The organism is Pedobacter westerhofensis (assembly GCF_900182595.1).
Taxonomy (GTDB): Bacteria; Bacteroidota; Bacteroidia; order Sphingobacteriales; family Sphingobacteriaceae; genus Pedobacter; species Pedobacter westerhofensis.
Window position 1 is genome coordinate 57672 of the sequence record NZ_FXTN01000014.1, and the last position, 57671, is coordinate 115342.

Below are 57671 nucleotides of genomic sequence, written 5' to 3' on the forward strand. Positions count from 1 at the left end.
CCAGTTAAAGATCAGGGTAGTGGGCACCACCACAAGATTTGTATTCTGGTATCCTTTGTCCCGCTGCGACAATATGAATGCGATGATCTGGATAGTTTTGCCCAGTCCCATATCATCTGCAAGACATCCGCCAAAGCCAAACTCGTCCAGGAAATTCAGCCAGTTGAGCCCCTCTTTCTGGTAATCGCGCAGTTCTGCATTCAGCGCGGCCGGAACATCCAGCTGCCCGATCTCTTTGAAATTCCTGATCCTGTCTTTATAGGCAGACAATTCCATTCTTACTTCGGCAGGCAATACTTCCTTCTCATATAATTCGGCAATGCCGGAGAAATTTACTTTTGGTGTGCGCAGGTTATCCTCCACAACTTCTCCCGCATTAAAATAAGCCGTAAACTTATCAATCCATTCCTGCGGAAGGATACCCATCGTACCATCCCCAAGCTTGATGAATTTATTCTTGTTCCTGATCGATTTATGTAAATGCTTCAGCGAAACTTTCTGACTGCCAAACTTTACTTCAAATGTACTGTCAAACCAGTTGAGGCCACTTTTGACGGCAATGGTAATTTTAACCGGATTGGGATTGATATGGTTTCCCTTCAACTCATTAAATCCCAGTACAGTAATTTGTTCTGACCGCCATTCCTCAAATACAGACAAAAACCAGCCCTCGTCCAGAAAACGTTTTTTATGGAGATACAATTCCTGCCCGTCCAGCTGTTCAGAAAAATGCGGATGCTGGCGCGTCAGCATTGTGATAAACCGCAGCTCATCATCTTTATGCCGGGCCACGGAAAACACATTACCGGACTGGTCCGTGGCATAGATTTGCTTGCGGGACAATACAGGGACTTCTACTTTACCATATTTCATCACGGGAGTGATCAAAACATAGTTCTCCGAATCAGAGAGGTAAATGATTTTTTCTACAGAATGATCAAAATCACGCTCGTCCAGCTGTTCTGGTGTAGCAGGTTTGAGGTAGGAGTAGGTTACATTGATCCGGTTTTCCAGTTTAGATATAATGTCATCCTGGAAAACACTGAACTTTGATTCATGGATCACCAGGTGATTGTTGTGCTGCCTGAAAAACGCTATGATTTTTAACAGATCCGCCTGATCAATCAGGTGCATCACGCCCTGGTAAAACAAAAAGTATTTATACCTGATATTAAGCATGTTCAGATCGTATGCCTTGCCCTCCAGAATTACCTCGGCCGTAATCGTATAAAAGCTCTTTTTTAAAGAAACGTACAGGTTAATTTCAATCTTCTGATTTCTTAGCCTCACCGGAAGAACAGAACTGACTGTGAGGTTGGGTGAAATCGTTGCATCATGATAATAGGCAGCAAGCTGCAGCGGATTTTTGAGCAGCGCCTTTAATCCTTCAATTTCAGTTTCAGGTTTTTCGGCTTCATAATTTTGCTGAAACCTGGAGATGGCAGTATAAAATTTAAGCTCATCTATATTGTCGGTAGTCCAGAGGAAATCCATTGGGTTCAATGGCCTGAGCGGGTTCCTTAACTTCCCGCTGCTGGTAATGGTACATTCCATCAAATCTGCCTGGAAGTGGTTATAATAACGGTGTTGTTTCAGTACCAGTATTTTGCTCAGTCTTTCATCACCCTGTCTGAGCCAGGGTGCAATCCGGCCGGGCAGGAGCATGTCCTTGAGATGTGCATTCTTTTCTCTGGTAACCGGCAGCAGGTCTTTAACCAAGCAGATGATGCTGTATTTTTTATTTTCATATTCCAGGCCAAAGAAATTCTCCAGCTCCTCCTCATTCTCCAGTCCGTAAGCGCCGGCAAATGCTTTTATTTTTTCCAGCCGCAGCTCCTCATCAAAAAATATACGGATTTCCTGTCTGCCCATCACGTTGAACAAGGCCCGTACCTGGTGTTCGCACAGCTTGTTTTTATCGGCGGCACACCTGCATGAAAGGATAAGGGTATCCTGGTTTTGCCGGATGTTCAGCTGTGGAAATTGAATGGGGCTGCCGGTTTCAGTAAAAGAGGCGAAATCTACGGAAATATTTTCTGGCTGGAGTTCCAGATAGCCTTTAACGCCAGAATCAATAGGGCCGGCACTGTGTCTTAAAATTTCAACAGCACTTAACTTGCTGATTTTAAAATTTTTCCAGATAAAAGTATCAGGATTTCGTTTTGCGGATTCATGTTGATTTGGCTTGTTCGGCATAGCTCGGCATCTAAGATAAGCCTTTCTGCCGAGGCCTCACATCGGAAGAAGAATAATATTTTAAAATAAATTCTACTATTTCAGTAGACATTATTATATTTGCTGTCAGTCGGGAATTTAAAGATTGTTGCTTTGTTGTAAACAGGTTTGTTGATCAACTTTCTTTTAATTCTTTTAAATAGTCATGTGGCCGAGTGGTTAGGTATGGGTCTGCAAAACCTTTAACGGCGGTTCGATTCCGTCCATGACGTCAGCTGTCAGCAATGACGCTTACTTATTAGATTTTTGGTTAGATCTAAGTTTTGTTTTGTTCATACCCCAGGCCGGATAGTCTGGGGTATTTTTTTTGGCGGGGCATAATAAATACTCGCCATTTCGTGTAGATAATCGTTCGTTCGTGTAGGTAATCGGGCTGTTGGTGTAATATTATTTGATAAATGGTATTACTTGGCTAGGTTTACCATCAAGCTAGGTTTCAGCAAGTTTAAATTTTCATCACTTGTCATAAATTTCGCTCTCAAATTGGTGTGTTTGATATACTGGAGGGGATAACAATCCCCTTCAGCTATATGTTTCTCCTGCCCGCGATAACAGATCCCTTTTCTAACCAAAGAAAATTATTGAGTACATTCTTGTATATTGCGTCAGACATCCATAGAAGATGAAGAATATACTAAAATGTGTAATAATTGATGATGAGCAGCACGCGATTGATCTTTTAACCGATTATGTTGCTGAACTTCCCTCGCTCTCCCTCTATAAAACTTTCAGAAGCCCGCTGCTTGCGCTGGATAATATCTCTGCCGAAGATGATATTGATATTGTTTTCCTGGATATCAATATGCCTGGCATCTCAGGTATCGAATTGGCAAGATCATTACGGAACAAAACTAAAAAGCTGATTTTTATTACAGCACATAGCCAATATGCGCTGGATGCTTTCGATGTAAGGGCAGATCACTACCTGCTTAAACCAATCAGGCTGAACAAATTTGCCGATATGGTAGCAGAGATTGCCAGCAGCTTAGTGGTATCAAAACCGGCAGCAGCTGGCGAAACGGCCTTGCCGGCAGATTTCTTTTTTATCAAGGGCGATGAAAAAAGCAAGATCAGGATCAACATCGGCGATATCGTGCTGGTTGAGGGCTTAAAGAACTATATCACTATCTATACAAAAAACGAGAAGTTCACTACCTATCTGACCATGACCGAGGTAGAACAGGCACTGGAAGCCGATGGAAGGTTTATGCGCGTGCATAAATCCTTCATCATCAAAATGGAGGAGATCCGGAAAATCACCGGGAATACCATTTATCTCAACAATGAGAAGGAAATCATTTTAGGCGGTTCCTATAAGGACATGTTTAATGCTTACCTGAGTGAGTATTCTCTGAAGACCGGACGTAGATAGGTACAGATGCTGCATAAATTGTCAAAAATTCTGAGCTTGTACAGAGTGCACATTTTATCATGGAGCATTTACATTGTCTATGAAATGATCGTGGTAGCAGTGATCAGCAAACTCACAGGCTCTGTAACTGCCTATGTTGTCCATTATATCTTTAACATTTTTCTCTTTTATATCCATGCTTATACGGTGCTGCCAAGGGTTTTCAAAAAAAGGGCACAGGTATTCTGGAGACTTCCGCTTACCATTATCGTAGAAGTTGCGGTCTACTTTGTTATTGTATATTTTGTAGATTACATTCTGCTCCGGTACTTGCATCTCATGCCTGAGATCAGCCTTACCATCGATACACTCTTTATTGTCAAAGCTATTTACAGGGCAGTTTATTTTATCGGAGTTTCTACAGGATATTATTTCCTGATTACTTTTATCAAAGAGCGTACGCTAAACGAAAAACTGGAGAAACAAAAGCTGATTGATATCATTGATCAGCAAAAGGTGAAGAATGAATTGAATGTTGCTGTTAATGCTTACCTGAAAGCACAGATCAATCCACATTTCTTATTCAATACCCTGAGCTTTATTTATAATAATATAAGAAAAACCTCCCCAAAAGCTGCCGAGGCGATTATCACTTTATCAGACATGATGCGGTATGCCATTGAATCAGAAAATTCTGAAGGCCTGGTATTGCTCTCTGAAGAAGTAGAACAACTCAGAAATTTAATCCTGCTGCACCAGATCAGGCAGGATGATACCCTTTACCTCAGGCTTGAATACAGCCCGGGAACTTCCCAAACTACCTTTATTCCACTGGTGCTGCTCACCCTTGCAGAGAATATATTTAAACATGGTAACCTGAGCAGGGCATCCCGTCCGGCTACGATCTCCGTCAGGATTACCCAGGCCAATCTTCAGATTACAACAGCAAACCTGATCAATGAAGGAAAAGGTGAAATCAGCCATCACCTTGGACTGGAAAATATCAGGCAGCGGCTCTTGCATACTTATGGAGAAAAATCCAGCATTATATATTCTACAGACACTGATCATTATTTTCATGTAAATGTTACGTTGAGCTATCATTGATCTTCCTACGGTAATTTGTAGTAAATAATTACCATCAATCCACTGGTTTGTAATGGTGTTGTCTGTTTTAAAAGACTTATATCCTTATTTTATTTTGTATTTATCATATATAGATGTATTATATTGTGGCTTTATGCTTTTGTTGACATTTTTGGCATTATCTCTCTACAACAGCCCTGTTTTGGTATGTGGTTTGTAAACTTTCAGGTATCTAACTTGAAAAACAAAATTATGAGCACAAACGACTTCAATTACCAGCTTTACAGTTATAAGGACTCCTTACATGCATTTGCGATCTCGTTTACTCGGGATGTTGAAGACGCAAACGACCTGGTGCAGGATACCATGTTAAAGGCCATTAATTATTCTACACATTTTAAAGAAGGGACTAATTTTAAGGCCTGGCTTTACACCATCATGAAAAACACTTTCATCAATAATTACAGAAGGGCCACCAAAACTAATTCTATCATGACTGTAACTGATGAGATCACTTCAGACAAACTGCACTACAGTGCCAGTGTTAATGATAGTGATGGTAAATTTGTAATGGAAGATATTTATAAAGCGCTTGCAAAATTACAGCCTGAATACTATGTGCCTTTTCTGAAATACTTTGAAGGCTTTAAATACTATGAAATTGCAGAACAACTGGATATTCCAATTGGAACTGTTAAAACAAGAATACATGTTGCCAGGCAACTGCTCAAAAAAAGCCTGAAAATGCATTATCAAAATTTTCTGCCAAAGGTAGCTTAGTCATCGCTTTAGCTATCAAAAGATGATCAGTGCTGATTATATTGTTTAATTTGACTACCATTGTGTATTCATTTTTACTAAATCACGCCACCTGAATGTATATTACAAGACTAGATGCACACCATAAATTGCTGATCTCTCTTGTTGCAGCACTGATCATCTTCTTTTCTGTCCACACCAAAGTTTCTCTCAATACCAGTCTTGTGATCACCTGGATTACCTATGCATCCTTCATGCTGGGACTCTACTGGTCGACCATTTTTACTGTTCATCCGCTGGAAATGAAAAAGGTGGCAAAGATGCAGGACAGCAACCGTACCCTGATATTTATGTTTGTGCTGGCTGCTGCCGTAGCGAGCCTCTTTGTAGTAGTACTTTTGTTAAGTTCTACAAAACAGTTGACCGGGGTAGAACTGTCACTTCATGTTTTTCTGTCTGTTGCTGCCGTAGTTTGTTCATGGGCTTTGGTACACACGATATTTGTATTCCGGTACGCACACCTGTATTATGAAAATGCACCTGTAAAAAATGAGGGGGCAGACTCAAAATATGTAGAAGGACTGGAATTTCCGGAAGAGAAGGAACCGGATTATCTCGATTTTAGTTACTTTTCATTTGTGATCGGTATGACCTTCCAGGTATCGGATGTTGAGATCAGCTCTAAACGTATCCGCCGTCTGGCTTTAATGCACAGTCTGGTTTCCTTTGCTTTCAACACCGTTATAGTTGCCCTAAGCATCAACATCATCTCAGGACTGATCACCAAATAAATCTTACCGGGCGCGTTTTTACTTTCTGCGTATCCGGGCAGTATGGTCTGTGCCGAACAGTTCAATCATCAGCAAAACAGCTCCCTCACTGAGGGATTCAAAATCTACTTCTTCCAGATCGGACAGTGCCAGCCCATCCCGCATATGCAGTAAGCGGTGCTCTACCTCAAATGCGCCCGAAATCACAAAACTCAGCAATCTGCTATGTTTGTTCCGTAAGCGGTACATTCCTTCACTTCTGCCTTTAAAACGACCAATGTTTACACAAAAGGTGGTTACAGGAGCACAAAGCCTGATCAGCTGATTATCCTCCGCATCCAGATCAAATTGATACAAGGCTGAAAGGTCAAGGTTTTTCTCGGTTTTAACGCACAACAGCAAATAATTTATCGTATCGTTGAGAAAAGGGTTTGATAGCGTAACTGCCGATTTTCTGGGCAGGCTGATGATCCTGAGTTCACCCACGTTTACCGTAAACTGATCTGTCACAGTACTGCTGAAATCAAGGTCGCCCGTAATTGGAAGTAAAACCATATAAGAGGCCTGCCTGATTTGTATGGTTACTGATCCTCCTCCAGCAAGTTCCTCATCGTTCAGGACAAAGAGTTTGGAAAGATTGAATTTGTGCGTGTTTTCATGAGCCCCGTAACTCAATGTACTGAATGACCGGTGTACGTCTGACTGGCGTATCCTACGCTGATCAGAGAGGAATATTTTTGCAGGTACTTGCCTGATCATGGGATAATCTTTAATGAATTTATGGACAGAAAGGGGACCAGCTTTACGAGGTCCGTCAGCTCCGGCTGTTTGGCATCTTTTTGTGAGACCAGCAGGTAACTGCCGATGGAGTCATGCCATATCAGTGGTTCCGAATAAAAATTGATGGCTACCTGATGGGCAGAGCGCTGCGTGATATCCGAATTGATAATTTCAAAATGAAAACTCTTAAAATTCAGGAATTTATTTCCCAGGATATTATAGATATCAGGTATCCTTTCATTGAGCTGCTGCAAATATTCGATACAGGCGGCGCTGACCAGGAAATGAAGGCGCTCCGCATCTGGGACGTGCAGGACGAGCTGCGCAAGAGAAGTATATTTCTTTTCCTGGTTGTAATATTGCGCCTGCATCAGGAATTCGGTATAGGTATCATTGAAAACCAGCTGTTCCCAGATACCTGCGGCATTCGCGTCGATGATCTTGCGGTAGCAGAGGTTAATAATCCGTGTGGCCATTTCCTTCTTATGCTGGTACGCTAATGTTCATAGTTAAGGCAAATCCTGCCGTAGTGCTGCCTGTAACTGTTGCAACTTCAATCCCGGCAGTATCATCACTGAATACATTATCCTTTGCATTATAGGTGTAGCCGGTCATTCCCTTGGCATAGCCGTTTACTGCCAGGACAGCGCTGCCCGTAACTTCCGGAAATGCGATCTGTGTAACCTTTAGCGAGGTGCCGGAAGCATTATAAACATGCACATGGATATGTGTTGCCCTGCCGCTGTACCAGCCAGGGAAAATTGAGGTAAAGGTGACCAGTCCGTTTGCATCCGTAGTTTGTCTTCCGCGCAGGAAATGAAGGCTCTGGTAGTCGGTACTCTGCATGCCGCTTCCTCCATATTCGGAGTAATTTCCTTCTGCGTCGCAATGCCAGATATCTACGATGGCGCCTGATATTGCTGCGCAGTTACTGTTACTGTTGCCGATGGTGATTTTAATTGAAAGTGCATAACCTGTCCGCCCGTTAGTGATGTCAGGCCGTACGTAGGATGCCGGGACTTTTGTTGGAAAGGGCCCCTCTGTTTCTGTAGGCGCCAGGTTACATCCTGATGCTGATCCTGATGCACCGGTGCCTGGTGTGCCCGATGTTGTGGCGGTATCCGTTGTGCCCTCGACTTTAGAACAGGCATCAATAATAATAGGTGCAGAGAATGCACCGATCATCAAACTCCTTAAAAATTTTTTTCTTTCCATGTTATCCCTGCGTTTATAAGATTTAAATATAGGATGCTGCTGCAGGTACAGGAGGCAGGTATCGGTTGATAGTGTAATTGTACCGATAAATTATAAAAAGATTAATGAAGCCCTTTTTGAATTAGGGAAAACCATTTACCCGAAGCAGTGTTAAAATGTTGGAATTTAAAAACACATCCTATGACTAACATTCAAAATATCGCATTATTGAGTTGCATTTCACTTTCCATGGCAGCCTGCAGCCCATCAGCATCAGACAAGAAAGATGGAACTACTACATTATCGGCAGACACAGCTATCAGTACAGTTGATAAAGACCAGGCAAAGAATGATTCTTCAAGTCTGCAGCCTGCAGAAACAGGATTTATCCAGCAGGCAGCGGTTGGTGGTTTAATGGAAGTTGAAATGGGAAACCTGACCACACAGAAAAGTAAAAGCCCCAAAGTTCTGGCCTTTGCAAAAAGAATGATCACTGATCATACCGCTGCAAACAAAGAGCTTCAGCAGATTGCTGAAAGCCTTGGGGTAAAAGTTCCGGAGGCACTTCCATCTGAAGAGCAAAGCCATTTGGCGATGATGAGACAATCAGAAGCAAATGAATACGATCAGAGTTATATGGATATGATGGTGAAGGACCATGCTAAAACCATAGACCTGTTTAATGGGGCAACAAAATTTAAAAATGACAAACTGCGTGCTTTTGCGCAGAAAACGCTTCCGGTATTACAGCAGCATAATCAGATGGCTATCGGTATAGACTCTGTCATCATGGTGAAAAAACCTGACAACAGGGGAGATGACCTGCCTAATGTAGATAAAAAGCATAAAAATTAATCTTTTTGCGATTGAAAGTCCGGTTTAAGCCGGACTTTTCTTTTAGAGGCCTGTCTAGTCTTTTGATTTTTTTGATGCAGAAGATTTTCCTCTTCCTTTTGTAACATTTTAGTATTAATCAATTATGATTAACTATTTTTTAATGTGTTTTTAATCCATTTTTAATCTGGCATACCGCTCTGTCCTGTTTAACCTGCTTTTTGTCAATAAAACACCATAAAAAGGTAAGTTATTGCTGTTAACTTCTTGTTAATATTGGCTTAATACATGAACTTTACTTTCGTACCGTTTTCAATAAAGGAAACTGAGTTATTAAAAACTACGAATGAAAAAACAACTACTTTTAATTTTATTAATGCTTACAACTGTGTGGACCAGCAATGCTGTGTTTGCTCAGGGAGTAACTACTGCATCCGTAAACGGTGTGGTTACAGACGGGAAAGCGCCCATCCCGGGCGCAACGGTGGTCCTCACACATGTGCCAACCGGTACGGTTTACACGGCTACCACAAGAGCCAACGGCCGTTACAACTTAATTAACGTTAAAGTTGGCGGACCTTATGTATTGAAAATAACTTATGTAGGATTCAATGCCTATGTAAGAGAGAATTTTAGCTTATCTATTGGTCAGGATGAGGCAATCAACGCCCAACTGTCAGACAGTGCTACAGACCTTAAACAGGTAAATGTTGTAGGCCAGCAGGGTAAAGTGATCAACTCATCCCGCACAGGTGCCAGAGAGACAATCACAAGAGCCCAGATTGATGCTTTGCCAACAATCAACAGGTCTTTATCTGATTTTACTAAACTGACGCCCTCTGCAAGTTCTACCAGTGCAATGAGCTTTGGCGGACGAAGCAGCACATTCAACAACATCACGGTGGATGGTGCTTTGTTTAACAACTCTTTTGGTTTGTCGGGCACATTGGGCGGACAGGCAAGTTCACAGCCTATTTCATTGGATGCGATTGATCAGATCCAGGTTGATCTTGCACCGTATGATGTTCGTCAGGGTTTCTTTACAGGTGCAGGTGTGAATACTGTCATCAAATCAGGTACGAATGAGATTAAAGGATCAGTTTATTATTACGGACGTGGTACAGGTTTGACAGGTTACAATGCCGGTACTACCAAAATCACAAAAATTCCTTTTGATTATAACTCACGTGGAGTAAGCCTTGGCGGCCCGATTATCAAAAACAAATTGTTCTTCTTTGTTTCCGGTGAGCAGGAGCGGATCAGCAATCCGGCATCTACATTTGTTGCTGCCAGAGATGGTGTGAGTGGTGCAAACGTTTCTCAGGCACAGGCCTCAACACTTGAAGCAATCGCTACTACCCTGAAAACCAAATATGGCTATGATCCCGGTGCATATGAGAACTTCTCTTACAAAACACAAAGTGACAAGATCACCGTTAAGTTAGACTGGAACATCAATAAAAACAATACTTTAAGTGCTAAATACTTTTACCTGAAATCATTTAAAGACCAGCCTGCAAGTAATTCAGGAATCACCAATGCTGGTGTAGGTTACGGATCAACCCGTGCGCCGGGAGTGAACACCTTGCCATTTGCAGGTTCAGGTTATACGATCAATAACAATTTTAACATCGGTATGCTGGAATTAAACAGTAAGATCAGCAATACCATCTCCAATAAACTGACTGCAGGATATTCTGCCCTGCGCGATTTCCGTTCTTCGCTTTCGGGTTCAAATGTGCCGATGGTTGATATAGGTAACGGAACCTCAAGTGCTACAGGTGCAGTACTTACTGCTGCCAACCAAACCATGACCAGTTTTGGTTATGAATTGTACACTGCCGGTAACTTGCTTTCATCCAACATCGGCCAGCTGTCAGACGACTTAACAGTTTTTGCAGGCAAACATGAGTTTACATTTGGTACCAGCAACCAGTCGCAGAGCTTTACCAATGGTTTTGCTCCTGACTACAATGGCTTATATACCTATAACTCGGCTTCAGATTTCATCAACGGTTTGCCGGCTGCTGCTTATACGTACCGTAATGCGGCTGACGGTGGCAATTTGCCGTTGGCTAAAATCAAATCTTACAATTTTAGCTTATATGCACAGGACAAATACCGCGTAACGCCAAACTTTGTACTTACTTACGGTTTAAGAGCTGACTATAATTACTATCCAACAGACCTTGCTGCCAATCCCAATGCAGCAGCTTTAACATTCCAGGGCGGTACTCAGGTTGACGTGTCAAAACTGCCTAAAAGCAGAATCCAAATGTCGCCGCGTGCCGGTTTCAACTGGGACGTAAATGGTGATCACAGCACTCAGATCCGCGGTGGTTCTGGTTTGTTCTCCGGCCTTACTCCATTTGTATGGATCTCTAACCAGGCCTCTAACGGCGGAACATTGTTCAGCTCAGGTACCGTTACCAAAGCTGCATCGCCCAATGATCCGCGTTTGATCTACAATCCAAATGTGGATGCCAACCGTCCAACCGGGGCCGTTGCTGCCAATACCTCCTATGAACTGGACGTAACTGATCCAAACCTTAAACTGCCAAAGATCTGGAGAACAAACGTTGCCATCGATCAGCAGTTGCCATTTGGTATTATTGGTACCATCGAGGCTGCCTCCACCAAAGATATCAATGCAATCTATACCAAAAACTTAGTGGTTTCTGACGGATATGTTACTTTGCCGGGAACGGAAGGGCAGATTCGTTACAACAGTGCCAACACTACAATTAACAGTTCGCCTGCCAGTGCTGCAAACCCTACAATTACGGGCTTATATTACCTGACCAATACAAATAAAGGTTACTCTTATTTTGTTACCGGTCAGCTCCAAAAGAGTTTCCTCGGTGGTTTCTATGCCAATGTTGCCTATACACATACTGTATCTAAAGACGTGAACGACGGCGGTTCAACTGCCAGTTCAATCTGGAGCGGAAGACCTGTTTCAGGAGATCCAAACGGTAATGTTTTATCTAATAGTACTTATGTAATGCCAAACCGTTTTATCGCTTCCCTGGCTTACAGAAAAGAATACAGTAAAAACTATGCTACTTCAGTTGGAATATTCTTTGAAGCTTCAAACAATGGTGCAGTTTCTTACATCGTAGGAAATGGTGGAACAGGTATCGGAGATATCAACCGTGATGGTGCAACGAACGACCTTATGTATATCCCAAGAAATCAGGGTGACATCATTCTGGTTCCTGACTTTACAGCATCCGGAACAGCGCTGGGTGATACAAGGACACCAGCTCAACTGTGGAACCAGCTGAATGCTTACATCAATCAGGACAAATACCTGAGCGAGCACAGAGGCGAATTTGCAAAAAGAAATACTGCAATCTTACCTTACTTTAAACGTGCGGATTTAAATATTACACAAGACTTCTTTGTGAAATCCGGTAAAAACAGAACAACAAGAAATACCATTCGTGTTGAATTTAACATGATCAACGTGGGCAACTTCCTGAACAAGAACTGGGGCACATATCAAACTACGTACAGCGGTATTAATACTGGTGCTGTTGCGCTCCTTACTTACAAAGGTCTTGATGCTACCACCGGAAGGCCAACTTATTCTTTTCCTTACCTGGACAAAAACAACTTAATCCCGGTAACTCAATCTTCTAAAGTAAATACTGACCAGATCTCGCGCTGGCAGGCACAAATTGGTGTAAGATATATCTTCAACTAATACCGGTGTAAACTGATGCTGAAAGCAGGCTGTCCAACAAGGATGGCCTGCTTTTTTTTTGCTTTGTTTCCGCAGCGTAAGAATACGTTTCAGTAGTATAAAATGCCATATTCTATATGCAATAATGACAAAGTTATACAGTGATTTTGGGGACAATTGGCTAAGTTTACGATTATAAAATAACCTATAGATAAAATACTATGGAATATCCAGAACCTAAAATCATTTTTTTTGACATTGGCGGAGTACTGTTAACCAATGGATGGGGCAACGACTCCCGTAAACTGGCGGCAAAAAAGTTTAACCTGGATTATGACGAGCTGAACACGCTCCATAATTATATTTTTAACGTCTTTGAGATCGGTAACATCACGCTGGACGAATATCTGGATACTGTCGTATTTAATCACCCAAGAGAATTCACAAGAGAAGACTTTAAGGAATTTGTATTTTCCAGATCAGTTGAATTGCCCGGTTTACTGCAATGGTTGAAAGAATGGAAAAAGGAAAGCGGTTTCAGGATCATCTCAATAAATAACGAAGGCAAGGAACTGAATACCTACAGAGTAAAGAAATTTAAGCTCCATGAATGTTTTGACGCCTTTGTATCCTCATGTGATGTAAAGATGCGTAAGCCCGACCCTAATATATTTACGCTGGCATTAGGGATTGCACAGGCCAGGCCGCAGCAATGTTATTATTTTGATGACAGGATTTTCCAGGTCGAAACTGCAAAAAGGATGGGAATGCATGCTTTTCACCATACCAGTTTCGAAGAAACAAAAGCTATTCTGGAAAATATTTCTATCGAAGCAGCAAAGTCGTAATTTTATACAGGAGAAGGTTAAGGGACTTTACCACTAACCTTCTCTGGTCATCCTGGTGGTTCAGCCTTCCGTATCAACAATACCTTGAACAAGGCTTTTCCACTGAGGGTAAGATAATCCGATTTTTGCTGTCCAGCCGATAAGAGTGTTCCTGATATTATCACCAGCATGCGCAGTATCCGTATTTGGCAGCTCATTCCTTCCGTGTTCTTCTGCATAAACAGTATTTCCTATTCTTTTTACCTGAAAGGTGGACGTCGCGACAGCGCTGAAAAAATGGGCGGTAGAGTTGTCTTCACTTTTTGGATTTGCAGCAGGTCTTGCCTGCAATGTTGTGATCTCAGTATCGCCGGCAGATTCTTCGTCAATCTTCTCAATCCTCACCCAGTCGTAACCCTCGCCGGAATGTGGTCCTGGTCCCGGGATGTCTATCTTCAGATAATCTCCCTGCTGCACTTGGCGGTCAACAGCTGCGCCTTCTGCATCTGTAAGCAAGAAAGTAGAAAGGGGAACTTTACAGATCCCGCCCCATTTGGATGGGCGTAACAGCCTGTTTCGGGCAATCTGGTAAAATTCATTTGCAAGTTCGGCTGTTGAAAATTCTGCTTTAGCCTGTGTGTCGAGCTTACCGCCCGTATGCTGTTCCGGAATTTGATTCTTCATGGCGCTTATTTTCAGCCCCTAACGGTTAAGCCTTAAGAATTGTTTTGATTACTTTATTTCAGAACCCAGTAACCAAGAGCAAGCCAGATCAGCCCCTTGATCAAAAAGAACATGAATCCCCAGAAACCAATCCTTTTGATCCACTTGATGAAAATGTCCTTTTTTGAATCCTTTTGTTCTGTATTCATAACATTGTAAAAATAAGTAAAATCTTTAAAATTGAGGATTGAAAAATTATTCCGCGCCTTTTTTAAAACGAAAACGATTTAGGTATTTTTTTTTCAAAAAGCCAAACTTTATGGCACTGAGCTTGTTTTTAATTTGAAAAAACTTCAACATTATGAAAGATCAGATAAAAATTCAGAGTACAAGCGACAAATTTCAGCAGGAAGCCTTATTTATCGGAGATCAAATGCAAAGTCAGGACAATGCCAATTCTTCATCGTTTAAAAATAACGACAATCTGAAAAGAACATTGCCTTCATCGATGCAAAAGAAGATCAACCCAAGACTATTGATTCTGTAACACTGCTGCATCAACTAACATAATCTCTACAAATATATTAGGAGGGTAAAAAATGAAAAGGGAGTTTCCAAAAGATGCTCCTTTTTTTTATGCCCTGATTTTTCTGAGTGCCTGCTAACCCTGCCCGGAGATTAACATGACGGAATGTTTCTAAATTGAAATCTGATTGCCGGCTTTAGATCCATTGTTTTAGCTTTGCCGGAAATAAAATATAGATGTCTACAACAAAACTAACCATTAATAATAACGGATCTGTGAAGATAGAAGGCGATTTTGAAATCGTTGACAAGGAAGGTAACGCCTATGGATTACAGGGCAGAACTGTACTTACCATTTGCCGCTGTGGTCTTTCCCAAAATAAGCCATTTTGCGATGGTGCACATAAAGGGCATTTCGAACATGAGGCAATTGCATTTGACCTACCTCCAAAAAAAGTATAATCATAAAGAAAGCCGGCTTTGTTAGCACAAACCGGCTTTTATGTTTTACCCCGAAATGGCAAGAAGGTATTCAAAGCTGAGCTCAGCAGCAGGCAAAGCACGGCTGCGGAAAGGCTTGCCCGCCAAACGGATCTGCTGTCCATGTGATATACCCTGCAATTTTACGGTCTGCTGATCAAATATCAGGGTTTCCGGCTCCAGTAACTGGTAGGCATTTTCTGATATCAGCAAGTCGTTATTTAATTCTTTGGTTTTAGCCTGCAGCCTCGAGGCGATGTTAACCGGCAGCCCCATCACGGATAATTGAGCCGGGCCATCCAGTGCAAACTCACCAACAAATACCTTACCTGCGTGCAGTCCCACACCGATTTCAAGGGGAGTGCCATATTCAGGCACCGCATCGTTAAATAGATTCACGGTGGTGAACATTGTCCTCACTGCCTGATAAGCATTATTCACCGCTTCACGGAGATTGGTTTGCAAGCCAAATACAGCATATAAATTATCACCTGCTATTTCAACAACTCTGCCCTGAAAGTTTTTGATGATCTGGTTAAAGGCGGTAAATAACCGTCGGGTAAGCTGAATAACAGATTGTCCCGGGTGCGCTTCCATTAAGCCGGTGAAATCGCGTATATCCAGGAACAGGATGGCAAGATCTTGTTCAGTATCTGCAGGAGTTATATTTTGTACTGCCAGGCAGTTTCCGTTTTGTAGTAGATAGTCGTTTTCCATCATCTTGATATTAATGTATATGAATGAAGACGCGAAACTCATAAAAACATTTTAAAGAAAATACGATTTTTAAAGTCCTGAGAAAATAGTGACCGTAATAAGATCCTGATATGACAAGCTCACCGTGCCGAACTTCTTAAAAAAATTAAAAAGAATAGGTTTTGCAAGATCTTTTGATTTATTTAGGATGCCGTTTTGGCCGCCCGGCTAAAATAGTTCTCAAACTAACCTGAACCACAAAGAATATGCGAAAAAATCAACTTTTTTTTATTGTAACGGCATTTATTGCGCTCACTGCACTTCACGTTAATGCTGCTGAGCCGCGCCGCGTTCATTTAATCCCTGAACCTGTATCTGTCAGGGAGCAATCTGGTGAGTTTATTCTGGATAACTCTGTTTCGCTGGAGCTAAAATCAAAAAACAAACAGCTTCAGCAAAGCCTGAAATGGTTTTCAGCAAAGATTCAGCGCGCCACCGGTGTGGATGTAAGCAAAAGCAATGGTTCAAAAAAAATCACCATCCTGCTCAATACGGATACTGATGCAGAAATTGGCAAAGAAGGCTATCACTTAAAGGTAAGTCCGCAGCAGATTGTCCTCACTGCGAATACCGCAGCAGGTGCTTTCTATGGTTTACAGACTATCATTCAGCTTTTTCCGTCGGATATCGAAGCAAAACAGCTGAAAGCCGGATTGAACTGGAACATTCCTTCAGTGGAAGTGACCGATTATCCCAGATTTGGATGGAGGGGACTGATGCTTGATGTGAGCCGCCACTTTTTTACGAAAGAAGAAGTAAAAGGTTTTATCGATGAAATGGTAAAATATAAATACAATACTTTTCACTGGCACCTTACAGATGACCAGGGCTGGCGGATCGAAATCAAGAGTTTACCGGAATTGACCAAAAAAGGAGCATACAGTGTGAAAAGAACGGGCCGTTGGGGTACGTTCCTGCCTGCTCTTGCCAATGAAGAACCTACTTACGGAGGTTTCTATACCCAGGAAGACATTAAGGAAATCGTTAAGTATGCACAGGACAGGTACGTCACCGTACTTCCGGAAATTGATGTTCCGGGGCATAGCCTTGCAATGATCACCACTTACCCTTCGCTGAGCAGTACGCGCAAGCAGTACAGTGTAAATTCCGGATGGAGAACAGATCCCCAGGATGACAATTCGCTTGATCCTTCCAACGAGGATGTGTACAAAACACTGGATAAGGTTTTTACAGAGATAGCCAAACTTTTTCCCTGCCAGTATATCCATATTGGCGGAGACGAAGCTTATAAAGGCTACTGGGAGAAAAACCCGGCCTGCCAGAAACTGATGGCCAAAGAAGGGTTAAAAGATGTTGAACAGCTGCAAAGCTATTTCATCAAGCGGCTGGAAAAGATCCTGGAGTCAAAAGGAAAGAAACTGATCGGCTGGGATGAAATCCTGCAGGGCGGATTGGCGGAGTCGGCCACGGTAATGAGCTGGAGAGGTATGAACGGCGGGATTGAAGCGGCAAAAATGAACCACCCTGTAGTAATGACACCATGGGATTATGTTTATCTTGACCTCTACCAGGGCGATCCGTTGGCGGAACCTGATACCTATGGCCTCTGCCGTTTAAGCGACAGCTATAACTATGAGCCCGTTCCCGCAGGGTTAGACGAAAAACTGATCCTTGGCGGACAGGGTAACCTGTGGACAGAATCCGTGCCTACCTACAGGCATATGGAATATATGGTATGGCCTAGGTCTATTGCACTTTCAGAAGTATACTGGAGCCCTAAATCCAAAAAGAACTGGCCCGACTTTATGAGCCGACTGGAAAATGAATTTACCAGGCTGGATGCTGCAGACATCAATTATTCAAAAAGCTGTTACAATGTGATATTTAAACCTGTAAAAGAAGGGCGCAACGATGTATCTCTTACCATGGCAACTGAAGTGCCCGGACTGGAGATTTATTATACTTTTGATAATACCTTTCCCGATCTGCATGCTGCAAAGTATGATGGCTCGGTGCTCAATTTTCCAATGGGCGCATCACAGATCAATGCGGTCACCTACCGCAACGGGAAACCGATAGGCAAACAGATCAATATCAAAAAAGAAGAACTGATAAAAAGAAGCGAGGCTGCACGCCACGTTTACTAATGGCTTAATATCTAAAACAATTTATAATGAGAATCCATCACTACCGTAAAATGCTCAGCCTCGCCCTAATTTTGGGCTGCTGTACATTTCACGGTGCCCAGGCACAGGAAAGCAACAGTAAATTTCCTTTAATCCCTTACCCTTCGTCGCTAACAATCGGTCAGGGCAGTTTTAACATTACTGCCAAAACACTAATCGTTACTGAGGGTCACCGGTTTGATAACGAAGCGGCACAGCTAAACTTGCTGCTGAAACAATACCTGGGCAGCCCGCTCAAAATCGCAGGCGGCGCTGCAGCGGAACAGTCTATTGTTCTGAAGTATGATGCTACCATTACAGCGCCTGAAGCTTACCGCCTCAGTGTTACTTCAAAATCCGTTGTACTATCCGCAAAAGAACCTGCAGGTGCTTTCAGGGGGATAGAAACACTGAGACAGCTGCTTCCTGCTGATGAACATGTTCAGTCGCCGTTAAAAACAGTTACGCTGCCTGCTGTGGCCATAGCCGATCAGCCCGCCTATGCCTGGCGTGGTATGCACCTTGACGTTTCAAGGCACTTTTTTTCTATAGATTACCTCAAGAAGTTTATCGACCTGCTTGCCTTGTATAAATTTAACAAGCTGCACCTGCACCTTACAGATGATCAGGGCTGGAGGATCGAGATTAAAAAATATCCGAAATTAACTGAGGAAGGAGCATGGCGCACCTTCAATAACCAGGATTCTGCCGTGATGAAAAAATCCGCCGACAACCCTGATTTTGTGATTGATCCAAAGCATATCATTCAGAAAGACGGAAAAACGCTGTATGGAGGATTTTACACACAACAGCAAATGAAAGGTGTAGTGGCCTATGCACTTGCGCGCCACATTGATATTATCCCGGAAATTGATATGCCGGGCCACATGATGGCAGCCATTAACAGTTATCCCTTCCTGACAGCCAATGGCGAGAATAAATGGGGCAAGCTGTTTACTACACCGATCTGTCCGTGTAAGGAAACAACATTTGAATTTGCGCAGAACGTTTTCACAGAAATCATGGAGATCTTCCCCGGCAAGTATATTCACATTGGGGGCGATGAAGTAGACCGCAGTTCCTGGGAGCAGGCCCAAAGCTGTAAGGAGCTGATGGCAAAGAATAATATCAAAACTACTGCCGAGCTCCAAAGCTATTTTATCAACCGCATGGAAAAGTTCTTCAATTCCAAAGGCAGGAAGCTGATTGGATGGGACGAAATCCTGGAGGACGGTATCAGCTCTACTGCGGTAGTAATGTACTGGCGCTCATGGGTTCCAAATGCGCCTGTCAAAGCAGCAAAGAATGGTAATCAGGTAGTGATGTCGCCCGGAAACCCCTTATACTTTGATAATGAGCCCGACCGTAATTCACTATACGAAGTTTATCATTTTAACCCAATCCCGCCGAAGCTTACAGCTGCCGAAGCTAAAGGTATCATTGGTGCGCAGGCAAATACCTGGACGGAAAGGATCCCCTCAGAAAATCGTGCCGATTACATGATCTTTCCGCGTATGACGGCACTTGCCGAAGTACTGTGGAGCAACAAAGACAGGTATGAGGATTACCTGAAACGCTTAAAGCTGCAATTTCCGCGTCTCGATGCCCTGCAGGTGAGCTATCGCCTGCAGGATGTATCCGGCCTGGTGGAGCGTAATGTATTTACAGATGAAACCGTCCTGAACCCTGTAAAACCCTTACCTGACCTGAGCTTCCGCTACACAACCGATGGCAGCCTGCCCGAACTTAGTTCAACAGCTTTGAATGGCCCGCTGAAGATCAGCAAAAACATGTCGGTACGGCTCGCAGCTTTTACGCCAAAGGGCAGAAGAAGCGATATCTACGATCTGCAGTACACGCAGCAGGATATGGCAGCACCTGTAAACACATTCGTTTCCAGCCCTGGCTTAAGCTGTAATTACTACCCCGGAGAATTCAAAAATGCAAAGTCTATTACGGGAGAGCCTAAGGCGGTATTTACCGTTGACAGTGTGATCGTACCAAAAAAAGCTGATGCCCCAAGCTTCTGCCTCAAATACCAGGGCTACCTGGATATCCCTGCGGATGGTATCTATAGTTTTTATCTCAACTGTGATGATGGCGGTATCCTGAAGATCGCAGGCAGGGAAGTTGTAGACAATGACGGTCCGCATGGGCCTTTTGAAAAAAGTGGGCAGGTAGCGCTCCGCAAGGGTTTGCAGCCGCTCAATCTTGATTTTATCGAAGGCGGTGGGGGTTATACCCTGAAACTAAAATATAGCGTAAATGGTTCGCAGCCAATGGAGATCCCATCCAGCTGGCTGAAACACTAGAGATCTCGCTTTAGCTGATCTTTTAAGAAAAAGTTTTCGGTCAGTGTGATTCCGGTTTGCCGGATGCGCGGTCCCTGGGAGATCTCGCTTCAGCTGATCTTTAAAAAAAGAAGAGTACTTTATTCCGACCTAGCTTTTTTTTGCGCAGCAAAATAATGCAGTCGGAATAAAGTACTCTTCTTTTTCAGCGAAGCAAGAAAATCCCTACAACTCGCGTATCCAGATATTGCGGAAGCTCACAGGCTCGCTCTTATCACCATGTGCCTGCAGCTTAACCGGCAGCGGTCCATGAGCCTGGCGATATGCCGCAGGGCCTACATATTGCGTTGGCCCTTTCAGCTCAAAACCATTCTGTACCAGTACGCCGTTAAAAAAAATCGTAACCTTGGCAGGTGTATTTACAGAACTGTCAGCTTTAAAAGTAGGAGCAGTCCAGATCACATCGTAAGTCTGCCATTCTCCGGCTTTCTTTGAAGGATTTACCAATGGGGTAGTCTGTTTATAGATACTTCCCGCCATACCATTGGTATAAGTTTTGTTGTCGTAATTGTCCAGGATCTGCAGTTCGTAGCCCAGATCGCCCTTGCCCATTGAGGCCAGGAATAATCCGCTGTTGCCTCTCAGTTGCCCTGTTCCTGAAATATTCTGAGGCACGCGCCACTCCATGTGCAGCTGGTAATTTCCAAAAGACTGTTTGGTTTCGATATTACCTGTTTTTTTATCTACCGTAAGTATCCCGTTGGATACGATCCACTTCGCCGGCACCGTTCTGTCGTCGGTCATCACCCACTGATCAAGGTTTTTGCCATCAAAAAGAACAACGGCATCAGAAGGAGCTTCAGTGTTTGTTTTTCCGGGCGTTACCTTTTTTGGTACTGGGGTATAAAATTCTGTATCCTCATGTTTGGCCTGTGCTTTCGCGGTAGAAAATGCAAATGCTGCAAGGCAGGCGGAGGCAATGATTGTTTTGTGTAGGTACATGTTCAAAAATTTAGTTTATACTGGGTTTTCAAGATGAAGATAGGATTATTAATTTTAATTCTCCGATGATATTAAATCGTTTTATTCATATTTAGCTGAATAGATTTATTCTTTTTGCTTATGCTGGCTGATAAAGTGGTCCAGATCTGAAAGCGTGTACGGAGGGCATGCCCCTGGTTTACTGGCGATAAAGGCTCCCGTGGCCAGTGCGTAATCAAGCGTTTCCGCGATCGGACAGCCGCTGAGTTTTTTGTAAAGGAAAGCTGCAAGAAATGAATCACCGGCACCCACAGTATCGGCAACAGTTACCGCATATGCTTCGCCGGAGTAAGAAGTGTCTTCCGCATAGTAACTGGCACCCGCGGCCCCTTTTGTAACGATGATCTCTGCAATCTTAAACTTTTGCTGCAAAAAGCGGATGCTTTCCTGTTCCGCTGCATTGCTACTGAAGAACCATTCCGTTAAAAGTGCCAGCTCATCACTGTTAAGCTTAAGGAGGTCTGCTTTAGACAAAAGCAGTTCCAGTACCTCAGGGGAATAATGCGGTGCACGTAAGTTGATGTCCAGCACCTTGAATTTTGCTGATTCCAGAATTTGCAGTAAGGTTTGGCGCGACTCATCGTTTCTGGCCGCAAGGCTGCCGAACACAAATGCCTCAGCACTGGAGGCGAGTTCTTTAAGCCCGGGCAACAAGGCAATAAAATCCCATGCTGCATTGGGTAGGATGTCGTAAACAACTTCATGGTTGTCCATCACCTTTGCGATCACTTCGCCGGTGGGGTACAGCGGATCGGTCTGTAAAAGCACGGTGGGCAGCCCTTTTTGTCTGGAGAATTCAATCAGATCAGTACCCGCCTGATCATTCCCAACGCGGCTGATCAGCTGGCTTTCTGCACCCGCCCGGTTCAGGTGGTAGGCCACATTCATTGGCGCCCCTCCGGCAGTACGCCCCGATGGAAGATTGTCCCAGAGGATCTCGCCAAAACATATAATAGTTGGTTTAATAGATTCTTTGCTCATAATTCAATCCAATGTAGAGAAATATTTTTTTATATTTTGGAATACACTGTAACAATTAGTTGTGTATATTTATATGATGATGATACTTTATTTGCAGGATAACAAGATCTCCTGCTGGTGAATATTTTTCAGAATTATTATTTAACCTAACCAAATTGTAACGTATGAATGTCTTTCTACCACAAAAGTGGTTTGCCTCTGCTGGCAGGCCGCAATCTCTTGTATGGCAAAAAATATTCTTTTTTTGTTCTGCTCTCATTCTCCTTAATTTTTCTTCCTATGCTCAAACGATTTTGCGTGGTGTTGTGTCAGATAATGAGAAAAATCCTCTTCCCGGGGCCACCATCGCTGTCGCCGGTTCTACCGTTAAGGCGCTGACTGATGCAAATGGAAAGTATACTATTACCATCCCGGTTACAGCAAAGCAACTGATCTTTAGTTTCGTGGGATTGAAATCCACAACGGTAGATATCAATGGAAGAACGATTGTTGATGTGGTGCTCTTGTCAGGAACAGATCTGGAGGTAGTCACTGTTGTAGGTTACGGCTCGGTTAAAAAAAGTGATGCTACAGGTGCGGCAGCGACATTATCTGCCAAAGACTTTAACAAGGGCCCGCTTACGGCCCCTGATCAGTTGATTCAGGGTAAGGTGGCCGGTGTGCAAATGATTAATAACAGTGGTCAGCCCGGTGGTTCAACTACCGTACGTATCCGTGGAAATACGGCAATGACCGGCACGGGCCAGCCTCTTTATATTGTAGATGGTGTGGCACTTGACGGAAGGTCTGCCAGGCCCAGTCCTACAGCAGGCGGACAGGTAGGAACAACTAACCTGGGCACCGCTACGGGCGGCAACCCGCTCAACTTTATCAATCCTTCGGATATTGCCAGCATGGAAATCCTTAAGGATGCTTCTGCTACGGCAATCTATGGATCCAGGGCGGCTTACGGCGTAGTGCTGATCACTACCAAAAGGGGCAAGGCCGGGGAAACCAAGATCGATGTGAGTGCAAGTGCCGGTGTCAGTAATATGGCTCGTTCAATTGATGTGCTCAACGGGGATGAATACAGGGCGGCCTTAAAACAATATGGATTAACATCGGGCGATTACGGCGGCAATGTAGATGCGATGAAAGCCATTACCCGTACGGGCTATAACCAAAACTATAACATTGGGATCAGCGGCGGAAGTAATGGCAACACTTTTCGCGCATCCTTTGGCTATCAGAACCAGCAGGGTATTATTATTGGCACCGACTTTAAAAAATATAGCGGGGCATTTAATGGCAACTTTAAGTTCCTGGAAAGCAAAAAACTGGGCCTTGATGTCAGCCTGATCAGCAATCAGTATACCGAAAGCATCGCGCCGATCACAACTGATGCCGGTTTCACAGGAAGCCTCATCAGTCAGGCACTGAGCTGGAACCCTACCAGGTCGCTGTATAATGCTGATGGATCTGTATTTATAGAAAAAGGATCTACGATCATCAATCCCATCGCAATGTCCCAGGCTACCAGCGACAGGTCTAAAGTTTCTACCATTCTGGGCAGCGTTTCCCCTTACTATAAGATTGCTCCCTGGCTTGAGTATAGAATGCTGGCCAGTATCAATTACAGCACAGGTAACAGAAGACAGTCTATCCGAAGCTTTCTGAACCTCCAGGGCGTGCAGGCCGACGGGGATTTTCTGGGCGGTTACGCCAGCATTTCAAACAGCGAGCTGATCACCCAGCAATTTACCAACACGCTGAACTTTAATAAAGAGATTGTTGGTAAACTAAACCTTAATGCGATTGTAGGTTATGAATATACCAATTATATTAACAAAGGCCTGGTGAGCACGGGAAAAGGATTTGGTGAAATTCCTGTAGACTATACTGACGTGATGCAGGTTACAGCACCAGCCAACAGAGGCTTGTATTCTTTCAACGATCCCAAAACACAATTACAATCCTGGTTTGCAAGGGCGATTTTTAATTACGATAACAAGTACCTGCTCACCGCTACGTTACGGACAGATGGATCTACTAAATTCGGCTCTGATAACCGATACGGATATTTCCCATCATTTGCAGCCGCATGGAATATCAAAAACGAAGATTTCATGAAAGGAGTAGAGTGGATAGACCAGCTCAAAATCAGGGCTGGTTACGGGCGCACAGGTAATCAGGAATTCCCTTCGGGATCTTCACAACAGCGGTATAATTATACTTATTCTAACGGACAACAGACTTTGGTTGGGGTGAATAATGAAAACCGGAGATTAAAGTGGCAGTCGGACAAACAGACAAACATTGGGGTTGATTTTGGCTTGTTCAAGAACGTCCTGACGGGTTCAGTAGATTTATTTGACAAGACTACAACCGGACTGCTGTTCCCTCAGATCCCCTTCGCGCCTGCAAATCCCGGTGTAACGGCTACATGGGTAAACCTTCCGGGGGAAATCTCAAACAGAGGGGTAGAGCTTACGCTGAATGCCAGCGTGATCGCAAGGGAAGACTTTGCGGTTAATCTTGGCGGTAACGTAACCTTCATCAAAAATAAAGCAAAGAATATAGATGGTATCATCAAAACCGGATCACTGAGCGGACAGGGATTGAGCGGCGTAACATTGGAAGTGATCCAAAGTGGCCTGCCTTTATTCGGAATGGTGACACGTGAATACAAAGGGCTTGACGCACAGGGATTCTCCATGTTCACCGATGACGGGTTCACCTACTATTATCTGGGAAATCCCAACCCCAAAGTAGTAATGGGGTTTAACGCAGACCTAAGATATAAAAAGATATCGCTCAATGCCAGCTTCAATGGTTCATTCGGACAGAAGATTTATAATAATACACTGAACTCAGTATTGCCGCTTCCAAACCTTGGAACACGTAACATCTACTCCGGTTTGATTGGGAATGCCATACAGGAATCTCTGGCTAACCCAATTGCTGCATCTTCACGGTATATTGAAAATGGCAATTACGTGAAGCTTGCTAATGCCACACTGGGATATAATGTGGGTAATATCGGTAAATCGATTAAAGCATTGAACATCTTCGTGAACGGACAAAATCTGTTTGTCATCACCAAATATAAAGGCTTCGATCCCGAAGTAAATGTAGATAAAAGTGTGGGCGGGGTTCCGTCAGCGGGTATTGAATATGTTCCTTATCCCTCTGCACGTACTTTCAACTTCGGCGTAAACTTCTCTTTATAACCTCATAAATGAAATCCATATGAAAAATATATATATCACAGCTTTTGTGGCCCTTGGTCTTTCTCTTTCGGGATGTACTAAGCTTGACGAAAGTTTAAACGGACAAATTGGCAACCAGGGTGTTTCTTCAGGCAATGTTGCCGGCCTCCTGAATGCAAGCTACACAGCAATGCGCAATCCATACCAGGGCCCCTGGGGATGGTGGTCCCTGCAGGAATTTCCATCTGATGAGGCTATCGTACCCACAAGAGGGGGCGATTGGGATGATAACGGTGCCTGGAGGGCACTGCACCTACATCGCTGGGCTGCAGACCATACCAGGATATCTGATGTTTTCAGGGACCTGAACAGTGTAAGCTATGTGGCAACCAATGTACTGCAGTTTAATCCAACTTCCGCACAGGCGGCACAGGCCAGGTTCCTTCGTGCCTTTGCACAATTTTCAATACTCGATGGCTGGGGCCAGGTGCCGTACCGTGAAGCGGGCGAGGATGTAACGCAGCCTTCACGCGTTCGCAAAGCCCCGGAGGAGATTGCCTACCTCATCTCTGAATTGACCGCAATATTACCAGAGCTGCCTGATGGACCCAATTACAGTGCTACAAAAGATGCTGCAAGGGTGCTGCTGATGAAGATTTATCTGAATAAAGGCGCTTTTACAAATAAAGTTACGCCAACTTTTGATGCCGCAGACATGGCTCAGGTGATCACCCTGGCAGATCAGATCATCAATTCAGGGAAATATGCTTTAAGTCCTTATTATGATAATTTTGCCCCTACCAATAACCTGCTGTCCAAAGAAAATATCTTTACCGCGCAAAATATCGGCGGCTCTGATGCCGGTGCGGTAAGGGATATCTGGAATAGTGGTCTGCACTATAATCAGAATCCCAGCGGTATCAATGGCTTTGCCACCCTTTCTGATTTTTATAACAAGTATGAATCAACTGATAAACGTCTCGGTGGCGCCTATCCCGGCGTTACAAATGTTTCGGGTTTGAAGGTAGGATTTTTAGTTGGACAGCAATTTGATCAGAATGGCGGATTGCTCAAAGACCGTCGCGGAAACAACCTGATTTTTACTCCCGAGGTCAGTATCATTGAGCGCGATCCCAACCACCTTGAAGTGGCCGGAATCCGCATCGTTAAATATCCTGTTGATTATGCCAATACGGCAACTAATCTTGCGGAGAATGACTGGGTGTATTACAGGTATGCAGATGTCCTGCTCATGAAGGCTGAAGCACAGCTCAGAACAGGATTGGCGGCATCAGCATTGCCGATTGTTAATTCCCTTCGGACAGCCAGAAGCGCTACGCCCTTCGTCAGCCTTACCCTGGATAATCTTCTTGACGAAAGAGGACGTGAGTTTATCTGGGAGGGGATCAGGCGCCAGGATTTGATCCGCTTTGGCAAGTTTCTAACGCCATGGCAGGAAAAACCTGCCGATGACCCCAAATATCTCGTATTTCCCATCCCTGATAATCAGTTGGGCAATACTAACCTCGTGCAGAATGCAGGGTATTAGTTACCAGCTACAATCCTTCAAAATGTGATGTTCTCCATTGAAAGCCGCTTACCTTCGGGAAGTGGCTTTCTGCTGTTCAGCCAGCCCGGATGGAGCTAAGCTACAATTGTATCAGCTCATTTTTTATCGCAAATAATACAAGGCCCGTGCGTGATTTGATCTCAAACTTATGGAACAGTGCTTCCCGGTAATTGTCGATGGTATGCGGACTAAGGTTCATCTTGTTCGCGATCTCTTTATAGGTCATCTCAGAACAGGAGAGCTGCAGGAATTTTAATTCATTTGCAGAGATTTCGGACGCCTCATTCCTTGCCGGGTCTGTATCATGCAAAGATTTAATCAGTTTTTCTGATACCAGGTTATTCATATAATATCCATACGCAGCAATTGTTTTAATGGCAGTAACCAGCTCCGTGGTTTTGGATTCCTTTAGCAAATATCCTCCGGCACCACTTTTCAGCATTTCAATAATTGGTTTATCCTCATCAAACATGCTCAATGCCAGTACCTTTACAGAGGGGTAGGTTTTGGTGACCCATTTTGTGGCAGCGTAGCCATCCATATGTGGCATGTTAATGTCCATAAGGATAACTTCCGGTAACAGCTCTGCATTGATCATTTGTTTCATATCCAGTCCGTTAGCAGCATCAAACAGAATATCAAGTTGATCTGATTCAGTCAGTAAGCTAACCAGCCCTTTACGAAACAAGGTGTGATCGTCCACAATCGCTATAGCCGTTCTTTTTTCTTCCATCTGCTAAATATAAGGGATAGAAACCAAAATGTCTGTTCCAACACCTGTAACAGAATGAATACTAAAAGTACCATCCATCATTTTTGCCCTTTTACTGATATTGAAGAGGCCCATTCCATCACTGGCCTGCAGCTTATCTTCCAGTACAAAACCTTTCCCGTTATCTTTCACCTGCAGTGATAATGTGCTGTCTGTCTGGTCAATACTAATGGTGATCTTTGTAGCCCCGGCGTGCCTGATGATATTACTGATAATTTCCTGGAAGAGCCTGAACAGAATCAGTTCTTTATCAGAATTTTGCGGAATTGTTCGTATTGTATTATCTGTAAACTGCACCTGGTAATCGGTACCCTTTTTTAGCCAGTCCAGCTCAAACGCAATGGCGTGCCCCAGGTTTTTCCTGATTAGCTCCTTGCCGCTCATGATCCGCGAGAGTTGCCTCAGTTCCTGTATTGCCCTAACAACAAGTTCGCCGGCGGCATTAATCTTACCCTCCTGTGCACTGTCAGCCTTAATGGAACTCAGTGTAATGCTGGTGAGGCTCAACAGCTGTCCGATATTGTCATGGAGATTGGTGGCAATAGTTTCCATGGTATGTTCCTGCACTTCGAACTGGCTTTTGAGCAGTTCCAGCTCGAAGGTCTTTTTCAGGCTTTCTTTTTCTTCAAGATGTTTTGCCTTTTTCTTGTTATAGTATGAAACATAAACAATGATAAAAATAGGTGCGATCAGGAAAATAGAGGTAGTTAACGTGATGAGGAAGATAACTTCCTTTGATAATATCTGCATATAAAAGCGTAAGACCAGCAAGCGTATAAAAGTACGTTCAGCAAATTAAAGATAATGTATCTGATCGATAAAGTTGCTTTGATCCCATTTTCGTTCTGTACCAGATAATCATAAAAAACATTACAGGCCGTACTGCCAAAATAATACAGCAGAATACCATTTACAATCCAGAAGGTCGGGTAGGTGCTTAGTTGTCGGAATCTTTCGTCCTTAATAATCAGCAGATAGAAATATAAACTGGCAACTACGAACACGACCGACATAAATGTGGCTGTAAATGAGGGGAACGATTTGAAATGACTGGTATACAGTTCCATCAGATAGATCACCAGAAATAACGCCATCCAGCTATACAGCAGTTTGATTTTGTGGTGGTATCTTTTATAGATATAATAAAAGAAAGTGCTGACCATCAAACACTCAAAAAACATGTAAATGGTGTAAATGAGATAATTTCTCGTATGGTGCACGCGCAAATAAATCCCTCCCGTTTCAGTAATGCACACGAGAAATAAATAGGCGATAAAACTTTTCCAAAGGAGGCTCTTATCCTGAAAGAGACAAATAAGCCCGATCAGGAAGCAGGTGATTTCTGCGATCGTGTTAATGCTGAGATATAAGGGCATTTTAATTTAGATTTTATGTAGCTAAACTATGGAAATAAAACAGCTCAGCAAATTCCTGTCCGCCCTAATTTAAAGTCTATTCCACCACTCAGAAAAGCTGTTTTCACCCTGTGCTAACACTTTTTAGTGTATTTACTATATGTAAAAGTATTTTTCACTGGTATTTTGTGTCATTTGACTCTATTATTCTGATTTAAAGCGGTTATATTGCTATATATCTCATTAATATTTGATAATGTCTATTATTTAATAGTAAAAAATGATAATTATATATTTTAAAGTCAATTATTTGATATTATAATAGTAATAAAATCACAAATGATTGTATATCAGTAAAATATTGTAACTATTGTTGGTGTAAATATGATTGTTTTTCGTTTTTAAATACTTAAATTGTGGAAAAGACCTAATTTTTTAGGTCTTAAATCTAAATTAACTATTAAAAGCCTCTTAATTATGAAAAAAATCTATGAAAAGATTGTTTCTTGCTCCGCTATTTTCTTTGGAGCCCTCATTTTATCCTTTGATACTTCCGCGCAAACCATTATCAAGGGTAAAGTAACAGATGCCGAAAGTACCTTGTTGCCTGGCGTTTCAGTTATTCCTTCCAAAGGTGCCGCTGCAGTAACTGCTTCTGATGGTGCTTATTCCCTTAACCTGCCTGATGGTACTTATACCTTAGCTTTTTCAATGGTTGGTTATAAAAGGATCATCAAAACCGTTGTTCTCAAAGGAATACCTGTTGTTCTCGATGTACAAATGGAAGAATCGGGCAACCAGCTGAACGAAGTAGTGGTTTCACAGGTAGCCGGGCCTCTAAACGAACGCTCACTGACAGCCCGGTGCCTATTGATATTATCGGTGCTGCAGACCTTAAAAGTACAGGTCAGCTTACCTTCGACAAAGCCCTGCAATCAAAAGTGCCTTCATTTAATACGGTAAACACGCCGGTAAATGATGCGACTTCCCTGCTTGATCCATATGAAATCAGAAATATGGGCCCCAGCCGTACGCTGATCCTGATCAATGGAAAAAGGAAAAACTCCAGCGCATTAACTTATATTCAGACCTCTCCGGGAAGGGGCGAGAGCGGTGCAGATATATCTGCAATCCCTACAGATGCCATCAAACGTGTAGAGATCCTTCGCGACGGTGCTTCTGCCCAATACGGATCTGATGCCATTGCCGGCGTAATGAATATCATACTGAAAGACAGATTTGACTATGGATCTGTTACGGTTAACTCCGGCATTACCCACAAGGGCGATGGTGAAATGATTGGCTTCAGTGTAAATAACGGTGCAAACTTTGGCGACAAAGGCTATGTGAATTATACAATTGATATGCAGCATACCAATATGGCTAACCGTCCCGGTAAGGTAGACGCAGCCGCAGAAGCGGATGCAAACCTGGGCTTTGGGGTTTCGCTCAGTACCGTAAATGCTTTTTTGGCGGCATATCCCGATGCTAAAAACATCAATGCTTCTCCAGAAAATTCGTCGGCAAAGTTCCTGGTGAACGGTGCTATCCCTATTTCTGAAAGTACAGAATTTTATTATAACGTTGCCTATATCTATAAAAAGGTAAACAGTTTTGCCAACTACCGTACACCATACTGGCGTGATACGGATTTTGGCTTGCTACATGAGGCGGGTTCGCCATACCTGGGTTATGGGCCAACCTTTGAGGGAGATCTAAAAGATTATAATGCTACTGTTGGTTTTCGTTCTGTAAGTAATGGCTGGAAAACTGATGTCAGTTTTACCACCGGCGGTAATCATCAGCTCTACACAGTAAATAATACATTAAACCGGGGCCTTGGCGCTTCCAGCCCGATCAGCTTTAAGCCCGGAGGTTTTGATTTTACCAACAACATCGGTAATATTGATATTTCCAAGGCGGTTGGCGATAAGCTCAATGTTGCTTTCGGGTCTGAGTTCAGACAGGAAAACTTTACCATTATTGCAGGCGATACAGCTTCTTATGTAGCCGGCGGTGCCGATTCCTTTCCTGGATATGGGGCAAATAATGCGCTCACCGCCACGCGCTATAACATCGGAGGTTATGCCGATCTGAGTTATGATATTACCAAACAATTCCTGATCAACGGAACTGCAAGGGTAGAAAAATATAGTGATTTCGGAAATGCCTTTGTCTGGAAAGGAAGTACAAGGTATAAAATGTTAGATGATAAACTGACCCTGCGGGGTTCAGTATCTACAGGCTTCAGGGCTCCCTCGCTGCAGCAGATCAACCTGCAGATCGCGCAGGCCAGTTTCGTGCCGGGCGAAGGCATTCAGACCAAGGGACTGGTAAACAACAACAGCCCTCAGTCCAGATTACTGGGAGTGCCAAAATTAAAGGCAGAAAAATCCCTCAACTATACTGCCGGATTGGGAGTAAGCCCAACGGATAATTTTAGTGTTACCCTGGATTATTACAACATTAGGGTAAAGAACCGTATTGTACTGAGTTCTGAAATTGGTCACACCGATGATCCTACAGCACCGGGGCTTGATCAGGTACTCAATGACAATGGTATTGTCGCCGTAAGCTTTTTTGTAAATGGTATTGATACCCGCACCCAGGGATTTGATTTTGTTTCCAGCTACCGCAGTATCAAGGTTGGAAGAGGAGTGCTTGGGCTTAGTCTCGCAGCAAACTACACTGCACAAAACAAAGCATTGGCAATCAAAAATCCGCCGCTGATCGCTGCTGCCGGACAAACTGTGGTTGACCAGACCCAGCTTGCCTTATTGCTTTCTTCGCGTCCCAAGTCAAAAGTGATCTTTGGCGGTGACTACAGGATCGGAAAAGTTTCTCTCAACCTCAACAATACGGTAGTTGGCCCTACAACTTTCCACCAGAGCGGGCTCAGTGAAAACCTGGATACCAAATTTACAACCAGGGTGTTAACGGATCTTGGCGGCACGGTTACCTTACTTAAAAATGTTACGCTGGCAGTAAATGCACAGAATATTTTCAATGTTCTTCCGCAATGGAAATTCAAAGCCCTGAACGCAGCAGGGGAAGCAGAATTGCAGGATCCTGCAGCAGTCTTCAACTATACAAACTTATTAACCTTCAACGGAAGGTACTCCACCACCACATATGATGGCTCGCAGTTCAGCCAGCTGGGCGCTACTTTTGTAGCCAGCCTGAAAGTTACTTTTTAAGCATACTGTGATTAACCTCTCGCAACGGCCTGTTTCCAAATCCGGATTCAGGCCGTTCTTAATCAAATTTTCTTCATCTTTGCATATGGGCCGGCAGCCTTTCTACCGGTCGGTTTAATATCGTTTTATGACAGAAAATACAGAGCTTCTGCTCAGGACTGTAAACGTAACGCGTTATGTTACGCCACTCCGCGAAGGAGGTTCCATGCCTGCAATCGCTGAAGCTGACGACGACTTTTTATATGTACTAAAATTCAGGGGCGCTGGTCAGGGTATCAGGGCCTTGATTGCAGAGATTATTGGCGGTGAAATCGCCCGTGCCCTGGGTTTTAGGGTGCCGGAGATTGTTTTTGCCAATCTTGACGAAGCCTTTGGCCGTACTGAGCCCGATGAAGAAATTCAGGACCTGCTCAAAGCAAGCATTGGCCTTAACCTCGCACTGCATTATCTTTCCGGTGCCATTACCTTTGATCCCGCAGTAACTGCTGTTGACCCAAAGCTGGCCTCCCAGATCGTTTGGCTGGACTGCCTGCTGATGAATATGGACCGCACACCGCGCAATACCAATATGCTGATCTGGCACAAGGAACTATGGCTCATTGATCACGGGGCATCCCTCTATTTTCATCATTCATGGCAAAACTGGCAGGAGCAGGCAAAACGTCCTTTTGCCCTGATCAAAGATCATGTATTGCTGCCATGGGCTACAGAACTGGAGCGCGTCAACGAAGAATTTACAGCTATGCTTAGCAAGGAGCTTATTCATTCAATTGTTGGCCTGATCCCTGAAGAATGGCTGTCCGCAGAAACTGCATTTGATTCGTCTGCGGCGCACCGCGCGGCCTACGCAGAGTTCCTTGAAACACGCATTACCAATTCTGAAATTTTTGTAAAAGAAGCACAGCATGCAAGAACTTCACTTATTTGAGTATGCAGTTATTCGCGTGGTGCCAAGGGTAGAACGTGATGAATTTATAAATGTGGGCGTGATTCTGTTTTGCGCACGCAAGAAATATCTGACAGCAACTTATACGCTGGATGAGAATCGTTTAAAAGCTTTTTCTCCAGGCCTGGATGTTGAAGAAATAAGAGGCCATCTGGATAGCCTGATGCAGATTTGTACAGGTGCTAAGAACAGCGGCCCGATTGGTCAGCTGGATGCGCCTTCACGTTTTCGCTGGCTGACAGCGATGCGCAGTACCGTGATCCAGACATCCAGGGTGCATCCCGGTTTCTGCAAAGATCCGGAGTCTAAACTGCAGTTTTTGCTGCAAGAGCAGGTACTGTAAAACTGATGGTTCCGGACGGAGAATATCTGTCCGGAACCATCAGTAATTTATTTAACGTCATTGATCTTTTTAACAGCCTCTTCTGCAACTTTAGCAGAAGCATCATCATTCAGCTTCTGACGGAACTGTTTGATCTGGTTCAGCACCTCTATCAACTGAGGCGCAAAACCCATTGGCTTATATTTAATCGCCAGGTCTCTGATGATGCCGATTCCCTGCTGTGCGTAAACAGGGTTCTGCACATGGGCTGTCATATAAATGAAGTCCTTCAGCATGTCATATTGGTCTTGTCCGCCTGCAGTGCTGAATTTTTGATATACATACGGCCATTCTGCATCTGTACCGCGTTGCGAATAAACGGTAATCACAGCGTCGGTCAGCGCGCCCTGGCTGTCTTTTTCAAAAGACTTTGCAAGCGCTAATGCACCTTCAGGTTTTACTGAGGCTATCGCATTAAGAGAAGCTCCTGCTACAGCGTACGACTGGCTTTTCAGGCCTTCCTCATACAACGCTGCCTGCAGCTCAGCACCTTTGGAGGCGCCCACAACATTAATTGCTGCAGCTTTAACCAGGGTATTGTCGTCCGTTTTTGCAAGTTTAAGGATCACCGGCAGGGCAGCATCACTCAAAGCAGTATTGCTTGGGTCAATCAAATTCAGTGTCTTCAGGCGTAAGCCGTAATATTTATCCTGCAGGGCGGCAAGCATAATTTTCTGTGCCGTCTGGTCTGTAGGTTTTGCCGCTGCGGCTTCTATCGCCTCCAGTCTGTCCATGTATAATGGCGCATGCTGATACTGGAACAAAAACTCTTCCAGGGATTTGTTGTCAGTCTTTTTGCTCAGGATGATCTTTTCAGCATCTACATTCACTAGGCTGGGCTTGCTGTCCAGTTTATAGGTTAAAGTGTCAGATTTGCTGTCCATCCAGATCTGCTTACGTTCCTTCGTACCGGCGTTATAAATATCTACAGCCATTGGCAGCTGGAATGCTTTGCCTTCCTGTGTCTGTTTGATATAAACCGTTTGTGTTTTCGATTTCTCGTCCCATTTGTAACTGATGTCCAGCAGGGGATGGCCGGCGCCATAGTACCATTGGTTAAAGAACCAGTTTAAGTCCCTGCCGCTTGCTTCTTCCATGGCCAGGCGCAACTGTTGTGCTTCGCCGTTTTTAAAAGCATTGGTTTTCAGGTAAATGTTCAGGCCTTTAAAGAATGCCGGGGCACCCAGGTAATGGCGGAGCATATTTAAGATCCTGCCGCCTTTTTGATAAGATACACCATCAAAAACATCCTGCTGGTCATGGTAGTGAAAACGTACCAGGTCTTTTTTTGCATTTTCAGGCATTCTCAGATAGCCTTCAAGTGCCTCATGGTTATGCTCGTCTCCGGCATCCTGACCATATTTATGTTCTGCCCAGAGTGTTTCACTAAAGTCTGCAAAAGATTCATTCACAGTGATATTGCTCCAGCTTTCGGCAGTCACATAATCCCCGAACCACTGGTGGAAAAGTTCATGTACAATGGTACTTCTGCCGGCATCATAATATCTGTCTGCCAGCTCTCTCGCAGTGCCCTGCACATATGCACCGTGTACGGTAGCGGTTGTATTTTCCATGGCCCCGCTTACGTAGTCGCGCACTACAACCTGTGCATATTTGTTCCATGGATAATCAACACCAAGGATTTTTGAGTAGAACTCCATCACCTCCGGGGTAAAACCAAAAATCTCTTTGGCATAAGGCGCATATTTAGGTTCCAGGTAATAGCTCACCTCTTTATCGCGCCATTTATCTTTGTAGATTTTAAAATCACCTACGGCCATCATAAACAGGTAAGGAGCGTGGGGCAATTCCATTTTCCAGGTATCTGTCCTGGTTCCGTCGGCATTCTTTTTTTGTGCGGCCAGTCGTCCGTTAGATAAAGTCACGTATTTGGCTGGCACCGTCATGCTGATCTCGTCAGTAGTCTTTTGGTTAGGCCTATCAATCGTTGGGAACCATGCTGATGAACTTTGCAGTTCGCCCTGTGTCCAGATCTGTACGGGTTTACCCTTCTCCGTGCTGTCAGGGTTAATAAAATAAAGTCCTTTGGCATCCGTAATTGCTGCGCTGCCCTTTACTTTCAGTTCATCGGGCTTTGCAGTATATTCTATAAAAACCGTATAATTTTCAGTGTTTTTATATTCCTTATCCAGCTGTATCGCCAGCGTCAGGCTGTCATATATGTATTTCAGCGGAATATTTTTGCCATTTTTTACGATGCTCAGGCTTTTGATATCCATGCCCTGGGCGTCCAGTCTCAGTGAGTCTGTAGGGTATAAATGAGGCTTGATCGTTACCCATTCCTTTCCATACATCTGGCGTTTCTTGTAATTGAAACGAACATCCAGTTTAGTGTGCACCAGGTCGTTAATTTTAGTTGCCGTGGCCCGGTAAATTTTCATCTGCGGATCATCGTTCTTGTCCTGCGCAAACGCAGGGAGGCAGGCTGCGGCCGCGGTAGCCATAAGCGTACTGGCTACGATCTGGCGGAAGTTGATAGTTTTAATATTCATTCGATTTGCTTAGTAATACACCGTAAAGCTATGAGGAGTATTTATAAAAACAAACGATGTCGCCGTATAATCGGTTTTTAATGAGCAGATACCTTCAAAAAAAGCCTTTTTATTGTAATTAGATGGTAATAAACAAAGTAAAGCCTTGGTTTATTATCACTGTTGGTTATCTTTGTACCTGTGCTTATTGAATACCTATCTCAGGGGTGTCCGTAAGCCTTAAATTGGATAAAGATGGAAAAAGATGATATGATGCTAGATGAGTTGGCAAACAAGGAATACGAGTTTGGATTTGTCACTGACATTGACATGGATATTTCGGAAGTCGGGCTCAATGAAGATACGGTACGATTTATATCTGCGAAAAAGAACGAGCCGCAATGGCTGCTGGACTGGAGAATGAAAGGCTTCAGGGCTTTCCAGAAACAGGATATGCCGCAATGGCAAAATTTTGAAATGCCCGAGATTGATTTTCAGTCGATCTCCTATTATGCAGCACCAAAGAAACAGGCTAAATATGCGTCACTGGACGAAGTAGATCCGGAGCTGCTTAAAACTTTTGCGAAACTCGGTATCCCGATGTCTGAACAAAAGCAGCTGGCAGGTGTGGCGGTAGATGTAGTATTTGACAGTGTTTCTGTAAGTACAACCTACAAAGAGCATTTAAATGAAATGGGAATTATCTTCTGTTCCATCAGTGAGGCGGTGAAAAATCACCCTGAGCTGGTACAGAAATACCTGGGCACAGTAGTTCCCCATACAGACAATACATTTGCGTCCTTAAATACAGCAGTTTTCTCAGACGGTTCATTCGTATATATCCCTAAGGGAGTACGCTGCCCGATGGAGCTCTCTACATATTTCAGGATCAATGCAGAGAATACCGGTCAGTTTGAGCGTACGCTGATTATTGCTGACGAAGACAGTTATGTAAGTTACCTTGAAGGATGTACAGCACCGATGCGCGATGAAAATCAGCTGCATGCTGCCGTAGTTGAACTGATTGCCATGAAAGGCGCAGAAATTAAATATTCTACGGTACAAAACTGGTATCCCGGCGATAAGGACGGAAAAGGGGGTATCTTCAACTTTGTGACCAAACGCGGTGCATGCCGTGGCGACCATTCAAAGATCTCATGGACACAGGTAGAAACCGGTTCGGCCATTACCTGGAAATATCCAAGCCTGATCCTTCAGGGAGATCATTCATCGGGTGAATTTTACTCAGTAGCAGTAACCAACAACAAACAGATTGCTGATACGGGAACAAAAATCTACCACCTTGGTGCCAATACCAAAAGCCGTATCATCTCCAAGGGGATATCGGCCGGACAGGGACAAAACAGTTACCGTGGTTTAGTGCAGATGGGCAGCAAAGCCAAAAATGCACGTAATTTCACCCAGTGTGATTCACTGCTGATCGGTGATCAGTGCGGAGCACATACATTCCCATATATCGAATCCAAAAACAATACAGCTACAATAGAACATGAGGCTACCACTTCAAAAATTGGTGAAGACCAGGTGTTTTATCTAAACCAGCGTGGAATTGATTCTGAACAGGCCATTGCACTGATCGTAAACGGTTATGCAAAAGAAGTACTGAACCAGTTGCCAATGGAATTTGCTGTAGAAGCTCAAAAATTACTCTCTCTTACACTGGAAGGTAGTGTAGGATAATCTTAAAAAACAAACCATAATATGTTATCAATAAAAAATCTTCATGCTAATATTGAAGGAAAGGAAATATTAAAAGGTATTAACCTCGAAGTAAATGCCGGCGAAGTACATGCGATCATGGGTCCTAACGGATCTGGAAAGAGCTCTCTTTCTTCTGTACTTGCAGGACGCGAAAACTACGAAGTTACGGAAGGCGAAGTATGGCTTGACGGTAAAAACCTGCTCGATATGAAGCCTGAAGAACGTGCCCGTGAAGGTGTTTTCCTTGCGTTTCAGTATCCGGTAGAGATTCCTGGTGTTTCCAATATCAACTTCCTGAGAACTGCATTAAGTGAGATCCGTATTCACCGTAACCTGCCACCGCTTTCAGCAAAGGACTTCCTTAAAATGACCAAGGAAAAGCAGGAGCTGGTAGAATTTGAAGCCAAGCTTGCAAACCGTTCTTTAAACCAGGGTTTCTCTGGCGGCGAGAAAAAAAGAAATGAAGTATTCCAGCTGGCCATGCTTGATCCAAAGTTGTCAATCTTAGATGAAACTGATTCAGGACTGGATATCGACGCCTTAAGGATCGTTTCCAATGGGATTAATAAATTAAGGACTGCAGACAATGCTTTTGTTTTGATTACACACTATCAGCGTTTGCTTGAATATATCGTGCCTGATTTTGTACACGTACTGTACAATGGCCAGATTGTTCGCTCAGGTACCAAAGAACTTGCACTTGAGCTCGAAGAAAAAGGATATGATTGGCTGAAAGAAGAATATCACGGCCAGGAATCAATAAATACTAAATAAGATGATCAATCTAATGACAGCTCCATTGTACGACAAATTGATCGCTGAATTTGAAAACTCTGAAAGCGCAAAAGGTACAAATGGTGATTTATCGAATATAAGGAATACGGCCTTCGACCTGTTTAAGGCCAAAGGTTTTCCTACCACAAAAGATGAGGACTGGAGGTTTACCAATCTGAGCCCTTTTTTAACTGATGATATTTCTTTTATCACAGCAGAAGCTGATGAAGATCAGGTAATTGCTGCAATCAACAGTGCTACGATACCGGGCCTTAACGCCTATCTGCTGGTTTTGCTTAACGGTAAGATACAGCCCGCACTCTCGGTATTGCCGGATGCACAGCAGATCAGTATCCTCACTACGGACAGCATCAGTGACAGCACAGTTTTTACAGACTTTGCAGCGCTTGAAGCTACAGAAAATAACAGAATGCTGGCCTTAAATACGGCTTTGTTCACAGATGGATATTTCATCGAGGTAAACAAAAATGTAGTGCTGGATAAGCCTATTCAGATTATAAATCTTTACAGTTTAGACGACCATACTTTCTTTCAGCCAAGGCACCTGGTTATCGTAAACCAAGGCGCAAAAGCAGAACTGATTGAATCCAGTATCTTCATCAAAAACGGTAGCCGTGCAATTCTGAACAGCGTGTCGCAGGCAGAGGTAAAAGAAAATGCACAGCTGATCCAGTACAATATTCAGAACAACCAGCCTGATGAGCGCCTGATTACCTATAACCAGGTAAAACAGGATCCCAACAGCCGTTATGATAATTTCACTTTCAACCTGCCGGGTGCAGAGCTGATCCGTAATAACCTCGAAATTGAGCTCAACGGCAGTAATACCGAAACGCATTTATTTGGTTTATACCTAGTAGGCGGACAGCAGCTGACAGATAACCATACCGCAATACACCATAAATTTCCGCATTGTGAAAGCAATGAAGTGTACAAAGGCGTATTGCTCGAAAATGGTAAAGCCGTTTTCAATGGTAAAGTATTTGTAGAGCGCCCGGCTCAAAAAACCAATGCATTCCAGCAAAATAACAACCTGTTGCTTAGCGATAAGGCACAGGTGTTTGCCAAACCACAGCTGGAAATTTATGCTGATGATGTAAAATGCAGTCACGGTTGTACTGTAGGCCAGTTTGATCCTGAGTCTTTATTCTATCTGCGTGCCAGAGGAATTGGCGAAGAATCTGCCCGCAAGTTACTGGTAGAAGCTTTTATGTTTGATGTTACACAGAAGATCGGTAATGAAGTAGTTAAAGAATATGTACAGTCTTTAATTTACAGCAAGATGGAAAATTCATTTTCCCCGATCGGTTAATCTAAAAGACCATGGGAAAATTAGCGATTGAAGACATAAGGAAAGATTTTCCTATACTGGATACTGAGGTTTTTGGAAAGAAGCTGGTATATTTTGATAATGCCGCAACAACTCAGAAACCTGTGCAGGTACTTAAGGTACTGGAAGATTATTATGAACGCTACAATAGTAATGTACACCGCGGTGTGCATTCACTGAGCCAGCAAGCTACAGCAGGATATGAGAAAGCACGCCATACTGTTGCTGCCTTTATCAATGCAGCAAGCAGCGATGAGGTGATCTTTACCAAAGGCACCACAGACGGACTTAACCTGATTGCCTCCTCCTTTGGCAGAAAATTCCTGCAGAAGGGCGATAGTATCCTGATTTCTGCAATGGAGCACCATTCCAATATCGTGCCCTGGCAGATGATCTGTGAGGAACGCGGTGCAATCCTGAAGGTGATCCCTATGGATCAGGACGGTGTTTTAAAGATGGAACTTTTGCCAGAATTGCTGGATGAAAGCGTAAAACTGTTATCCTTTACCTATGTTTCCAATTCGCTGGGTACCATTAACCCGGTGAAAGAACTGATCAGACAGGCACACGCCAAAAATATTCCTGTGCTGATAGATGTGGCGCAGGCCATACAGCATATGCCGGTTGATGTGCAGGAACTGGATGTGGATTTTATGGTGTTTTCAGGACATAAAATTTACGGGCCTACGGGCATCGGGGTTTTATACGGCAAAGAAAAATGGCTCAATGAGCTTCCGCCGTACCAGGGTGGAGGGGATATGATCAAGACCGTAACATTCGAGAAAACGATCTACAATGTACTGCCTTATAAATTTGAGGCCGGAACACCTGATATTTCAGGGGCTATCGGACTAGGCGCGGCTATTGACTATGTGAACAGCATCGGACTGGAAGCCATTGCCGAAGCCGAGCATGAATTGCTTACCTATGCGCTGGAGCGTTTAGCCGAAGTACCGGGTATACAGTTTATTGGTAAGGCTGCAGAGCGTGCCAGTGTGATCTCCTTTTTGATCGAAGGCGTTCACCCTTACGATCTGGGAGAACTGTTGGATAAACAGGGTATTGCCATCCGTACAGGACACCATTGCACAGAACCGGTGATGGACTTCTTTGGAATTCCCGGAACCTGCCGTGCATCTTTTGCTTTTTACAATACTACTGCTGAAGTAGACTTACTGGTTGCAGGCATCAAAAGAGCTGCTGCCATACTTATATAATTGAGAATGACGATCAACGAAAAACAGGATGAGATTATTGAGGAGTTTGAACTTTTTTCTGACTGGATGGACAAATATGAAAATATCATCGAAATCGGGAAAGAACTTCCGCTGATTGACCCTAAATACAAAATACCGGAAAAACTGATCAAAGGCTGCCAGTCCAACGTTTGGCTGCAGCCAGATTTTATAGATGGTAAAGTAGTATTCACTGCAGACAGTGATGCGATTATTACCAAAGGGCTGATCAGTATGATGGTACGGGTTTTATCGGGCCACAGCCCTCAGGAAATTGTTGACGCTGATCTGTATTTTATTAACACCATTGGCTTACAAAATCATTTGTCGCCCAACCGCTCCAACGGTTTGCTGTCGATGTTAGGTCAGATGAAAGTGTATGCTGCCGGTTTTATTGGACAGGAAAAATAATTGAACGATCATGTCAGAATTACCTTTAAGAGACAGAATAGAAGAAGCATTACATACGATCTACGATCCGGAACTGCCAGTTGATATATTTGAACTGGGGCTGATCTACAAGATCCAGATGATGGAAAATAATGGTGTACATATTTACATGACCCTTACTGCACCGGCATGTCCTGCTGCGGGAGAGATCCTCGGTGAGGTAGAAACCAAGGTAAAGGCCCTGGAGGGCGTAGGTGAGGTAGAAGTACGCCTTACGTTTGATCCGCCATGGGACAGGGACATGATGAGTGATGAAGCCAAACTCGAAATGGGATTCATGTAATGGAAACCGAACATCATAAGATGCCCTTCAGGGAACGTGCTGTGGAGCTGCTGAAAACCAGCGGCCCCCAGTCTTTGTCGTCACTTGCAGCCGAGTTTCAGGTGACAGTGGAAGGGGCGCGTTTTCAAATGCTCAGGCTTGAAAAAGAAGGCATCGTTACCTCCAGCAAAACCGTAACCGGCAGGGGCAGGCCTCAGCAGTTATGGACCCTAACCAGCATGGGGCAAAACCGCTTTCCTGATACCCATGCAGCACTCACGGTAAAGCTGATGGAAGTGATGAAAGAAACCCTTGGCGAGCAGGCCGTTTCTAAAGTAATCCATGCAAATGGAGAAAGAGGCACCAGCAGGTACCTTGCAGCGCTGGAAGGGATCACCGATCTCGAAAAAAGATTAAGTGCTTTTGTGTCGATACGCACAGGAGAGGGCTATATGGCCCAGTTTATTAAGGATGATGAAGGATTTATCTTCATCGAAAACCATTGCCCTATAGGAGCAGCAGCCCATGCTAATCCTGCGATTTGCAGCGCGGAATTCAAAACCCTGCAAACCGTCATTGGAGAGAATGTAGCTATCAAACGCATAGAATACATTGTTGAAGGTGGCAGAAGATGTGCTTACCGCATTCTCTCTTCCAAATATTAATCAATTGCTTTTTTTATTTCAGGCTTAGAAAAAACCTTTAAAAAAATGGTTCTAAATTGCTGTACAATTATTTTAGTGTAATCAGGTCTGCTTTGCTCAATTCTCTGGATTTAAGTTAAATGATGTTGGTTTAATTTTAGGGTTGCCGCAACATTGGGATGCTGATACACTCTAACGTTAAACCTCTTAATCAACCAAATTATGCGTCAATTGCGTATTGATCCCTTTTTGCTTGTCCGGTCCCCGGCTTACAGTTATCAAGATTTTAATGAACAGTATCTGCAGGAAGTTTTAAAGACCGATTTCTTCAGGGCAAGCCTGTTCTTTGCCAGCCAGACCCTCTATCTTGAACTCCGGAAAAAGGATTTTCTGTATGAAGAAATCAGCCCCTCCGCACGGCTCACACTCTGGAAATACCTAAACCGCATGTGCTACAGGGCGCTGCCCTACGGTTTTTTCTCATCCTATTCATCCGGGGCCTGGGCAAAGGAAGAAGATGCTGTGCTTTGTTTCTCCAATGAAGACGAGCTGATTGTTCATCCCGATTTTAAGGTGATGCTGGATTACATCGGCAGCCTTAATACCGCGGATTTTGAAGAGCTGCGGTATTGTACAAACAACTCGCTCTACCAGTCGTCCAGAGAACTGCGGTTTATCAGCCAGGCTTATTCCGCGCAAAAGAAATTTGCCATCGTACAGGTAAAAATGGCACCTGGCCTAAATAAAATGCTCAAATATATCAGCAGCGGTCGTACCAAAAGCGAGATCATCGCTTTTTTGACCGGTGAATACGGAGAAGACGCCCCTGCAGAAGATTATTTCCAGAGCCTGCTCGACGGGCAAGTGATTGTATCTGCGCTCACACCAAATGTTACCGGGCTTACTTTCAACCAGCGCTGCCTGGAACTGCTGGAAAAATATCCCGGCATTGATGTAAAAGGCTTAAAGTCGTTCAGGTTGTCCATGCGGACAGACCTGTCTGAACTGAACGAGCATATCAATTACCTGATTGATAAAAATGCAGAGAACGCTACCTACAGCTTATATCATCGCCATATTGAAGGAGGGCTTGGCCATCAGGTACAGGAAAAACTGATGACGCTCATTCAGCAGATGGACAGGATGACCTCCGACAATCTGGTAGACAATATGCGCGATTTTAAGAAAGAATTCAGCCAGAAATATGATCAGCAGGAAGTACCGCTGATGATTGCCCTTGATCCCGGGTCCGGCATCGGCTATGAGAATATGGCATCGGCCTTTGACACACAGAATGATGACTTTATAGACGACCTGCGGGCAAAACAGGAGGGAGAGGCCAATGCGAAATGGGGAGCTGTGGAAAAGCTCATCTTTAAAAAATGGAACAACCTGAAGCAGCCCGGCAGCGAAAAGATCCTCATCACGGCAGAAGACCTTGCCGAACTCCCGGAAAGTAGTCAGCAATTGCCTCCCGGATTATTTGTGCTCTTCAGGAACATCGATCGCGAAATCTGGGTAGATGGGATCGGCGGAGTTTCGGGCATAGAATTGAGTGCCCGTTTTAGTGGTGCCGGAACAGCCATGGAAGAATCTCTTAAAAAGATCTGTGAACAGGAGATGGCCATCAATGATGAATTTCTCTTTGCAGAAATCGCTTATTCGCCAAATGACAGAACATCCAACATCAATCAGCGCGGTCATTATTATCCCTATGAAATTCCGGTGCTTACCCATGCAGTGCGTCCCGATCAGTTTACGATCAAACTTAGTGACCTGGTGGTATCAGTGAGGGATAACCAGGTTTTGCTCAGGTCCGTCAGGCTCAACCGGTATATTATACCCAGGTTATCTTCTGCCTATAATTACAAGATCTCCAGTATACCCGTGTTCAGGTTTCTGTGCGACCTGCAATATCAGGGTATCAAGTCAAATTTGTCTTTGTCCCTGGTCAGTCTCTTTCCCGGAATGGAATATTACCCGCGGCTCCAGCTGGGAGATGCAGTGCTCAGCGCCGCCACCTGGATATTAACCGAGGAGCAGATAAAGACGATCAGCAATGCTGAAGGGCCTTTGCCCGGGGAGCTCAACATTCCTGAGCATTTCAGCCTGCTGGAGGGCGATAACTTTCTGGTCTTTAACCGTTTTAACGAAACTGATATCACAATGTTCAGAAAGTGCATCAGGAATAAAAAATCCGCAACGCTAACCGAATATATTTTCGCCGCGCGCCCCGATCTCAAAGATCATAAGAACAAGCCCTTTGCCAGTCAGCTTGTTGCCTGCGTAATCAATCAGTCCAAATCTTACCGCCTCCCTCTTCATCAGGTCTTGCCCTATCCAAGGCAGCGCTCAAAAGTAAAACGCTCATTTCTTCCCGGTGAAGAATGGCTGTATATCAAATTATATGCGCACTATTCTTTAACTGATGAAATACTTTTAAACTTCATCCTGCCGGTGATCAGGAAGTACAAAAAGGATAACCCGGAGTTCAAATGGTTCTTTATCCGGTATATGGATCCCGGCCATCATCTCAGGTTAAGGTTTTATACGGGACAGCGGCCTTCTTACGAACTGCTGTCAGACCTGATCCATAAATTGCAGCCCTGGTCTAAAGAAGGAAAGGTTTCTGATGTGATACTCGATTCTTATCAGCGCGAACTGGAAAAATATTCCGTATCCCTCATCAATGAAGTAGAATCTTTCTTTTACCGGAACACTGAATTTATCCTGTCCATGTTTAACGCCAATGAAGTAAATACGGCCTTCAAACTGGGTTTTGCTGTGAATACCGCTCTGCAGATTATTCAGGCTTTTATCAGGGACAAAAAGGAACGTACCGATTTTCTGAATGAGGCACTCAATAATATGTCGGCCGAATTTAACAGGGAAAAAGAAGTGATCCGCAAACTTGATGTCAGATACAGGAAATTCCAGCAGCAGCTGGTAGGGAATCAGCAGGAGCTGACCCTGCAAAGAAACTTAAAGGCTTATGCCGACTTCCATCTGATGCTGAATACGCTGGTAGACAAGCTGGGGGACTGGAGCAGGGAAGCCCGGTATAATTTGCTGATCAACCTGGTACATATGCACGTCAACAGGATATTTGAGAATACGCCGCGTGAGTACGAATACCTGATTTATCATTTCATGAAGAAACATCAGTCATTTCTCAATTATACCACAACTGACGGCGTTTCATAACCTGTCAGCGGTGGGTCTTGATGATATTGTTATTGATTTTTTTGAGCAGTTTTTCCTTAAATGAGGATCCTATCGGAAAGATCATCTTGTTGATCATAATTTTGTTCCCTTCCATCAGGGTCACTTTATTGATATTCACGATGTAAGACTTGTGGATCCTGATAAAGATCTCAGGTGGCAGGCCAGCTTCTATTTCCTTCATCGTAAGGTAAATGATATGGTTATTTGGAGGGGTATGAATAACGATATAGTTATTCAGCCCTTCTATAAATTCCACATCATTAAAATTGATCTTCAGCATTTTACCTTTGATGCCCGGGTTAACAAAGAAATAAGTATCGTTCTTGGCTTCTTCCTGCATCTTTTTCTCCAGCTGGGCAATTACCTTGGTTACTGATTTTAAAAATCTGGTGAAAGAAATTGGTTTCAGCATAAAATCTGAAATATTCTTCTCAAAGCCTTCTACGGCATAGCCGGCATGGCCGGTTGTAAAAATGATGGCCGTATTCTGATAGATCAGATCAGCAACATCAAGTCCCGAAATCTCGGGCATATCGATGTCCAGGAAAGTGATATCAATATCCTTTCGTTCATTTATATATTTTACAGCCTCCAGCGGATTTTGAGAAGTGCCTACAATCTCCAGCTGCCCGCTGTCCTTGGCATATTTTTTCAAGGTCTCGATGGCATGTGATTCATCATCGATAATAAAACATTTATACATACAGCTTATAAGGTTATTTGGAGTTCAAAAATAAAATCATCATCATTATCGGAAACATGAATATGATGGGCATCTGAATAAAAAGCATCTAAACGTAACTTGAGATTTTTAAGGCCAACGCCATTACTGGGTATATGTTTGCGGGATTTTAATTTTCTGTTGCGGCTGGTTAAGTGTAACCGGTTTTCCCTGATCACCAGGTCTATAGTTGCAGGATGGCTGATATTTTTAAGATCGCCGTATTTGAACATATTCTCTACCGGCGTAAGCAGCACAAGGGGCAGGATCGAGATGTCTGATGTATCCCCGGAAACATTAAAAAAGAGCTGCAGGTTATGGTCAAACCGGAACTGGTTTAAACTGATGAAGGCATTGATCTGATCTATCTCATCATCCAGGTTAACCTTACCGCTTTTTGAAATGTCTGTAATGGCATAACGCATAATATCCGAAAGGAGCAGGATAGGCTCTGAGAGCTGCGGCGCCGAATTTAAAGAAGAATTGTATAAAAAATTGAGGGTATTAAAGAGGAAGTGCGGATTGATCTGCGCCTTCAGGAAAGCGATTTCCGAGTCTGCCAGCTTTTTCTCCAGTTGTTCTTTCTGGAGCTGGCTTCGGAGTTCCTTCTGTTCGAGATCAGAAACCTTCTTCCTTTCTATGATTATGTTGAGTGCAAACCAATAGCCTGTACTCAGTCCTACAAAATATATAGATCTCCACACAGTGAGCGCAAGTCCGCTGCTTAAATTTTTAAATGGATTATCTGAAGAAATATTCAAGTAAAGTGAAAGCTCTGAGATATAAAACTTGATCCCTGTGGCACAGGCTATTTCCAGCAGGACCATCAATACCGTTAAGACATATTTTTTTCTGTTCCAGTTGGGTAAAACGAAATGCGCATTAACATAAAATAAAGCAACATTAATAAAATAGGCATTGAAATAATCTAAAAGTGTCCAGAATTTCCCCGAAAGTATGCCCGTGATTAATGATTCATATAGGATAAACAGTATCCATACCAGCAAATGGGTAAGGTAGAATCTGCTGTATCTACTGTTATTTTTAAAAATCATATCATCAAATATAAGGGATAATATGGTCATTTACCTTTACATTATTGGCGTTCGCGTAATAACTTTTGCAATGAGTTGAGACACACTTAAAATTGATGTATACCAAAAACCATACATTATGAAAAAGTCATTCTCAAAATCACTGAAATTAGAAATTAAACCAGTTTTCCAATTTTCTGCAACAGAAACCAAAGGCCAGAACCTGAGTGACCCTACCACAGTTACCGCTACTACTACGACCTACATCTTCCAAAAACCAGACCAGAGGTAAGATCATTTTTTCACAACTGATAAAGCCAGAATTTGCTGAATAAAAAATTGGGCGTATATTGCTGTAATGTAATTATTCGTGTTTTATTTTTTTTACAGTCAATTCTGGCTTTTATTTTGTTCTTAATGACAGACGAAGCCTGGCTTCACATTTTTGAACAAAAAAACATCAGACTATGAAAATTACAAATGTAAAGGGAGTTTTGCTTTTATGCGCGGGACTTTTCCTGGGCGCTTCCGCCTATGCTCAGGATAAAGAGCAGAAAAAAATTGAATCTGCAACTACAGTACTTTCAGACTTTGCCAAAATGAAGGAGTCTATCCCTTCAGAACTGCTGGCAGTTACGCAGGGAATTATCATTATCCCAAAAATGATCAATGCCGGATTGGTAGTTGGTGCTAAACGCGGTAAAGGTATCGCAATGGTGAAAAATGCCGACGGTACCTGGAGCAATCCTGCCTTTGTAACCATGACAGGCGGAAGCGTAGGCGCACAGATCGGTGTCCAGTCGGTAGATCTTGTCCTGATCTTCAGACATAGCAAAAGCCTTACTGAAATTAATAAAAGCAGTTTCACCCTGGGTGGAGATGTTTCTGTAGCTGCTGGCCCGGTTGGCAGAAGCTCTACGGCAAACACAGACTATAAACTGGAAGCAGAAGTTTATTCTTATTCAAGAAGTAAAGGCCTATTCGCAGGTATCTCATTAAACGGTGCATCCCTTGATATTGATGCAGCAGCAAACAAGAACTTCTACGGTAAAGCTACTACCTCTGCGGCAATATTCAAAAGCCCGGCAAGTACGTCTGCCGACGTAAAAACTTTGAAAACTACATTGTCAGCAATGAAATAGGTTTCCTATATTATCCATCACAATGGAGGTTGATCATTTGGTTCTGAGCTTAAAAAGTTGAACAAAAACTTTCGTGCTCACAACAAAATGACCAACCTTCTTTTTTTTAGCACTCTCCCTTTACAGCAGCATTTTTAAATATTCAATTTTCAGAAGGTCAATTTCAACAATGGCGTAGCCTATTTTTTGAAAATAAAAACTCTGTTCCGTCTTTTTTGTTATCGGCCCGGTAACAATTAAAATTTAACAAGATGGCGAAGTATTCAAAAAAAGCAGGCGAAAAAGTAGAAGAAACCATGCACGAAATGAAAGAAGGTAAGCTGAAATCCGGAAGCGGCAAAAAAGTGACTTCGAAAAAACAAGCAATAGCCATAGGGCTGTCTGAAGCAAAAAAAGAAGGTGCAAAGGTACCAAAAAAGAACTAGTTGCATACTAGACGAAGCATGGAACTTCAGCTATATCAGATCATCAGAGATGAAGACTCTTTCCTCTCCTGGTGAAACTCCCGCTGATAGTTCATCGGGCTTTTGCCGGTAATCGATTTAAAGTATTTATGAAAACTTGCAAAATTGTAAAAGCCGCTTTCATAACAAATCTGCTTTACATTGATCTTGTTTTCGATCAGCAGTTTACAGGCATGGCCTATTCTTATCTCATTGATAAACTGCGAATACGTTTTTCTCGTTCTTGATTTAAAATAGCGGCAAAAGTAGTTGATGCTCACATGGGCAATCTCCGCCACCTCTTCTGTTTGTATCTTCCGTTTAAAATTGGCCAGCGAAAATTCATATATCGCATGGATCCTGTCGTTTTCGGTCTCCTCAAAATTATGTCTGAAGCCCATCGATGACAGCAGTTTCACCTGGCTGCAATTACCAATGGCCGTGAGTGCCTCCATGAGCAGGATGATTTTTTTCGGTCCTTCGGCTTTCAGCAGCTGCTCCAGGATGTCGCCGATATCATGCCTGATCTGTCCGCCAATCTGGATGCCCCGCCGGGCTTTCTCCAGTGTAAGCCTGATTAGCTTATTCTCCGGCAGGTTCAGAAATGCATCGCCCCAGAAGTTTTCATTGAAATGGATCACTCTCACATCTGCAGCAGTATCAACATGCTCATCAAAATACACATCGTCAAACCGCCAGTAATGGGGCAGGTTGGCACCAATCAGGATCACATCGCCTGATCTGAAGCGCTTGATACTGTCGCCTATAAACTGGGTTCCATTACCTTTTTTAAAATGGATCAGTTCAACTTCGTTATGGTAATGCCAGCGGTTATTGATATAGGGTACGTTGTCCTGGCGGGCACTGAACGAATTAACAGGAGTAGTTGATACTTTTAAAAGCTGGGGTTTCATCCGGGCAGTTCAATCTTAATGTTATAAATTGTAGCTGATAATTGGTAAATATGCCAAAATCATTTAATCTTTTGTTCAAATCATAAAAAAAATCATGTCAAAATTCCCTTCCTTTGATCAACTGAATATACAACACATCTAAAAAATAGGTTATGAACAGATACTGTCTAACGCTTGATCTCATCGATGATCCGGAACTGATTGCAGAGTACGAAAGAATACATCAGCAAATATGGCCTGAAATTTATATCAGCATCAGGGAAGCCGGTATAGAAGGGATGGAAATTTACCGCCTGTCTAACCGTCTTTTTATGATCATGGACGTAAACGATACTTTCAGCTTTGAAAAGAAAGGTGATATGGACAGCGCCAATGAAAAAGTGCAGGAATGGGAAACGCTGATGTGGAAATATCAGCAGGCCCTGCCGGACGCAAAGCCCGGTGAGAAATGGATGTTAATGAATAAAATTTTTGAACTTTAAATCTATGTCGGCAACACAAATAACGTCGTATATACAAATACATCCGCTGGATAACGTACTGGTGGCACTGGTAGATCTGCCTGCGGGAACGCGCATTAACTTCAACGGACAAAGCTTTGATCTGCTGACAGCCGTGCAGGCCAAGCATAAGTTTACGCTGACGGCGCTTGCGCCCGGCAACCAGATCCATATGTATGGAGTACTGGTGGGCAAAGCGAGTGAAAATATTCCGCTTGGCACAGCCATTACCGTAGATAATGTAGTGCATGCGGCAGAAGACTATGCCTTGGGTGAAAGAAAAACCCAATGGCAGCAACCTGATGTATCTGCCTTTGCAGACCAGACCTTCATGGGCTTTCACCGTGAAGACGGAAGTGTGGGCACAGCCAATTACTGGATCGTGATCCCTTTGGTGTTTTGCGAAAACCGTAATGTTGAAGTGCTCAAAGAGGCACTGATCGGTAAGCTTGGCTTTAAAAAGCCAAAAAGCTACGAAAATGAAGTAGACAGTTTAATTGCGCTTTATCACACCGGGAAATCGGTTGAAGACATTTTAAATGCCGACCTGCAGCGCTCTGTTGTAGTAAGTCCGGCAAACCAATTGTTCCCAAATATTGATGGTATTAAATTTCTGAACCATGATATGGGCTGCGGCGGTACCAGAATGGATTCTGATACCCTATGCGGTTTACTGGCGGGTTATATCACACATCCCAATGTGGCCGGGGCAACGGTACTGAGCCTGGGCTGCCAGCATGCACAGGCAAGTATCCTGCAGGACGAGATCAGAAAACGTGATCCTGATTTCAAAAAGCCGCTCGTAATCCTTGAGCAGCAGAAACTGGGCACTGAAAGCAAACTGCTGGAAGAAGCGCTCAAGCAGACTTTTGCGGGACTGATGCAGGCCAACCAGCAGTATAGAAGTCCGGCGCCCCTGTCCAAATTGTGTATAGGATTAGAATGCGGAGGCTCTGACGGTTTTTCAGGGATTTCTGCCAACCCTGCACTTGGACACCTTTCAGATATCCTGGTTACCCTGGGCGGCAGCGTGATCCTTGCCGAATTTCCCGAGCTATGCGGGGTAGAGCAGGAGCTGAGCGACCGCTGCGTGGATGTGCCAACAGCTGAACGTTTTATGGGCCTGATGACAACCTACAATGCCCTCGCGGAAGCAACCGGCTCAGGTTTTTATGCCAACCCTTCACCCGGAAACATCAAGGACGGCCTCATCACTGACGCCATCAAATCTGCCGGCGCGGCCAAAAAAGGTGGAAATTCTCCGGTAACGGCAGTTTTAGATTATCCTGATAAGGTTTCCAAACCGGGATTGAACCTGCTGTGCACCCCCGGCAGTGATGTAGAAAGTACCACCGCCGAGGTGGCTTCCGGCGCAAACATTGTGCTGTTTACTACTGGCCTGGGCACGCCTACCGGAAATCCTGTAGCCCCGGTAATCAAGATCTCTACAAATACAGCTCTATATAATAAGATGCCTGATATTATTGATATCAACTGCGGAACCATCATTGAAGGCAGGGAAAGCATCGAAGAGGCTGCCGAGCGTTTGCTCAGGTATATGATCGACGTAGCCAGCGGGAACATCAAGCCTAAGGCCGTGGAGCTTGGACAGGATGATTTTATCCCCTGGAAAAGAGGTGTTTCATTATAATTTGAGAAATTCATTAACATTGAACATATGTTTAGTTTAGAAGGAAAAACAGCAATCATCACCGGCGGTGGAAGTGGTATCGGAAAGGCTATTTCTGTACTATTTGCCGCGCAGGGTGCCGCGGTGCATATCATTGAGCTCAATGCTGCGGCAGCTGAGGAAACTGTAAAAGAGATTAAGGAAAAACAGGGACTTGCATTTGCGCACGGATGTGACGTAAGCAGTCAGCAGGAAGTAGCAAAAATCTTTACTCAGATCGGGAAACTGGATATCCTGGTAAATAACGCTGGTATTGCCCACATCGGAAAAGCCGATACAACAAGCGAAGAAGATTTTACAAAAGTATTTGAGGTGAACGTCAAAGGTGCATACAATACTTTGTTTGCCGGGATCCCTTTACTGAAAAAAAGTAAAACCGCCGTGATCCTGAATATGGCATCTATTGCCGCAGTAGTAGGGATTACCGACAGGTTTGCCTACTCCATGAGCAAGGGCGCTATCTTTGCAATGACGATGTCTGTAGCCAGGGATTATATGGCAGATGGGATCCGCTGTAACAGCATTTCGCCGGCAAGGGTGCATACACCGTTTGTGGATGGCTTTATTGCTAAAAACTATGCCGGCCAGGAAGAAGAAATCTTCGCAAAACTTTCAAAAAGCCAGCCTGTTGGCAGAATGGGCAGACCGGATGAGGTTGCCTCACTGGCATTGTACCTTTGTGCCGAAGAATCCGGATTTGTAACAGGAAATGACTATCCGCTTGACGGAGGATTTATAAAACTTAATAACTAATACTGATATGAAGCTAATAAGATGGGGTGAAGCCGGTAAAGAAAAAACTGGCGTGATCATTAACGATGTAAAATACGATACTTCGGCTTTCGGCGGAGATTACAATGAAGAATTTTTTGAGGACAATGGACTGGAAAGACTCGAAGAATTTGTAAAAGCCAATGATGGCGCGCTGATTGAAGTTCCCGCAGGTGCACGTTTGGGTTCTCCGATTGCCCGTCCTTCAAAGATTGTTTGTATAGGATTGAACTATGCCAACCACGCTAAAGAAACCAATGCGCAGATTCCTGCCGAGCCTATTATATTCATGAAATCTACCACCTCACTGGTGGGGCCAAATGATCCGATTGTGATTCCGAAAAATTCTGTTAAAACAGATTGGGAAGTAGAACTTGCGGTGGTGATCGGCAAAAAAGCATCTTATGTAGACAAAGCCGATGCGCTTGACTATGTAGCGGGTTACACCCTGCATAACGATGTTTCTGAACGCGAATTTCAGCTCGAAAAAGGCGGTACCTGGGATAAAGGTAAAGGCTGCGATACTTTTGCACCTATGGGGCCCTTCCTGGCAACACCTGATGAACTGGGAGATGTAAATAACCTTCGCCTCTGGCTGAGCGTAAACGGTAAGATGATGCAGGACGGAAATACATCTGATTTTATCTTTGATGTGCCTACGGTAGTTTCTTACCTGAGCCAGTTTATGACACTGCTTCCGGGTGACGTGATCTCTACAGGAACACCTGCAGGAGTAGGATTAGGATTTAACCCACCGGTGTACCTGAAAGAAGGCGACGTGGTAGAATTGGGAATTGACGGACTTGGAGCTGCTAAACAGGAGCTTAAAGCCTATGTAAAACAGGGATAAAATCATTATAATGGATTTGCAGTTAAAAGATAAAGTGGTAATCGTAACCGGTGGCGCAAAAGGAATCGGAGAAGGAATTGTGCGCCAGCTGGCCGCCGAAGGTGCTATACCCGTGATCGTAGGCCGTAATGAAGCAGATAACAACAGGCTGCTGGACGCCATTTCGGTACAAGGCCTCCAAGCCTTTCAGGTGGTTGCAGAGCTGACTGATCCGGAGCAGGCAGGTATTACTGTTCAGCAGGTGGCCGAAAAATTCGGACGGATTGATGGCCTGATCAATAATGCGGGCGTAAATGATGGTGTAGGCCTTGAAAGCGGAAACTATGATGCTTTTGTGAGCAGTCTGCATAAAAATGTGATCCATTATTACCTGATGGCACAGCATTGCCTTCCCTGGTTAAAGAAAAGCAAGGGAGCTATTGTCAATATTGGTTCAAAAGTAGCCGAGACAGGTCAGGGCGGAACTTCTGCATACGCCGCATCCAATGGCGCCAGAAACGCGCTAACCAGAGAATGGGCTGTAGAACTTTTGCAATACAGCATCCGCGTAAATGCGGTGATCGTGGCAGAATGTTATACACCGCTTTATGAAACCTGGATCAACTCGCTGCCTGATCCTGAAGAGAGGCTAAAAGCTACACTGGCAAAGATCCCGCTTGAAAACCGGATGACCACGGCAGAGGAGATTGCAAACGCAGTTTTGTTCCTGTTGTCTGAAAGATCAAGCCACACTACAGGACAGCTAATGTACGTAGACGGTGGTTATGTTCATTTAGACAGATCGGTTAGCGCTTAGATTTTATATATTTGCAAAATGTTCAGAAGCATTCTTGCACATCTACTCATTTTTACAACGCTGGCAGCAAATATCAGTCAGCTGTTTGTATATGCAGGTTTTGAACTGAACCAGAATTATATCGCCTCTGCACTGTGTGTCAACCGCGATAAACCTCAGCTGCACTGTAATGGTAAGTGTTACCTGATGCGGAAGCTCAAACAGGCGGAGCAAAAAGAAAAAAGCAGGGACCGTGAAGAGCAGCGGTCTTTATTCCAGCAGGGGGTAGTAGTTGAAAGACTGACATTTTCTCCCTACGCAGTGCATATCTCTGTGGAATACCAGAGTGAAATACCATTTCGCCTGCCTCAGTTTGCTGCTGATATCTTTCAGCCTCCACGCGCATAAAATCCTTATTGTATAACACCGGTATCAATTGATACCGGTGGTTTTTTTATGGACTTTTATTTCGCAAACTAATGAACATCATCAGATACATCATTGTGCTTGTTGTTTTCGCTATACTTAGTGTTGGCGCGCAGGCACAGGATAAAGCCGTTACAGGCAATATATACGACTCCCAAACCAAACAGGCACTTGCCGGTGTAAGTATTAAAAATGCCAAGGATCAGGTTCTTGCAGAATCAGACCGCTATGGCCATTTCTCATTTCAGCAATCGGGTTCTGACCACCTGATCAGATTTGTATTGGTGGGCTTTAAAACGCAGGCAGTAGACTACACTGAAAAGGCTGATGTCATAAATATCCAGCTGGATGCCGACGAATCTAACCTGAACGAAGTACGTGTAACAGGCTTTGCCGGTAACCGCACCAAAAAGGAAACTGCAGGTGCAATTGCCCTTATTACAAGTAAAGATATCAACAGGGGCAGCGGCATGTCCTTTCAGCAGGCACTGAATGCAATCCCGGGCGTAAGAATGGATCAGAGCACCTTATCAGAAGCCCGGATTTCAATCAGGGGCAATGGAGTGCGTTCTTCCTTTGGGTTGAGAAATATCAAAGTATATCTCAATGATATTCCTGTAACAGAAGCGGACGGAACAACACGCATAGAGGCGCTGGATGTAAACAGTATCGGCAGGGCCGAAGTGATCAAAGGACCTGCATCAAGTATTTACGGTGCTGGAACTGGAGGTGTCATCAATTTTCAGCTGCAGCGTTCCCCGTATGGGGAGCAGAGTTTTGAAGCATCGGCGCTGGCCGGCAGTTATGGCCTGCACCGCCTGGCAGCTACCTACAGAAGCGGAGGCGACCAGATCAACAGTTACGTATCCTACGGATGGCAGGAGTATGATGGTTACCGGCAGCACAGCAATGACATGAGAAGGTTCCTGTCCGGAAATTTCCAGCTGTTCCCCAGTAATAAACGGATCATCACGCTGTTGCTGAACAGGACCACACAATATTCACAAATCCCGGGTTCTTTAACCGCAAGCCAGGTAGAGGCAGATCCAAAACAGGCCAATGCAAGTAATCTGGATAAACAGGCTGGTCGGTATCAAACCTGGACAAGGGTAGGCCTTGGTCAGCAATACAAGTTCAACGATCAGTTTTCGAACAGTACCAGTGTATTTACATATTCGTACGACCTCAACCATCCGCTGCCATACGCCTACCTGCGCAATTTTTACCAGAGCTATGGCGGCCGGACAAGCTTTACCTATGAGCCCGCATTTACTGTACTGCCTACCAAATTTATTGTAGGCACGGAGTTTAATCAGGGGCTTACAAAGGGCACGCAATATGTAAATAATAAGGGACAGGAGGGGGCTTTAACCGCCAATATTGATTACCGAAATACCTTATATTCGCTGTTTTATCAATCAGAAACCCAGCTGGGTAGCCAGACACTGCTTACCCTTGGCCTTAGTTACAACAGCCTCAAATACGATGTCTCCAATTACCTCATTCCGGCACAAAGCGGGATCAAGGATTTTAAACCACAGGCCACACCACGTATCGCCCTGAGCCATAACTTCTCAGAAGCACTGAGCCTGCATGCCAGCGTCAGCTCCGGATTTTCTCCGCCTTCAAGTTCAGAAGTGAAAAATGTTGATGGCTCCATCAACCCAAATCTTCAGGCAGAAAAAGCCGTGAATTATGAGATCAATGCCAAAGGAAATCTTTTTCATTCAAGGTTCAGCTACGATCTGGCGGTTTTCAAAATGGATATGAAGGGAGAACTCATTGCGCAGTCTGTTCAGCAGGGCATTACCATCTATAATAATGCCGGTAAAACTACCCATAACGGTGCAGAGCTGGCTTTATCATGGCAGGCCTTGAAACCGGATGATCAAAATGCAATTGCCAGCCTGAGGCCTTTTGTAGCCTTAACCTATTCAGATTTCACATTCAAGGATTACCAGGTTTTGAATGCAGCTAACCAGGTTACCGCCACTTATAATGGGAATGAGCTGACGGGAGTAGCGCCCTGGGTTTTAAGCGCAGGACTGGATGTAGAAACCCGACTTGGCCTGTATGTTAACCTCAACTATTATTATAATGACAGGATGCCCTTAAATGACAGCAACACAGATTACAACAAATCATATGGAGTAGCCGGTGCTAAAGTTGGTTATAAGAGAAAGCTTGGCCTTTCATTTGAAATGAATATTTACGGAGGCCTTGATAATATCTTTGATGAATCTTATAGTTCTATCATATCACTGAATGCCGCTGCCGCCAGCGGCGGTCAGCCTGCATATTTTAATCCTTCGCCAAAACGGAACGGATATGCGGGATTGTCTCTAAAGTATTTCCTGTAAAAACAAAAGAGGTGCAGCTTTACACTGCCCCCAAAAAGTTAGACACTTTTTGGGGGCAGTGTAAAGCTGCACCTCTTCTTATTCCTCAATATT

The 57671-nt window shown here is 43.8% G+C and carries 52 protein-coding genes and 1 tRNA gene (2 of these 53 cut by a window edge); 36 read left to right on the plus strand and 17 right to left on the minus strand.

Translation table 11 applies throughout. From position 1 onward, the window contains the following. Positions 1–2196 carry the 5' portion of a DEAD/DEAH box helicase gene (locus FN831_RS23735; protein ID WP_142530705.1) on the minus strand. The gene continues 1188 nt to the left of window position 1, outside the view, so the window shows 2196 of its 3384 coding nt (coding positions 1–2196); the start codon lies at positions 2194–2196; its stop codon lies off the left edge, out of view. Positions 2197–2376: 180 nt separating this feature from the next. Here FN831_RS23735 and FN831_RS23740 point away from each other — a divergent pair. From FN831_RS23740 to FN831_RS23760, 5 genes are all read left to right on the plus strand, one after another. Further along, positions 2377–2447, plus strand: a tRNA-Cys gene (locus tag FN831_RS23740). Between the two features lie 410 nt (positions 2448–2857). Then, entirely contained in the window at positions 2858–3607 is a 750-nt protein-coding gene (locus FN831_RS23745; protein WP_142530706.1) for a LytR/AlgR family response regulator transcription factor, read from the plus strand. A 45-nt stretch (positions 3608–3652) separates the two neighbouring features. After that, positions 3653–4693 carry a sensor histidine kinase gene (locus FN831_RS23750; RefSeq protein ID WP_246101741.1) on the plus strand — a complete coding sequence of 347 codons (1041 nt, stop codon included), beginning with the start codon at positions 3653–3655 and terminating at the stop codon, positions 4691–4693. Positions 4694–4924: 231 nt separating this feature from the next. Then, positions 4925–5452 (plus strand): RNA polymerase sigma factor, encoded by a 528-nt coding sequence (locus FN831_RS23755; RefSeq protein ID WP_142530708.1) that lies wholly within the window; start codon positions 4925–4927, stop codon positions 5450–5452. A gap of 95 nt (positions 5453–5547) precedes the next feature. Next, a complete protein-coding gene (locus tag FN831_RS23760) occupies positions 5548–6222 on the plus strand; it encodes a DUF1345 domain-containing protein (protein ID WP_142530709.1) in 675 nt (224 codons plus the stop codon). An 18-nt stretch (positions 6223–6240) separates the two neighbouring features. Here FN831_RS23760 and FN831_RS23765 read toward each other — a convergent pair whose 3' ends face one another. The 3 genes from FN831_RS23765 to FN831_RS23775 are packed head-to-tail and all read right to left on the minus strand — an operon-like array spanning position 6241 to position 8196. Next, positions 6241–6960: a pirin family protein gene (locus tag FN831_RS23765; RefSeq protein ID WP_142530710.1), complete on the minus strand. Its 720-nt coding sequence runs from the start codon at positions 6958–6960 to the stop codon at positions 6241–6243. Next, on the minus strand, positions 6957–7457 hold the full coding sequence (locus FN831_RS23770; RefSeq protein ID WP_142530711.1) for a hypothetical protein: 501 nt from the start codon (positions 7455–7457) through the stop codon (positions 6957–6959). The genes FN831_RS23765 and FN831_RS23770 overlap by 4 nt, the downstream gene beginning before the upstream one ends. 7 nt (positions 7458–7464) lie before the next feature. Further along, positions 7465–8196: a dioxygenase family protein gene (locus FN831_RS23775; RefSeq protein WP_142530712.1), complete on the minus strand. Its 732-nt coding sequence runs from the start codon at positions 8194–8196 to the stop codon at positions 7465–7467. 180 nt (positions 8197–8376) lie between these two features. Here FN831_RS23775 and FN831_RS23780 point away from each other — a divergent pair, with 180 nt between their 5' ends. The 3 genes from FN831_RS23780 to FN831_RS23790 all read left to right on the plus strand — a co-directional run bounded on the left by FN831_RS23780 (position 8377) and on the right by FN831_RS23790 (position 13545). Continuing rightward, the gene (locus tag FN831_RS23780; protein ID WP_142530713.1) at positions 8377–9030 is read left to right on the plus strand and encodes a DUF4142 domain-containing protein; all 654 of its coding nucleotides are present in this window, start codon (positions 8377–8379) and stop codon (positions 9028–9030) included. Positions 9031–9355: 325 nt separating this feature from the next. Continuing rightward, on the plus strand, positions 9356–12718 hold the full coding sequence (locus FN831_RS23785) for a TonB-dependent receptor (protein ID WP_142530714.1): 3363 nt from the start codon (positions 9356–9358) through the stop codon (positions 12716–12718). Positions 12719–12918: 200 nt separating this feature from the next. Further along, positions 12919–13545, plus strand: coding sequence for an HAD family hydrolase (locus FN831_RS23790; RefSeq protein ID WP_142530715.1), 627 nt, complete (start codon positions 12919–12921; stop codon positions 13543–13545). Positions 13546–13605: 60 nt separating this feature from the next. Here FN831_RS23790 and FN831_RS23795 read toward each other — a convergent pair whose 3' ends face one another. Beyond that, complete coding sequence (locus FN831_RS23795) at positions 13606–14208, minus strand: hypothetical protein (RefSeq protein ID WP_142530716.1); 603 nt, start codon at positions 14206–14208, stop codon at positions 13606–13608. Between the two features lie 53 nt (positions 14209–14261). Continuing rightward, the gene (locus tag FN831_RS23800; protein WP_142530717.1) at positions 14262–14396 is read right to left on the minus strand and encodes an alanyl-tRNA synthetase; all 135 of its coding nucleotides are present in this window, start codon (positions 14394–14396) and stop codon (positions 14262–14264) included. Between the two features lie 152 nt (positions 14397–14548). Between FN831_RS23800 and FN831_RS23805 the strand changes: the two genes are divergently transcribed. Both FN831_RS23805 and FN831_RS23810 read left to right on the plus strand, forming a co-directional pair. Next, positions 14549–14734: a hypothetical protein gene (locus tag FN831_RS23805; RefSeq protein WP_142530718.1), complete on the plus strand. Its 186-nt coding sequence runs from the start codon at positions 14549–14551 to the stop codon at positions 14732–14734. Between the two features lie 215 nt (positions 14735–14949). After that, on the plus strand, positions 14950–15174 hold the full coding sequence (locus FN831_RS23810; RefSeq protein ID WP_142530719.1) for a CDGSH iron-sulfur domain-containing protein: 225 nt from the start codon (positions 14950–14952) through the stop codon (positions 15172–15174). Between the two features lie 45 nt (positions 15175–15219). Here FN831_RS23810 and FN831_RS23815 read toward each other — a convergent pair whose 3' ends face one another. Then, positions 15220–15951, minus strand: a complete 732-nt coding sequence (locus FN831_RS23815) for an adenylate/guanylate cyclase domain-containing protein (RefSeq protein ID WP_142530720.1) — start codon at positions 15949–15951, stop codon at positions 15220–15222. 203 nt (positions 15952–16154) lie between these two features. Between FN831_RS23815 and FN831_RS23820 the strand changes: the two genes are divergently transcribed. Together FN831_RS23820 and FN831_RS23825 are read left to right on the plus strand one after the other, a co-directional pair. Next, positions 16155–18056, plus strand: a complete 1902-nt coding sequence (locus tag FN831_RS23820) for a beta-N-acetylhexosaminidase (protein ID WP_142530721.1) — start codon at positions 16155–16157, stop codon at positions 18054–18056. 26 nt (positions 18057–18082) lie between these two features. After that, a complete protein-coding gene (locus tag FN831_RS23825; protein WP_246101729.1) occupies positions 18083–20386 on the plus strand; it encodes a family 20 glycosylhydrolase in 2304 nt (767 codons plus the stop codon). Positions 20387–20590: 204 nt separating this feature from the next. On the opposite strand, the gene FN831_RS23830 is transcribed toward FN831_RS23825, so the two are convergent. Both FN831_RS23830 and FN831_RS23835 read right to left on the minus strand, forming a co-directional pair. Continuing rightward, positions 20591–21367 carry a 3-keto-disaccharide hydrolase gene (locus FN831_RS23830; RefSeq protein WP_142530722.1) on the minus strand — a complete coding sequence of 259 codons (777 nt, stop codon included), beginning with the start codon at positions 21365–21367 and terminating at the stop codon, positions 20591–20593. Between the two features lie 105 nt (positions 21368–21472). Further along, complete coding sequence (locus tag FN831_RS23835; protein ID WP_142530723.1) at positions 21473–22387, minus strand: carbohydrate kinase family protein; 915 nt, start codon at positions 22385–22387, stop codon at positions 21473–21475. A 164-nt stretch (positions 22388–22551) separates the two neighbouring features. On the opposite strand from FN831_RS23835, the gene FN831_RS23840 reads away from it, so the two are divergent. Further along, on the plus strand, positions 22552–25596 hold the full coding sequence (locus tag FN831_RS23840; RefSeq protein ID WP_142530724.1) for a SusC/RagA family TonB-linked outer membrane protein: 3045 nt from the start codon (positions 22552–22554) through the stop codon (positions 25594–25596). Positions 25597–25615: 19 nt separating this feature from the next. Further along, positions 25616–27124 carry a RagB/SusD family nutrient uptake outer membrane protein gene (locus tag FN831_RS23845; protein WP_142530725.1) on the plus strand — a complete coding sequence of 503 codons (1509 nt, stop codon included), beginning with the start codon at positions 25616–25618 and terminating at the stop codon, positions 27122–27124. Between the two features lie 100 nt (positions 27125–27224). Here the strand turns inward: FN831_RS23845 and FN831_RS23850 are convergent, their stop codons facing one another. From FN831_RS23850 to FN831_RS23860, 3 genes are read right to left on the minus strand one after another with little or no spacing between them, the layout of a single operon-like run. Beyond that, positions 27225–27878 (minus strand): response regulator transcription factor, encoded by a 654-nt coding sequence (locus FN831_RS23850; RefSeq protein ID WP_142530726.1) that lies wholly within the window; start codon positions 27876–27878, stop codon positions 27225–27227. Positions 27879–27881: 3 nt separating this feature from the next. Beyond that, positions 27882–28667 carry a sensor histidine kinase gene (locus tag FN831_RS23855; protein WP_142530727.1) on the minus strand — a complete coding sequence of 262 codons (786 nt, stop codon included), beginning with the start codon at positions 28665–28667 and terminating at the stop codon, positions 27882–27884. Then, positions 28625–29293 (minus strand): hypothetical protein, encoded by a 669-nt coding sequence (locus FN831_RS23860; RefSeq protein WP_142530728.1) that lies wholly within the window; start codon positions 29291–29293, stop codon positions 28625–28627. Before FN831_RS23860 ends, FN831_RS23855 begins: the two co-directional genes overlap by 43 nt. Positions 29294–29749: 456 nt before the next feature. On the opposite strand from FN831_RS23860, the gene FN831_RS27980 reads away from it, so the two are divergent. The 4 genes from FN831_RS27980 to FN831_RS23875 all read left to right on the plus strand — a co-directional run bounded on the left by FN831_RS27980 (position 29750) and on the right by FN831_RS23875 (position 33758). Then, the gene (locus FN831_RS27980; RefSeq protein WP_221931397.1) at positions 29750–30235 is read left to right on the plus strand and encodes a carboxypeptidase-like regulatory domain-containing protein; all 486 of its coding nucleotides are present in this window, start codon (positions 29750–29752) and stop codon (positions 30233–30235) included. Then, a complete protein-coding gene (locus FN831_RS23865) occupies positions 30136–32469 on the plus strand; it encodes a TonB-dependent receptor plug domain-containing protein (RefSeq protein WP_221931398.1) in 2334 nt (777 codons plus the stop codon). The genes FN831_RS27980 and FN831_RS23865 overlap by 100 nt, the downstream gene beginning before the upstream one ends. A 127-nt stretch (positions 32470–32596) precedes the next feature. Further along, positions 32597–33397 (plus strand): HipA family kinase, encoded by an 801-nt coding sequence (locus tag FN831_RS23870; protein ID WP_142530729.1) that lies wholly within the window; start codon positions 32597–32599, stop codon positions 33395–33397. Then, on the plus strand, positions 33375–33758 hold the full coding sequence (locus tag FN831_RS23875; protein ID WP_142530730.1) for a DUF3037 domain-containing protein: 384 nt from the start codon (positions 33375–33377) through the stop codon (positions 33756–33758). Before FN831_RS23870 ends, FN831_RS23875 begins: the two co-directional genes overlap by 23 nt. A 47-nt stretch (positions 33759–33805) precedes the next feature. On the opposite strand, the gene FN831_RS23880 is transcribed toward FN831_RS23875, so the two are convergent. Further along, on the minus strand, positions 33806–36310 hold the full coding sequence (locus tag FN831_RS23880; RefSeq protein WP_246101731.1) for a M1 family metallopeptidase: 2505 nt from the start codon (positions 36308–36310) through the stop codon (positions 33806–33808). A 234-nt stretch (positions 36311–36544) separates the two neighbouring features. On the opposite strand from FN831_RS23880, the gene sufB reads away from it, so the two are divergent. The 8 genes from sufB (at position 36545) to FN831_RS23920 (ending at position 45931) form a co-directional block, all read left to right on the plus strand. Further along, positions 36545–37990 carry a Fe-S cluster assembly protein SufB gene (gene sufB / locus FN831_RS23885; protein WP_142530731.1) on the plus strand — a complete coding sequence of 482 codons (1446 nt, stop codon included), beginning with the start codon at positions 36545–36547 and terminating at the stop codon, positions 37988–37990. Positions 37991–38011: 21 nt separating this feature from the next. Further along, the gene (gene sufC, locus FN831_RS23890) at positions 38012–38785 is read left to right on the plus strand and encodes a Fe-S cluster assembly ATPase SufC (RefSeq protein WP_142530732.1); all 774 of its coding nucleotides are present in this window, start codon (positions 38012–38014) and stop codon (positions 38783–38785) included. Between the two features lies 1 nt (position 38786). After that, entirely contained in the window at positions 38787–40118 is a 1332-nt protein-coding gene (gene sufD / locus FN831_RS23895; RefSeq protein WP_142530733.1) for a Fe-S cluster assembly protein SufD, read from the plus strand. Between the two features lie 11 nt (positions 40119–40129). Next, positions 40130–41353, plus strand: a complete 1224-nt coding sequence (locus tag FN831_RS23900; protein WP_142530734.1) for an aminotransferase class V-fold PLP-dependent enzyme — start codon at positions 40130–40132, stop codon at positions 41351–41353. A 6-nt stretch (positions 41354–41359) separates the two neighbouring features. Then, on the plus strand, positions 41360–41782 hold the full coding sequence (locus FN831_RS23905) for a SufE family protein (RefSeq protein WP_142530735.1): 423 nt from the start codon (positions 41360–41362) through the stop codon (positions 41780–41782). A gap of 10 nt (positions 41783–41792) precedes the next feature. Further along, positions 41793–42104: a DUF59 domain-containing protein gene (locus FN831_RS23910; protein WP_142530736.1), complete on the plus strand. Its 312-nt coding sequence runs from the start codon at positions 41793–41795 to the stop codon at positions 42102–42104. After that, positions 42104–42748 carry a helix-turn-helix transcriptional regulator gene (locus tag FN831_RS23915; RefSeq protein WP_142530737.1) on the plus strand — a complete coding sequence of 215 codons (645 nt, stop codon included), beginning with the start codon at positions 42104–42106 and terminating at the stop codon, positions 42746–42748. The genes FN831_RS23910 and FN831_RS23915 overlap by 1 nt, the downstream gene beginning before the upstream one ends. 201 nt (positions 42749–42949) lie before the next feature. Beyond that, the gene (locus FN831_RS23920) at positions 42950–45931 is read left to right on the plus strand and encodes a lantibiotic dehydratase (RefSeq protein WP_142530738.1); all 2982 of its coding nucleotides are present in this window, start codon (positions 42950–42952) and stop codon (positions 45929–45931) included. 4 nt (positions 45932–45935) lie between these two features. Here the strand turns inward: FN831_RS23920 and FN831_RS23925 are convergent, their stop codons facing one another. Next, the gene (locus FN831_RS23925) at positions 45936–46655 is read right to left on the minus strand and encodes a LytR/AlgR family response regulator transcription factor (RefSeq protein WP_142530739.1); all 720 of its coding nucleotides are present in this window, start codon (positions 46653–46655) and stop codon (positions 45936–45938) included. A gap of 5 nt (positions 46656–46660) precedes the next feature. After that, positions 46661–47728, minus strand: coding sequence for a sensor histidine kinase (locus FN831_RS23930; protein ID WP_185960592.1), 1068 nt, complete (start codon positions 47726–47728; stop codon positions 46661–46663). Positions 47729–47846: 118 nt separating this feature from the next. Here FN831_RS23930 and FN831_RS27810 point away from each other — a divergent pair, with 118 nt between their 5' ends. The 3 genes from FN831_RS27810 (at position 47847) to FN831_RS27815 (ending at position 49274) form a co-directional block, all read left to right on the plus strand. Further along, positions 47847–47999, plus strand: a complete 153-nt coding sequence (locus tag FN831_RS27810; protein WP_185960593.1) for a hypothetical protein — start codon at positions 47847–47849, stop codon at positions 47997–47999. A gap of 175 nt (positions 48000–48174) precedes the next feature. Further along, the gene (locus FN831_RS23935) at positions 48175–48849 is read left to right on the plus strand and encodes a lipid-binding SYLF domain-containing protein (protein ID WP_142530741.1); all 675 of its coding nucleotides are present in this window, start codon (positions 48175–48177) and stop codon (positions 48847–48849) included. Positions 48850–49100: 251 nt separating this feature from the next. Next, positions 49101–49274 (plus strand): DUF6496 domain-containing protein, encoded by a 174-nt coding sequence (locus tag FN831_RS27815; RefSeq protein ID WP_185960594.1) that lies wholly within the window; start codon positions 49101–49103, stop codon positions 49272–49274. A gap of 35 nt (positions 49275–49309) precedes the next feature. Here FN831_RS27815 and FN831_RS23940 read toward each other — a convergent pair whose 3' ends face one another. Next, the gene (locus tag FN831_RS23940) at positions 49310–50206 is read right to left on the minus strand and encodes an AraC family transcriptional regulator (RefSeq protein WP_142530742.1); all 897 of its coding nucleotides are present in this window, start codon (positions 50204–50206) and stop codon (positions 49310–49312) included. A 152-nt stretch (positions 50207–50358) separates the two neighbouring features. Between FN831_RS23940 and FN831_RS23945 the strand changes: the two genes are divergently transcribed. From FN831_RS23945 to FN831_RS23975, 7 genes are all read left to right on the plus strand, one after another. Further along, entirely contained in the window at positions 50359–50688 is a 330-nt protein-coding gene (locus FN831_RS23945; RefSeq protein ID WP_142530743.1) for an L-rhamnose mutarotase, read from the plus strand. Positions 50689–50692: 4 nt separating this feature from the next. Then, on the plus strand, positions 50693–52357 hold the full coding sequence (locus FN831_RS23950) for a UxaA family hydrolase (RefSeq protein ID WP_142530744.1): 1665 nt from the start codon (positions 50693–50695) through the stop codon (positions 52355–52357). Positions 52358–52384: 27 nt separating this feature from the next. Further along, positions 52385–53149: an SDR family NAD(P)-dependent oxidoreductase gene (locus FN831_RS23955; protein WP_142530745.1), complete on the plus strand. Its 765-nt coding sequence runs from the start codon at positions 52385–52387 to the stop codon at positions 53147–53149. Positions 53150–53156: 7 nt separating this feature from the next. Continuing rightward, on the plus strand, positions 53157–54017 hold the full coding sequence (locus tag FN831_RS23960; RefSeq protein WP_142530746.1) for a fumarylacetoacetate hydrolase family protein: 861 nt from the start codon (positions 53157–53159) through the stop codon (positions 54015–54017). Positions 54018–54027: 10 nt separating this feature from the next. Next, positions 54028–54813, plus strand: a complete 786-nt coding sequence (locus FN831_RS23965) for an SDR family oxidoreductase (RefSeq protein WP_142530747.1) — start codon at positions 54028–54030, stop codon at positions 54811–54813. Positions 54814–54831: 18 nt separating this feature from the next. Next, positions 54832–55200, plus strand: coding sequence for a hypothetical protein (locus FN831_RS23970; RefSeq protein WP_142530748.1), 369 nt, complete (start codon positions 54832–54834; stop codon positions 55198–55200). 71 nt (positions 55201–55271) lie between these two features. Continuing rightward, entirely contained in the window at positions 55272–57578 is a 2307-nt protein-coding gene (locus FN831_RS23975; protein ID WP_142530749.1) for a TonB-dependent receptor domain-containing protein, read from the plus strand. Between the two features lie 91 nt (positions 57579–57669). Here FN831_RS23975 and FN831_RS23980 read toward each other — a convergent pair whose 3' ends face one another. Next, a protein-coding gene (locus FN831_RS23980) for a DUF4397 domain-containing protein (RefSeq protein ID WP_142530750.1) crosses the window boundary here: on the minus strand, positions 57670–57671 show a 2-nt sliver of it. It continues 685 nt past the right edge of the window; only 2 of the gene's 687 nt are visible here; its start codon lies off the right edge, out of view; its stop codon straddles the right edge of the window (only 2 of its three bases are visible, at positions 57670–57671).

What these genes read in the sequence shown, in the direction of transcription:
- sufB (WP_142530731.1), top strand. Translation starts at nt 36,545, where the DNA reads ATGGAAAAAGATGATATGATGCTAGATGAGTTGGCAAACAAGGAATAC.
- FN831_RS23805 (WP_142530718.1), top strand. Translation starts at nt 14,549, where the DNA reads ATGAAAGATCAGATAAAAATTCAGAGTACAAGCGACAAATTTCAGCAG.
- FN831_RS23855 (WP_142530727.1), bottom strand. Translation starts at nt 28,667, where the DNA reads ATGCAGATATTATCAAAGGAAGTTATCTTCCTCATCACGTTAACTACC.
- FN831_RS23755 (WP_142530708.1), top strand. Translation starts at nt 4,925, where the DNA reads ATGAGCACAAACGACTTCAATTACCAGCTTTACAGTTATAAGGACTCC.
- FN831_RS23970 (WP_142530748.1), top strand. Translation starts at nt 54,832, where the DNA reads ATGTTCAGAAGCATTCTTGCACATCTACTCATTTTTACAACGCTGGCA.
- FN831_RS23790 (WP_142530715.1), top strand. Translation starts at nt 12,919, where the DNA reads ATGGAATATCCAGAACCTAAAATCATTTTTTTTGACATTGGCGGAGTA.
- FN831_RS23800 (WP_142530717.1), bottom strand. Translation starts at nt 14,396, where the DNA reads ATGAATACAGAACAAAAGGATTCAAAAAAGGACATTTTCATCAAGTGG.
- FN831_RS23905 (WP_142530735.1), top strand. Translation starts at nt 41,360, where the DNA reads ATGACGATCAACGAAAAACAGGATGAGATTATTGAGGAGTTTGAACTT.
- FN831_RS23870 (WP_142530729.1), top strand. Translation starts at nt 32,597, where the DNA reads ATGACAGAAAATACAGAGCTTCTGCTCAGGACTGTAAACGTAACGCGT.
- FN831_RS23825 (WP_246101729.1), top strand. Translation starts at nt 18,083, where the DNA reads ATGAGAATCCATCACTACCGTAAAATGCTCAGCCTCGCCCTAATTTTG.
- FN831_RS27810 (WP_185960593.1), top strand. Translation starts at nt 47,847, where the DNA reads ATGAAAAAGTCATTCTCAAAATCACTGAAATTAGAAATTAAACCAGTT.
- FN831_RS23850 (WP_142530726.1), bottom strand. Translation starts at nt 27,878, where the DNA reads ATGGAAGAAAAAAGAACGGCTATAGCGATTGTGGACGATCACACCTTG.
- FN831_RS23925 (WP_142530739.1), bottom strand. Translation starts at nt 46,655, where the DNA reads ATGTATAAATGTTTTATTATCGATGATGAATCACATGCCATCGAGACC.
- FN831_RS23955 (WP_142530745.1), top strand. Translation starts at nt 52,385, where the DNA reads ATGTTTAGTTTAGAAGGAAAAACAGCAATCATCACCGGCGGTGGAAGT.
- FN831_RS23810 (WP_142530719.1), top strand. Translation starts at nt 14,950, where the DNA reads ATGTCTACAACAAAACTAACCATTAATAATAACGGATCTGTGAAGATA.
- FN831_RS23950 (WP_142530744.1), top strand. Translation starts at nt 50,693, where the DNA reads ATGTCGGCAACACAAATAACGTCGTATATACAAATACATCCGCTGGAT.
- FN831_RS23795 (WP_142530716.1), bottom strand. Translation starts at nt 14,208, where the DNA reads ATGAAGAATCAAATTCCGGAACAGCATACGGGCGGTAAGCTCGACACA.
- FN831_RS23900 (WP_142530734.1), top strand. Translation starts at nt 40,130, where the DNA reads ATGGGAAAATTAGCGATTGAAGACATAAGGAAAGATTTTCCTATACTG.
- FN831_RS23765 (WP_142530710.1), bottom strand. Translation starts at nt 6,960, where the DNA reads ATGATCAGGCAAGTACCTGCAAAAATATTCCTCTCTGATCAGCGTAGG.
- FN831_RS23880 (WP_246101731.1), bottom strand. Translation starts at nt 36,310, where the DNA reads ATGAATATTAAAACTATCAACTTCCGCCAGATCGTAGCCAGTACGCTT.
- FN831_RS23930 (WP_185960592.1), bottom strand. Translation starts at nt 47,728, where the DNA reads ATGATTTTTAAAAATAACAGTAGATACAGCAGATTCTACCTTACCCAT.
- FN831_RS23775 (WP_142530712.1), bottom strand. Translation starts at nt 8,196, where the DNA reads ATGGAAAGAAAAAAATTTTTAAGGAGTTTGATGATCGGTGCATTCTCT.
- FN831_RS23830 (WP_142530722.1), bottom strand. Translation starts at nt 21,367, where the DNA reads ATGTACCTACACAAAACAATCATTGCCTCCGCCTGCCTTGCAGCATTT.
- FN831_RS23935 (WP_142530741.1), top strand. Translation starts at nt 48,175, where the DNA reads ATGAAAATTACAAATGTAAAGGGAGTTTTGCTTTTATGCGCGGGACTT.
- FN831_RS23745 (WP_142530706.1), top strand. Translation starts at nt 2,858, where the DNA reads ATGAAGAATATACTAAAATGTGTAATAATTGATGATGAGCAGCACGCG.
- FN831_RS23820 (WP_142530721.1), top strand. Translation starts at nt 16,155, where the DNA reads ATGCGAAAAAATCAACTTTTTTTTATTGTAACGGCATTTATTGCGCTC.
- FN831_RS27815 (WP_185960594.1), top strand. Translation starts at nt 49,101, where the DNA reads ATGGCGAAGTATTCAAAAAAAGCAGGCGAAAAAGTAGAAGAAACCATG.
- FN831_RS23910 (WP_142530736.1), top strand. Translation starts at nt 41,793, where the DNA reads ATGTCAGAATTACCTTTAAGAGACAGAATAGAAGAAGCATTACATACG.
- FN831_RS23965 (WP_142530747.1), top strand. Translation starts at nt 54,028, where the DNA reads ATGGATTTGCAGTTAAAAGATAAAGTGGTAATCGTAACCGGTGGCGCA.
- FN831_RS23940 (WP_142530742.1), bottom strand. Translation starts at nt 50,206, where the DNA reads ATGAAACCCCAGCTTTTAAAAGTATCAACTACTCCTGTTAATTCGTTC.
- sufD (WP_142530733.1), top strand. Translation starts at nt 38,787, where the DNA reads ATGATCAATCTAATGACAGCTCCATTGTACGACAAATTGATCGCTGAA.
- FN831_RS23770 (WP_142530711.1), bottom strand. Translation starts at nt 7,457, where the DNA reads ATGGCCACACGGATTATTAACCTCTGCTACCGCAAGATCATCGACGCG.
- FN831_RS23785 (WP_142530714.1), top strand. Translation starts at nt 9,356, where the DNA reads ATGAAAAAACAACTACTTTTAATTTTATTAATGCTTACAACTGTGTGG.
- FN831_RS23960 (WP_142530746.1), top strand. Translation starts at nt 53,157, where the DNA reads ATGAAGCTAATAAGATGGGGTGAAGCCGGTAAAGAAAAAACTGGCGTG.
- FN831_RS23845 (WP_142530725.1), top strand. Translation starts at nt 25,616, where the DNA reads ATGAAAAATATATATATCACAGCTTTTGTGGCCCTTGGTCTTTCTCTT.
- FN831_RS23835 (WP_142530723.1), bottom strand. Translation starts at nt 22,387, where the DNA reads ATGAGCAAAGAATCTATTAAACCAACTATTATATGTTTTGGCGAGATC.
- FN831_RS23760 (WP_142530709.1), top strand. Translation starts at nt 5,548, where the DNA reads ATGTATATTACAAGACTAGATGCACACCATAAATTGCTGATCTCTCTT.
- FN831_RS23920 (WP_142530738.1), top strand. Translation starts at nt 42,950, where the DNA reads ATGCGTCAATTGCGTATTGATCCCTTTTTGCTTGTCCGGTCCCCGGCT.
- FN831_RS23860 (WP_142530728.1), bottom strand. Translation starts at nt 29,293, where the DNA reads ATGCCCTTATATCTCAGCATTAACACGATCGCAGAAATCACCTGCTTC.
- FN831_RS23840 (WP_142530724.1), top strand. Translation starts at nt 22,552, where the DNA reads ATGAATGTCTTTCTACCACAAAAGTGGTTTGCCTCTGCTGGCAGGCCG.
- sufC (WP_142530732.1), top strand. Translation starts at nt 38,012, where the DNA reads ATGTTATCAATAAAAAATCTTCATGCTAATATTGAAGGAAAGGAAATA.
- FN831_RS23975 (WP_142530749.1), top strand. Translation starts at nt 55,272, where the DNA reads ATGAACATCATCAGATACATCATTGTGCTTGTTGTTTTCGCTATACTT.
- FN831_RS23780 (WP_142530713.1), top strand. Translation starts at nt 8,377, where the DNA reads ATGACTAACATTCAAAATATCGCATTATTGAGTTGCATTTCACTTTCC.
- FN831_RS23815 (WP_142530720.1), bottom strand. Translation starts at nt 15,951, where the DNA reads ATGAGTTTCGCGTCTTCATTCATATACATTAATATCAAGATGATGGAA.
- FN831_RS23875 (WP_142530730.1), top strand. Translation starts at nt 33,375, where the DNA reads ATGCAAGAACTTCACTTATTTGAGTATGCAGTTATTCGCGTGGTGCCA.
- FN831_RS27980 (WP_221931397.1), top strand. Translation starts at nt 29,750, where the DNA reads ATGAAAAAAATCTATGAAAAGATTGTTTCTTGCTCCGCTATTTTCTTT.
- FN831_RS23945 (WP_142530743.1), top strand. Translation starts at nt 50,359, where the DNA reads ATGAACAGATACTGTCTAACGCTTGATCTCATCGATGATCCGGAACTG.
- FN831_RS23915 (WP_142530737.1), top strand. Translation starts at nt 42,104, where the DNA reads ATGGAAACCGAACATCATAAGATGCCCTTCAGGGAACGTGCTGTGGAG.